Origin of the sequence: Pseudomonas sp. 2,4-D (assembly GCF_030418155.1) — a bacterium.
GTDB lineage: Bacteria > Pseudomonadota > Gammaproteobacteria > Pseudomonadales > Pseudomonadaceae > Aquipseudomonas > Aquipseudomonas alloputida.
Genome location: NZ_JAUHUI010000026.1, coordinates 1 through 57,270, shown reverse-complemented (window position 1 = coordinate 57,270; position 57,270 = coordinate 1). Strand labels below are relative to the sequence as shown.

Annotated in this window: 54 protein-coding genes (1 of these 54 only partly in view); 51 read left to right on the top strand and 3 right to left on the bottom strand. The window is 62.0% G+C overall.

Features of this window, described 5'->3' with window-relative positions:
- The 41 genes from QYE47_RS18160 to QYE47_RS17960 form a co-directional block, all read left to right on the top strand.
- Positions 1-207, top strand: the end of a protein-coding gene (locus QYE47_RS18160) for a hypothetical protein (protein ID WP_023389425.1). It extends 774 nt beyond the left edge of the window; only the last 207 of its 981 coding nucleotides appear in the window; its start codon lies off the left edge, out of view; the stop codon is at positions 205-207.
- A complete protein-coding gene (locus QYE47_RS18155) occupies positions 204-1,484 on the top strand; it encodes a hypothetical protein (RefSeq protein ID WP_019438382.1) in 1,281 nt (426 codons plus the stop codon). Before QYE47_RS18160 ends, QYE47_RS18155 begins: the two co-directional genes overlap by 4 nt.
- Positions 1,484-2,398, top strand: a complete 915-nt coding sequence (locus tag QYE47_RS18150) for a hypothetical protein (RefSeq protein ID WP_014590143.1) — start codon at positions 1,484-1,486, stop codon at positions 2,396-2,398. Before QYE47_RS18155 ends, QYE47_RS18150 begins: the two co-directional genes overlap by 1 nt.
- An 86-nt stretch (positions 2,399-2,484) precedes the next feature.
- Entirely contained in the window at positions 2,485-3,804 is a 1,320-nt protein-coding gene (locus QYE47_RS18145) for an FkbM family methyltransferase (RefSeq protein ID WP_014590144.1), read from the top strand.
- Positions 3,805-3,895: 91 nt separating this feature from the next.
- On the top strand, positions 3,896-4,957 hold the full coding sequence (locus QYE47_RS18140) for an NAD(P)-dependent oxidoreductase (RefSeq protein WP_230678086.1): 1,062 nt from the start codon (positions 3,896-3,898) through the stop codon (positions 4,955-4,957).
- A 100-nt stretch (positions 4,958-5,057) separates the two neighbouring features.
- A complete protein-coding gene (locus QYE47_RS18135; protein WP_014590146.1) occupies positions 5,058-10,166 on the top strand; it encodes a glycosyltransferase in 5,109 nt (1,702 codons plus the stop codon).
- A gap of 422 nt (positions 10,167-10,588) precedes the next feature.
- The gene (locus QYE47_RS18130; RefSeq protein ID WP_014590147.1) at positions 10,589-11,908 is read left to right on the top strand and encodes an IS110 family transposase; all 1,320 of its coding nucleotides are present in this window, start codon (positions 10,589-10,591) and stop codon (positions 11,906-11,908) included.
- A 156-nt stretch (positions 11,909-12,064) separates the two neighbouring features.
- On the top strand, positions 12,065-13,282 hold the full coding sequence (locus tag QYE47_RS18125) for a PAS domain-containing sensor histidine kinase (protein WP_014590148.1): 1,218 nt from the start codon (positions 12,065-12,067) through the stop codon (positions 13,280-13,282).
- Positions 13,282-14,637, top strand: a complete 1,356-nt coding sequence (locus QYE47_RS18120; RefSeq protein WP_014590149.1) for a sigma-54 dependent transcriptional regulator — start codon at positions 13,282-13,284, stop codon at positions 14,635-14,637. The genes QYE47_RS18125 and QYE47_RS18120 overlap by 1 nt, the downstream gene beginning before the upstream one ends.
- 262 nt (positions 14,638-14,899) lie before the next feature.
- Positions 14,900-15,232, top strand: coding sequence for a flagellar hook-basal body complex protein FliE (gene fliE, locus QYE47_RS18115; protein ID WP_003254438.1), 333 nt, complete (start codon positions 14,900-14,902; stop codon positions 15,230-15,232).
- A 15-nt stretch (positions 15,233-15,247) separates the two neighbouring features.
- Positions 15,248-17,026, top strand: a complete 1,779-nt coding sequence (gene fliF, locus QYE47_RS18110) for a flagellar basal-body MS-ring/collar protein FliF (protein ID WP_014590150.1) — start codon at positions 15,248-15,250, stop codon at positions 17,024-17,026.
- On the top strand, positions 17,019-18,038 hold the full coding sequence (gene fliG, locus QYE47_RS18105) for a flagellar motor switch protein FliG (protein WP_003254434.1): 1,020 nt from the start codon (positions 17,019-17,021) through the stop codon (positions 18,036-18,038). Before fliF ends, fliG begins: the two co-directional genes overlap by 8 nt.
- Positions 18,039-18,200: 162 nt before the next feature.
- Complete coding sequence (gene fliH / locus QYE47_RS18100) at positions 18,201-18,992, top strand: flagellar assembly protein FliH (protein WP_014590151.1); 792 nt, start codon at positions 18,201-18,203, stop codon at positions 18,990-18,992.
- Positions 18,982-20,337, top strand: coding sequence for a flagellar protein export ATPase FliI (fliI, locus tag QYE47_RS18095; protein WP_014590152.1), 1,356 nt, complete (start codon positions 18,982-18,984; stop codon positions 20,335-20,337). The genes fliH and fliI overlap by 11 nt, the downstream gene beginning before the upstream one ends.
- A gap of 6 nt (positions 20,338-20,343) precedes the next feature.
- On the top strand, positions 20,344-20,796 hold the full coding sequence (fliJ, locus tag QYE47_RS18090) for a flagellar export protein FliJ (RefSeq protein ID WP_003254427.1): 453 nt from the start codon (positions 20,344-20,346) through the stop codon (positions 20,794-20,796).
- Between the two features lie 172 nt (positions 20,797-20,968).
- The gene (locus QYE47_RS18085) at positions 20,969-21,274 is read left to right on the top strand and encodes an STAS domain-containing protein (RefSeq protein WP_003254426.1); all 306 of its coding nucleotides are present in this window, start codon (positions 20,969-20,971) and stop codon (positions 21,272-21,274) included.
- Between the two features lie 8 nt (positions 21,275-21,282).
- A complete protein-coding gene (locus tag QYE47_RS18080; protein ID WP_014590153.1) occupies positions 21,283-22,974 on the top strand; it encodes a fused response regulator/phosphatase in 1,692 nt (563 codons plus the stop codon).
- 48 nt (positions 22,975-23,022) lie between these two features.
- Positions 23,023-23,370, top strand: coding sequence for an Hpt domain-containing protein (locus QYE47_RS18075; RefSeq protein ID WP_004577674.1), 348 nt, complete (start codon positions 23,023-23,025; stop codon positions 23,368-23,370).
- Positions 23,371-23,441: 71 nt separating this feature from the next.
- Positions 23,442-24,707 carry a flagellar hook-length control protein FliK gene (locus QYE47_RS18070; RefSeq protein WP_014590154.1) on the top strand — a complete coding sequence of 422 codons (1,266 nt, stop codon included), beginning with the start codon at positions 23,442-23,444 and terminating at the stop codon, positions 24,705-24,707.
- A 218-nt stretch (positions 24,708-24,925) separates the two neighbouring features.
- Entirely contained in the window at positions 24,926-25,423 is a 498-nt protein-coding gene (gene fliL / locus QYE47_RS18065) for a flagellar basal body-associated protein FliL (RefSeq protein ID WP_010955083.1), read from the top strand.
- A gap of 9 nt (positions 25,424-25,432) precedes the next feature.
- On the top strand, positions 25,433-26,401 hold the full coding sequence (gene fliM / locus QYE47_RS18060) for a flagellar motor switch protein FliM (RefSeq protein WP_003254418.1): 969 nt from the start codon (positions 25,433-25,435) through the stop codon (positions 26,399-26,401).
- A gap of 47 nt (positions 26,402-26,448) precedes the next feature.
- Complete coding sequence (gene fliN, locus QYE47_RS18055; RefSeq protein ID WP_003254417.1) at positions 26,449-26,913, top strand: flagellar motor switch protein FliN; 465 nt, start codon at positions 26,449-26,451, stop codon at positions 26,911-26,913.
- Between the two features lie 12 nt (positions 26,914-26,925).
- Positions 26,926-27,360, top strand: coding sequence for a flagellar biosynthetic protein FliO (gene fliO / locus QYE47_RS18050; protein ID WP_010955081.1), 435 nt, complete (start codon positions 26,926-26,928; stop codon positions 27,358-27,360).
- Positions 27,360-28,115 carry a flagellar type III secretion system pore protein FliP gene (gene fliP / locus QYE47_RS18045; protein ID WP_003254415.1) on the top strand — a complete coding sequence of 252 codons (756 nt, stop codon included), beginning with the start codon at positions 27,360-27,362 and terminating at the stop codon, positions 28,113-28,115. The genes fliO and fliP overlap by 1 nt, the downstream gene beginning before the upstream one ends.
- 21 nt (positions 28,116-28,136) lie before the next feature.
- On the top strand, positions 28,137-28,406 hold the full coding sequence (fliQ, locus tag QYE47_RS18040; RefSeq protein ID WP_014590156.1) for a flagellar biosynthesis protein FliQ: 270 nt from the start codon (positions 28,137-28,139) through the stop codon (positions 28,404-28,406).
- Positions 28,407-28,413: 7 nt separating this feature from the next.
- The gene (fliR, locus tag QYE47_RS18035; protein WP_014590157.1) at positions 28,414-29,190 is read left to right on the top strand and encodes a flagellar biosynthetic protein FliR; all 777 of its coding nucleotides are present in this window, start codon (positions 28,414-28,416) and stop codon (positions 29,188-29,190) included.
- 2 nt (positions 29,191-29,192) lie between these two features.
- A complete protein-coding gene (flhB, locus tag QYE47_RS18030; protein ID WP_014590158.1) occupies positions 29,193-30,335 on the top strand; it encodes a flagellar biosynthesis protein FlhB in 1,143 nt (380 codons plus the stop codon).
- A gap of 218 nt (positions 30,336-30,553) precedes the next feature.
- Entirely contained in the window at positions 30,554-32,683 is a 2,130-nt protein-coding gene (gene flhA, locus QYE47_RS18025) for a flagellar biosynthesis protein FlhA (RefSeq protein WP_014590159.1), read from the top strand.
- A gap of 11 nt (positions 32,684-32,694) precedes the next feature.
- Positions 32,695-34,002 carry a flagellar biosynthesis protein FlhF gene (flhF, locus tag QYE47_RS18020; RefSeq protein ID WP_014590160.1) on the top strand — a complete coding sequence of 436 codons (1,308 nt, stop codon included), beginning with the start codon at positions 32,695-32,697 and terminating at the stop codon, positions 34,000-34,002.
- Between the two features lie 93 nt (positions 34,003-34,095).
- Entirely contained in the window at positions 34,096-34,929 is an 834-nt protein-coding gene (fleN, locus tag QYE47_RS18015; RefSeq protein WP_003254408.1) for a flagellar synthesis regulator FleN, read from the top strand.
- Positions 34,926-35,666 carry an RNA polymerase sigma factor FliA gene (fliA, locus tag QYE47_RS18010; protein WP_003254406.1) on the top strand — a complete coding sequence of 247 codons (741 nt, stop codon included), beginning with the start codon at positions 34,926-34,928 and terminating at the stop codon, positions 35,664-35,666. The genes fleN and fliA overlap by 4 nt, the downstream gene beginning before the upstream one ends.
- 107 nt (positions 35,667-35,773) lie before the next feature.
- Positions 35,774-36,148 (top strand): chemotaxis response regulator CheY, encoded by a 375-nt coding sequence (locus QYE47_RS18005; protein WP_010955070.1) that lies wholly within the window; start codon positions 35,774-35,776, stop codon positions 36,146-36,148.
- A 21-nt stretch (positions 36,149-36,169) separates the two neighbouring features.
- Complete coding sequence (locus QYE47_RS18000; RefSeq protein ID WP_014590161.1) at positions 36,170-36,958, top strand: protein phosphatase CheZ; 789 nt, start codon at positions 36,170-36,172, stop codon at positions 36,956-36,958.
- A gap of 12 nt (positions 36,959-36,970) precedes the next feature.
- Entirely contained in the window at positions 36,971-39,214 is a 2,244-nt protein-coding gene (locus QYE47_RS17995) for a chemotaxis protein CheA (protein ID WP_014590162.1), read from the top strand.
- A gap of 46 nt (positions 39,215-39,260) precedes the next feature.
- Positions 39,261-40,373 (top strand): chemotaxis response regulator protein-glutamate methylesterase, encoded by a 1,113-nt coding sequence (locus tag QYE47_RS17990; RefSeq protein ID WP_003254400.1) that lies wholly within the window; start codon positions 39,261-39,263, stop codon positions 40,371-40,373.
- Positions 40,373-41,113, top strand: a complete 741-nt coding sequence (locus QYE47_RS17985; protein WP_014590163.1) for a flagellar motor protein — start codon at positions 40,373-40,375, stop codon at positions 41,111-41,113. The genes QYE47_RS17990 and QYE47_RS17985 overlap by 1 nt, the downstream gene beginning before the upstream one ends.
- Positions 41,114-41,116: 3 nt before the next feature.
- Positions 41,117-41,974 carry a flagellar motor protein MotD gene (gene motD / locus QYE47_RS17980; RefSeq protein ID WP_012051647.1) on the top strand — a complete coding sequence of 286 codons (858 nt, stop codon included), beginning with the start codon at positions 41,117-41,119 and terminating at the stop codon, positions 41,972-41,974.
- Positions 41,975-42,197: 223 nt separating this feature from the next.
- Positions 42,198-42,986, top strand: a complete 789-nt coding sequence (locus QYE47_RS17975; RefSeq protein ID WP_010955064.1) for a ParA family protein — start codon at positions 42,198-42,200, stop codon at positions 42,984-42,986.
- Positions 42,986-43,879 (top strand): CheW domain-containing protein, encoded by an 894-nt coding sequence (locus QYE47_RS17970; protein WP_070383576.1) that lies wholly within the window; start codon positions 42,986-42,988, stop codon positions 43,877-43,879. Before QYE47_RS17975 ends, QYE47_RS17970 begins: the two co-directional genes overlap by 1 nt.
- Before the next feature lie 41 nt (positions 43,880-43,920).
- Positions 43,921-44,400: a chemotaxis protein CheW gene (locus QYE47_RS17965; RefSeq protein ID WP_003254393.1), complete on the top strand. Its 480-nt coding sequence runs from the start codon at positions 43,921-43,923 to the stop codon at positions 44,398-44,400.
- 1 nt (position 44,401) lies between these two features.
- On the top strand, positions 44,402-44,797 hold the full coding sequence (locus tag QYE47_RS17960; protein WP_010955062.1) for a DUF2802 domain-containing protein: 396 nt from the start codon (positions 44,402-44,404) through the stop codon (positions 44,795-44,797).
- 107 nt (positions 44,798-44,904) lie between these two features.
- On the opposite strand, the gene QYE47_RS17955 is transcribed toward QYE47_RS17960, so the two are convergent.
- The 3 genes from QYE47_RS17955 to QYE47_RS17945 form a co-directional block, all read right to left on the bottom strand.
- On the bottom strand, positions 44,905-47,616 hold the full coding sequence (locus QYE47_RS17955; RefSeq protein ID WP_070383577.1) for a DUF6543 domain-containing protein: 2,712 nt from the start codon (positions 47,614-47,616) through the stop codon (positions 44,905-44,907).
- A gap of 68 nt (positions 47,617-47,684) precedes the next feature.
- Entirely contained in the window at positions 47,685-48,023 is a 339-nt protein-coding gene (locus QYE47_RS17950; protein WP_014590166.1) for an EscU/YscU/HrcU family type III secretion system export apparatus switch protein, read from the bottom strand.
- Positions 48,020-49,576, bottom strand: coding sequence for a flagellar hook-length control protein FliK (locus QYE47_RS17945; RefSeq protein ID WP_014590167.1), 1,557 nt, complete (start codon positions 49,574-49,576; stop codon positions 48,020-48,022). Before QYE47_RS17945 ends, QYE47_RS17950 begins: the two co-directional genes overlap by 4 nt.
- A 170-nt stretch (positions 49,577-49,746) precedes the next feature.
- On the opposite strand from QYE47_RS17945, the gene ccmA reads away from it, so the two are divergent.
- From ccmA to QYE47_RS17895, 10 genes are read left to right on the top strand one after another with little or no spacing between them, the layout of a single operon-like run.
- Complete coding sequence (gene ccmA, locus QYE47_RS17940) at positions 49,747-50,379, top strand: cytochrome c biogenesis heme-transporting ATPase CcmA (RefSeq protein WP_003254385.1); 633 nt, start codon at positions 49,747-49,749, stop codon at positions 50,377-50,379.
- Positions 50,376-51,044 (top strand): heme exporter protein CcmB, encoded by a 669-nt coding sequence (gene ccmB / locus QYE47_RS17935; RefSeq protein ID WP_012051653.1) that lies wholly within the window; start codon positions 50,376-50,378, stop codon positions 51,042-51,044. Before ccmA ends, ccmB begins: the two co-directional genes overlap by 4 nt.
- Positions 51,045-51,090: 46 nt before the next feature.
- Positions 51,091-51,858 carry a heme ABC transporter permease gene (locus tag QYE47_RS17930; protein ID WP_010955058.1) on the top strand — a complete coding sequence of 256 codons (768 nt, stop codon included), beginning with the start codon at positions 51,091-51,093 and terminating at the stop codon, positions 51,856-51,858.
- A complete protein-coding gene (ccmD, locus tag QYE47_RS17925; RefSeq protein ID WP_003254380.1) occupies positions 51,855-52,031 on the top strand; it encodes a heme exporter protein CcmD in 177 nt (58 codons plus the stop codon). Before QYE47_RS17930 ends, ccmD begins: the two co-directional genes overlap by 4 nt.
- Positions 52,028-52,483: a cytochrome c maturation protein CcmE gene (ccmE, locus tag QYE47_RS17920; protein ID WP_014590169.1), complete on the top strand. Its 456-nt coding sequence runs from the start codon at positions 52,028-52,030 to the stop codon at positions 52,481-52,483. The genes ccmD and ccmE overlap by 4 nt, the downstream gene beginning before the upstream one ends.
- Positions 52,480-54,468 (top strand): heme lyase CcmF/NrfE family subunit, encoded by a 1,989-nt coding sequence (locus QYE47_RS17915; protein WP_014590170.1) that lies wholly within the window; start codon positions 52,480-52,482, stop codon positions 54,466-54,468. The genes ccmE and QYE47_RS17915 overlap by 4 nt, the downstream gene beginning before the upstream one ends.
- Positions 54,465-55,001 carry a DsbE family thiol:disulfide interchange protein gene (locus QYE47_RS17910; protein WP_014590171.1) on the top strand — a complete coding sequence of 179 codons (537 nt, stop codon included), beginning with the start codon at positions 54,465-54,467 and terminating at the stop codon, positions 54,999-55,001. The genes QYE47_RS17915 and QYE47_RS17910 overlap by 4 nt, the downstream gene beginning before the upstream one ends.
- Positions 54,998-55,474: a cytochrome c-type biogenesis protein gene (locus tag QYE47_RS17905; RefSeq protein WP_014590172.1), complete on the top strand. Its 477-nt coding sequence runs from the start codon at positions 54,998-55,000 to the stop codon at positions 55,472-55,474. The genes QYE47_RS17910 and QYE47_RS17905 overlap by 4 nt, the downstream gene beginning before the upstream one ends.
- Positions 55,467-56,663, top strand: a complete 1,197-nt coding sequence (gene ccmI, locus QYE47_RS17900; protein WP_014590173.1) for a c-type cytochrome biogenesis protein CcmI — start codon at positions 55,467-55,469, stop codon at positions 56,661-56,663. Before QYE47_RS17905 ends, ccmI begins: the two co-directional genes overlap by 8 nt.
- Positions 56,664-56,675: 12 nt before the next feature.
- Entirely contained in the window at positions 56,676-57,092 is a 417-nt protein-coding gene (locus QYE47_RS17895; protein ID WP_070383578.1) for a hypothetical protein, read from the top strand.
- The last annotated feature ends 178 nt before the right edge of the window (positions 57,093-57,270 follow it).

The window sequence follows — 57,270 nt, the reverse complement described above, 5'->3', positions numbered from 1 at the left end:
TTTGACGGCATTCCGCTTAAAATGAAGCGGGCGGAGTGGGAGGCTTATTTCAGAGCGTACCAGGCACAGGCGCTGATGGATTATTGCAGGCAGCTGCAGTCGCTTCCTGTTGTCGTTACACATCCTGCTTTCATGTCGTTCCCTGTACGCGAGCGTGAGCCAGACGCGGAGTTCTTGCGCCTGCTCAAGGGAGTGTGCCCGGTATGATCTGGACTGCCGAGACGCCGATAGTTCTGTACGGTGCCGCCCATCGTGGGACGATGGTTTCGCGTTATCTGAGGGCTAGCTGCAATGTCACAGGCTTTATTGACAAGCGTGCTGCCGAAATAGAGCGTCACGAGGGGCTGCCAGTCACAAGTGTCGGGCATGCAGACAAATCTGCACTCGTGATCATTTGTGTAAACAATATTTTTGAGCACGAAAGCATTGCGCTTGGCTTGGCCGCGGAGGGGTTCGAACGGGTCATTTTTTGCCCGGTGAATGGGTCCAACATGTCGTGGCGATCTGCTGAAGACCGGGCGCAGATGGCAAAGCTTCATAACCATATCATTGACGAACAGCTGACCTTGCCCGTTGAGATCCCTGCACTGAGAGGGCTTTTTCATCCGGACTACAAGGATGATGCGCTCATCAGTGACGCGTCGGGGGACGTGCTGGCGTGGATACCGGCCTTGTTGGTCTGTGCGCGCCGTAACGGGAATGGCCTGTTCCAGGACAGTCCGGTGTTTACCCTGTTCCCCTACCTAGAGCTGTTCAAGTGGTTTGACGGTGAGGCGGGCGCAACACCGGACCACTACATGGACCTTTACTGTCGCAACGCGGCTGATCAATTTGGTATCGCGCAAACGGCCGCGTGGGTGGATAACGTGCTGAGAAGCCGTAGGCAGGTGTATGAGCGCATGCGGCAAACGGAATCTATCGATCCCTTGTTCTTTTTGAACCATGCGGTGAAGGCGGACTGGAACAGTGAAGAAAACCACTTCAACATGGACAGCGGCAAACACCGTGCCGCCTTCCAGATTCATCGCAAGCGGTCACTGGTTCCGCTGAAGCTGTCGAGTGCGGACTATGAGGCCTACCTTAATCACCCTGCTTTGAAAGCGCTGATTGATTGCATGGTGCGATCAGGCATCACCGAATTGCCCTATCCAGTAATGCACTCGTATTTTCTGAGAGCGCCGTATCGGGCAGAAAGTGCCTACTATGAGACGTTGCTGAAGTTGTGCCGTGTGTTGGTACTGAGAAACTTTAGCGAAACCGGCAGGGTCAGCCTCCGTGGCGTTCATCTGCGGGCAGAAAGCGCTGATCTCGAGCCTCTGGCCCAGGCGTTTGCGCTGCTAGGTTGCTCGATTCACTATGCTTATCAAGAAAGCGAGTTTGACCGTGGCGTCAGGGATTTGTACCGCATTTCCGATCGTTTCGCACAGTCGGCCGCTGCGCTCGAAGCGTATGACTTTTTACTGGATGAGTGGGTGGCTCGATAATGCGTGCGCAACTGATTGATGTGTGTGCGAAGCCTGACTTGCAGGCGCAGGTGGACGATGTTATCCAGCGAATGGAGCAGCACTGCCCGGTACGCGTTTTGTGCTATTCGCTGATGGGCTCTATTCCTCTTGGTATGGGGAATGCTTCGTCTGATTATGACCTGCTTGCGTTTTACGAGCCGCAGCGGGCAATAACCTCCAAGCAGTATGATGTTCTCAATAACAAGACGCCGCTGCTGGGTGCGGAGCACGTTGCAGGGCAGGTAAACTTGTTGCTTGCTGATATTGAACTGTGTGCTTTGAAATTTATGGATATGCCAGAGGCTGTATTTTCGCAGGCATACCCTCATCATCTTAACTCTCTGACCGTTCATGACGCCGCGTTTGATATCACTGTTGTGCCTGGTTGCAGCTCTCCCAAGGTTGCCTCGATTTTTTCCGATATGTTCTATTACGGCAACGGTGTGTTGACGGATCGCTTGGGTAGCGTGCGTGAAAATTTCGCAGAGATGAAAAAACTGCTTCGAGTCTATGACTTTTGCAAGCGCCGCTTCGTAACGACTTACGGCCGGCTTCAGCACTATCTTGTCGATGAGGGCAATGTCAGGCTACGTACCTACCTGCAAAGCATCAACGATATTTTGGCGATCGAGTATGCGCTTGACCGCCTGGATGTACCGCCGCCTGATATTTCGGTCATGCTGAATTATCTCGATGATGCAAAGGTGTCGGGAATTGCGCGGCACTATGTCGATGTTAACGGCAGCACCACGTCTGCAAAAGAAAAGCTACTGATTGATCCGAACTTGACGTTGAATCAGTGGATCGCTGAGCGACTGGAGCGTATCAGGCCGCGCTTGGCGGCACTGTACCCGCAGCGCGCAGATGCACTGTTCAATATCGTTATCGAGTGACAAACGCATTTTTCAGGTGCTTGGTTTTATTTTATGTTGCGGGATGGCAGTTCGTGGCCGTTCCAATCGGTTAGGCAGGTAATATGATGAATGCTGGCTTGTCCTTGCTCGGCGCCAATTTTTCAGCGATGCAGAAAGGTTGCATCTATTCATTTGCACTTCCGTCTGGCGAGCGTGTGCCGGTTTGCTGGTCGGATGCGCCTCTGCGTGATGCTCAAGATTACATCGTGATCAGGCACCCGTCTCGGCTGGAGGCTTTATCACGTCTGGATAATTACCCCAATATCAGGCGCTTGCTGGACTCGAACACTGGCCTGGCCGATTTGGCGGCGCTAAAGAAGCAGGTGCTCGGCTGGCTGAGTGAGGGGTTCTATATCTTTGGTGCCTTCAAGGTCGGTTTACGATTGGCGCTTCACGCGCAAACGCTAGGCGTTGAGGTCAAAGGTTTTCTCGACAATGACTGCGCGAAGGAAGGCGGTTCATTGGAGGGGATCTTGATCGCTCACCCATCCAGCCTTTCTCTGGACAACGCGGTCGTCGTTGTCGCGAGTGGCAGGCATGGCAACGCCATTTCCAGGCAATTGGGTCAGGTGCCGGGGATTCGCCTGGTCAACATGCATGAATTTCTATACGCGCTGGATGGCGCGGGGCCTGGCCTTGGATGCGAGAAGTTCTCCAGTTTTGCAGAAGCACCATTACGTGATCCCTGGCGGTTCATTTCTGCTTTTTTGTGCCTGGACGATGAGCCATCACGCAAGGTTTTTGATGCGTTGATTGGTATGCGCACACGCCTGTCAATTGCGTGTGCCGAGCAGGCCAAGTCGCCTTGGGATGAAGAGTATTTCGACAAGGCATTTGTACGGCCTGAACAGGCGGCGCGCTTTGTGGACGCCGGCGCGGCAGCGGGCGATACCCTGCATCGGCTAGAGAAACACTTTGGTCCGGTCGAGCAGGCCTGGCTGTTTGAGCCCGAATTACCCGCTTACTACGAGGCGCTCAAGAGTGTCTCGGACCGGCCCAGTGTCTGGCTGTTCAACATGGGGCTGGACGAAGTGCCCAGCCGGGCCATCTATCAGCCAGAGCTTTCGTATGATATTGCTGGAGAATTAAGCAGTGATGTGCCCGCAAGCATCACCTCGTTCATTCAGGGTGTACCGCTGGATGCCGTGGTGCCGGGCAAGGTTGGCTTGTTCAAGCTCGACATCGAGGGCATGGAGGCATCTGCCTTGCGGGGCGCACGTATGATCATCGAGCGCGACAGGCCCGCTTTGGCAGTCTGTGCTTATCATCGTTCTGACGATTATTGGTGCTTGATCGATGAAGTGCAGTCCATTCGCAGCGATTACAAGGTAGGCATGCGCTTGTACGCGGACATTCTGGAAGACATTACCCTGTATTTCTATTAGGCCTGTGGCCAGGCGGCCATTTTTTGGGGGCGCCTGAACTGCTGCTGCGTCTCCACTCCCGCGTTTAACCTACCCATGAGTCCTGACGCCAATGCCCGGATTTTCCTCGCTTTCACCCGTAATCAGAAACGCGTTGCTTGCCGTCCCCTCCACGCTTGGTTTGCACAACGCCCTGGCGGGGCAGCATGTGCTGTTGACCGGTGGTACAGGTTTTTTTGGATCATGGTTGTTGGCGTTGTTTCAGCAACTAAACCTGCAAGGCGCAGGGGTGAATGTCACCGTTCTGTCACGCAACCCATCCCGGTTTCTGGATGCGCAGCCTTGTTACCGTGAGTGCGCTTGGCTGCATTGGGTCTGTGGTGATGTGCGTGATCTGCTGACCGTTCCGGGTCAGCCTGTAAATCTGATTATTCATGCGGCAACTGAAACTTCCGCGGCTGCCCATGGCAAGCCGTTGGAAATATTCGACACCATCATGACCGGTGCGCGTCGGGTGCTCGACCTGGCAGTAAGGGATCAGGCGCGCGTGCTTTTTACTGGCTCCGGTGCGCAGTACGGGGTTCTGCGGGGAGGAGCTGATGAGGTCTCCGGGGTTGTGGAAGGCTTCGCTAGCGCTTGTGTCAGCAATAGCGCGGGAAGTGCTTATGCCGAAGGTAAGCGAGCACAGGAAACCTTGGGCGCGATTTATGCACAGACGCATGGCATTGACGTAATCATGGCGCGCTGCTTCGCCTTTTCGGGGCCAGGTCTGCCGCTTGATGGCCACTTCGCCATTGGCAACTTTGTTCGTGACGCCCTGTTTGCGGATCAGGTGGTGATCCGCTCTTGTGGGACGGCGGTGCGTAGCTATTTGCACGGTGCAGATCTGGCTGCATGGCTGTTGGTGTTGCTGGCACGAGGCAAATCCGGCGAAGCCTACAACGTTGGCTCCGATCAGGCGATCAGCATTGCCGATCTGGCGCGTCGGGTTGTTTCGCGAGTGGCTCAAGGAAAACAGGTGCGGATCATGGGGCGCCCCGAGGGTTCGGAACGTTCCTTTTATGTACCGGATATTGGCCATGCCCGTAGGTTGGGGCTGGACGTCTGGACCAGCCTGGACCAATCGATCGACAGCATGGCTGCCTGGGCGAAATCCCTGGGTGAACGAAATTGAATTTCAACGAGGCTCCGTGTAGGCGAGGCCGTGACAGAGGGGATGCGTGATGGATTGGGCCTCAATTGCAGGCGGTAGTTGCCAGGGGAAGCCTTGGCGAGTGGGTATCGCCGGGGTTCAGCTAGGGCAGGAGCAGAAGGCTTTTCTTTTAAGCGATGAGCAATGGGAGAAGCTGCATGCTCTATTTCCTCTTGGCCCACTGCAGACCTACGGTAATGCCAACGGTCTTGTCTTCGAGCGGGTGGCTGTAGCCGACGTCGTCACTGGTCACTATGACAGTGTCCTCTTGATTGAGCAGGTTCATGCAGGCTCGCAAGTGCTGACATTCTCGTCCGATACTCGACGCTATCTGATGCAGTTGGAGAACTCTAGGGACGGCGCACAGCTACTCGAACAGTTTGATCGGGTGTTTCTACCTGCCAAAGAGGCGTTCACAGGCCAAGACCTGGTGCGGCTCAATCAGCCGCTGGAACTACCGCTTGCCGAATTGAGCCTGCGCTCTGCTTTCAGCGCAAAGGCATGTGTGCATGGCCGGGACGCTATCGAGTTGGCGGGAGCACACTTCGCTTTATGTGGCCTTGAGCCCGAGTTGTCGGGTTGGCTCTCACCTGAGTGGCAGTCTTGCCTGTTGTCTGGTGCCGTTCCTGTGCATACCGCAACCGCTTCGGTGCCAGAATGGTTTCCGCGTGACTGCTATGTAGACGGTAGTGCGTTTAGTAACAGCGAAGACTTGTTCGCTTTTCTTGATGGTATGCAGTGGGTGGAGTACGAGGCGCTGGCGAGTCGCCTGCGGTCGTTTCTCATGCAAGGCAGCGCTCGCCCGGATGAGCGTATTTACCCCTATACCGTAGACTTCTGGATCAATGCGTTGACCTCCGCCATTGCACTGGATGCAACAGCGGTGCGTGGCGCAGCGCCGTTGTTGAGCGTCGTCATTCCAGCCTATAACTATGGTCGGTATCTGGGGCAGGCAGTGCGGTCCGTGTTGAACCAGGGTGTCGAGGAGGTTGAAGTCCTTGTTCTGGACAATGACTCGACGGACAACACGCAGTTGGTCATGGCGGAATTTTCGTCTGATACGCGGGTGCGCTATATGCGTAACCGGCGGAATTTTGGGGCAGGCAACAGCTCTCAAAATGGCTTTTGGGCAGCCAAAGGCAAATACATAATTTTGTTCATGGCCGACGATTTCATGAATCCAGGCCATGTTCAGCGCCTTCTCCCTGCGATGGAAAGCAATGCGCAGGTTGCCCTGGGTTACAGTCCGATATGTTGGGTCAGCGAGCAAGGAGAGCCCCTACCAGGGCCTCGCCACCCGGGGCATCGTGGTGCAGATTATTTTGGCGGGCGTAATGAGGTTGCGGATCTTCTGATTTACGACAGCTACATTACGCCCTCTGCAGCCATCATTCGTAGAGATGCTTTTTTCAAGGCCTGGCGGCGTGATGTCAGAATTCGAGGGTCTGGTGACTGGCAGCTTATGGTTCAGCTTGCAGAACTTTACCCTGACTTCGCGTTCAGCGCTGTGCCTGGTGTGAGCTATCGCGTACATGCTGCACAACATTCCCATGAGTTTTATGTCTCCTCCGCACCGCTGGAAGGGCACACCTGTATTCTCGAAGGCGTATTTGAGCGTGGTAACGAAGGGCGGCTGAAAGGCTATGAGCGCGAAGTTGCTGCGCACCTCAAGCGGCGGCTGGCGCTTTATCCGCAAGAGCAGGATACCGGGCTGGGCAAACGGATTCGGCAATTGTGTGGGCGTCTCGAAGCCTTGGCGCAAGACGCCGAGAGAACGCTGTTCTCCATCATATTGACCACGTTCAACCGCCCGCAATTGCTCAAGGATGCGCTGAGCAGTATTGCTCATCAGTCCTTCAAGGACTTTGACGTCATTCTGGTCAACGACAACGGCGACCCGGTCGAGTCGCTGCTGGCTGACTACGATTTCCCCATCACCTATATCCGCCAGGGCCGTAATCGCGGTCCTGCCGCGGCCCGTAATACCGCTTTGCATCTGGCCCGTGGTCGGTATGTCGTGTATCTGGACGACGACGACCTGTACCTGCCTGACCATCTTGAAACATTGGCCAAAGCGCTGGATACCCACCCCGACAGTGTGGTGTACACAGATGCAGTCTTCATTCAGGAAACGATTGCGGCTGGCAAGCGGACTGAGGTGGCGCGCGAGCAACGCTATCCTCACGAGGCTTATTCCAGGGAGCTTTTGCTGGTCAACAACTATATCCCGATCAACACGTTTGCCTGCCCACGCGCGCTTGCACTTTCCGTGGGGGACTTCGACGAGTCGCTGGCAGGCTTGGAGGATTGGGATTTCCTCATGCGCCTGAGCGCGCGAAGCGCTTTCCATCATGTTCGCTGCGAGACGGTGGAAGTCCGTATGCGCCTGGATGACAGTGCGCCTGCACGACGCTCCGAGCAGGCACTGAAAGATTACCCCGCGCTTTATCGCGAGTTGTATGCGCGCCATAGCGACGTTGGCAGCGAAGAAGTAAGCCGCGGGCGTCAGCAAATGCTGGAGCATCTGGGTGGCAAGCCCAAGGCGTTGACACTGCAAACCTGGCTGGCCGAGCGCGTTCCGGATGCGATGCAGAGCCGCTTGATCGCACAGCGTCTGCAGGCCCATCAGGGCGGCCCTGTGATCGGCATTATCGTGGTGGACGCTGACGGGCACGCAGAGGGGTTGAAAGCTTCTCTGCAAAGCCTGAGTAGCGATCACTGCCTTTATTCCACTTTGAAAATTGTGGTGTTGACGCCGGGCGAGGCCCCCGCGACTTCAGCGCAGGACGAGCTGCATTTCATGCGTTTGACCGATGCCAGCTTGAGCGATCAGCTGAACCTGGCTGTTCAGGCGGGTGAGTTCGACTGGTTCATGCTGGTAGAGGCGGGGAGTGAGTTCACTGCAAGCGGCTTGCTGATCGCCGCGCTTGACCTGTTAGCGGCGCCGGGCTGTCGGGCCGTTTATGGTGATGAGGGTTTGCGTTCCGATGGGTCAGAAATGGGCGCTGCGCTGCGCCCTGATCTCAACCTTGATCTACTGCTCAGTTTGCCAGCAAGCATGTCACGTCACTGGCTGTTCAACCGTCAGGTGTGGCTGGATATGGGGGGCTTTCACCAGGAGGCGGGGCAGGCGTTCGAGCTGGATTACATTCTGCGCCTGATCGAGTCTGCCGGTTTCGAGGGGCTGGGGCACATCAGCGAGCCGTTGTTGATCTGTGATGTCCCTTCGTTGCGCGACTGCCCAGACGAGCGCGGTGTCATTCAGCGCCATTTGCATGCACGCGGTTTTGCCCAGGCGCGGGTCGAGTCTCGTCTGCCCGGGCGTTATGATCTGGACTATGGCGCCCCCGGCGACGCACCGGTCAGCATCCTGATCCTGCTCCAGGGCAGCGGCACCGAGCGGGTGCAGCGTTGCATGGAAACCATTCTGGAGAAGACGACCTATCGAAACTACGAGGTGCTGCTGCTGGCGCGTGATAATGCCGGCCAGGCAGTAAACGGCTGGCTCGACAACGTTGCCCGGCTTGGCACCGATGCCATTCGTTGCCTGCGATTCCCCGCCACCATGGCGCCAGTGCAAATGCGCAACCAGGCCGCCGGGCAGGCCCGTGGTGATTTCCTATTGTGGCTGGACGAAGGCGCTGCGGTGCTCGACAACGATTGGTTGCAGCAGATGCTCAATCACGGCATGCGCCAAGAAGTCGGCGTGGTGGGGTGCAAACTGGTGGCGGGGGACGCTACCATCAGTCATGCCGGTTTCGTGCTCGGCCTGAATGGCCCTGTTGGCGAAGCTTTTGCCGGTCAGCCGATGGACGCGTCCGGCTATCTGCAGCGCCTGCAAGTGGACCAGAACTATGTCGCAGTGAGCGGCAAGTGCCTGCTGGTGAACAAAAGCCTGTTCCTAGAGGCGGGCGGTTTCGACGAGGCCCCCGAGTTGCAGCGCTGGACGGATGTTGATCTGTGCCTGCGCCTGCACCGTGGCGGCTACCTGAACGTGTGGACGCCGCGTGTTCAGTTGCTGCTAAGTGAGGATGCTGTAACGCCGGCCACCACCGCAGAAGAAGATGCCTTGTATGACCGCTGGCTGCCTGTACTGGCACGCGACCCGCTCCACAACCCGAACTTCTCGCTGTCTTCCAACAATGGCCTCGGCCTGGCGCCCTCCGGTCTGAGCTGGCGACCGTTGTCGTCCTGGAAACCGCTGCCGACTGTCCTCGCCCATGCGGCGGACAGAGGGGGGTGTGGCAACTACCGGGTCATCCAGCCGCTGGATACGCTCAACCGCGAGGGGCTGGCCGAGGGGGTGGTGGCGTGGAATTATCTGGCGCCTGCCGAACTTGAGCGTTATCAGCCGGACAGCATCATCCTGCAGCGCCAGGTTGGCGATGAGCAGATTGAGCATATACGCCGGATGCATGCGTTTTCGCGGGCCTTCAAGGTCTTCGAGCTGGACGACTACCTGCCCAACCTGCCACTCAAGAGCGTGCACAGGACGCACATGCCCAAGGACATTCTGCGGTCCATACGTCGTGGTCTGTCCTATGTGGACCGCTTTGTCGTCTCCACGCAGCCGCTGGCCGAAGCCTTCGCCGGCGTGCATGGCGATATCCGCGTGGTACCCAACACGCTGGATACCCGCTACTGGAGCGACCTCAAGGCCCTGCGCCGGCAGTCGCGCAAACCGCGCGTCGGCTGGGCGGGTGGGGCGAGCCATACGGGCGACCTTGAAGTGATCGCGGACGTGGTCAAGGAATTGGCCAACGAGGTGGAGTGGGTGTTCTTCGGCATGTGCCCAGACAAGCTGCGGCCTTATGCCCATGAGTTCCACGAGGGTGTTTCGATTGAACAATACCCGCGGGTTCTGGCCAGCATGAACCTAGACCTGGCCCTGGCGCCCGTCGAGCAGAACCTGTTCAACGAGTGCAAGAGCAACTTGCGTTTGCTGGAGTACGGCGCCTGTGGTTTCCCGGTAATCGCCAGCGACCTGCGTTGCTACCAGGGCTATAGCGATTTGCCGGTCACACTGGTGAAGAACCGTTTCCGAGGCTGGGTAGATGCCATTCGCATGCACATCTCTGATCTGGATGCCACGGCGAAGGCGGGCGATGCACTGCGCAATGCAGTGCTGGGCGGCTGGATGCTCGAAGGCGACAACCTGAGCAACTGGCGCAAGGCCTGGCTGCCGGACTGATACATTGTCGTAGGCCTGGACCGGCCTCTTCGCGGGCTTGCCCGCTCCCACAGGGCCAGCGTAGGAGTCAAGCCCAGCGCTGTACCTGTGGGAGATCACCCAGCCCTTCCGGGCTGCGCTGTCGCGCAGCAAACATGAGGTGTACGGCTTTAGATCCGCAGCGACGCTGACATTTTGATAAAGAAAAGGCGGTTGGCCCGGTAGGGCCAGCCGCCTTTTGCTTTGTTACGGTTCCTGTGCGCGGGACAGAGATCGTAGCCAGCACTGATGTGTGTCCGCACACCCGCGTGGGAGAGCGATCCGCACGGTATCGGCGTGAAGTCCCCGTAGGCATCAGCTGATTCAGCTGTGACCACGTATGAGAGAGTGAACCCTTTCGCCACCGTGTGTCCCGCGCGCCCTTTATCCTGCGAGGATTCATCATGGCGCGCAAGCCTTCCAAGCAACGCTTTACCGTCGTTCATCCCGATTGCGCGGCGATCGATGTCGGTGGTCGAGAGCATTTCGTGGCGGTCGATCCCCGGCACGAAAATCCCGTCCAGTCGTTCACTGACGACCTGCTCAAGATGGCTAACTGGCTTGAAAACCTGGGGATCAAGGTCGTTGCCATGGAATCCACGGGGGTTTATTGGATTCCAATTTACGAGATTCTCAGCGAGCGCGGTTTTGAGGTTTATCTCGTCAATGCCAGAGCAACTCGGCAAATCACGGGCCGTAAATCAGATGTGCTGGATTGCCAGTGGATTTGGCAGCTGATGACTCATGGACTGCTCAGAGGCGCATTCCGCCCCGATGATCTGACCTGCTGCGTCCGGTCATTGGTCAGGCAGCGTGCTTCCAAAGTGAAAGACCAGGCGCAGACGCTGAACCGGATGCAAAAGGCCATGAGCCAAATGAACATCCAACTGGCCAATGTCATCAGTGATATTTCCGGCGTAACTGGCATGAAGATTTTGCGAGCCATCTGCGCAGGTGAGCGGGACCCAGTGCAACTGGCTGAACTGACCGACCGCCGCATCAAGGCAGGCAAGGAGGCTGTCGCTCGGAGTCTTCATGGCAATTGGCGGCGCGAGCATTTGTATGCGCTAACTCAGGAATTGTCTGCCTATGACTTCCTGGAGCAGCAAATTGCTGATTGTGACGACGCCATAAAAGCCGCGTTAGAGCAGTTGCCGGTGCTGCAAAACAAGCCAGAGCCATCCAATAAACCTTTACGGAGCCCACACCGAAACGGTGCCCAACAGACTGAATTGCATCAGACATTGTGGAAAGTTCTTGGCGTGGACCTAACCGCAATTCCAACCATTGGGGTGGACACTGCATTAGTGCTGGCAGGGGAGATCGGTACAGATCTATCACGCTTCCCGTCCTCACAGCACTTCTGCTCTTGGTTGGGACTGGCTCCCCCTACCCGAATTTCCGGCGGTCATCGACTGGCAGGTGGCGGGCCCAAAATAGTCAATCGAGCAGCTCAAGCACTCAAGCAGGCCGCATCCAATGCCCGTAACGACAAGGGTTTCATTGGTGTATCGCACCGAGCCAGACTGACTCGAATGGATACCAGCTGCGCCATCAAGGCCACTGCACATCAGTTGGCACGTCTGGTGTACAACCTGTTAACCAAGAAGCAGGCTTATGTTGAACAAGGTCTTGAGGAGTTCGAAACCAGAAGCCAAGACCGGCAGGTCCGGGCTTTGCTTCGCAAAGCCCGGAAACTGGGGTATCGGCTGGTGGCCGCTTGAGTGCTTAGAAAACAATGGGTTGCATTATGTTTGATGAAGCGGGTAAGCCCGCGAAGAGACCGGCACAGGTAACTCAACCCCCATCTCCGGCACGGCTATTGCTACACCGCTGGCAACACACCGTTTTTATGACGGTCAGCCACGCGAGAGAGCACGATGCCCCAGGCCGCCCACGTATCCCGAGCCCCCGATCAGCAGGGGCAAACCCTGGTCGCGCAGGACAGCGGCCAGGGTATCGCGCAAGCCTTCGCCCTGTTCAATCAGGTGTCCAGCCAGCTGAGCCAGTCCTACAGCCTGCTTGAAGCCCGGGTCAGTGAACTCAAAGGTGAGCTGGCCGTGGTCAGCGCCCAGCGCATAGACGAACTGAGTGAAAAGGAACGCCTGGCCAACCGCCTGCAGAACCTGCTGGACTTGCTGCCCGGCGGGGTGATCGTGATTGACGGCCAGGGCTTGGTGCGCGAAGCCAACCCGGCCGCCTGCGAGTTGCTCGGTGAGCCTCTGATCGGCCAATTGTGGCGCCAGGTGATCGCCCGTAGCTTTGCCCCGCGCAAGGACGACGGCCACGAAGTCTCGCTGCGCGACGGTCGCCGCCTGTCGATCGCCACCCGCTCGCTGGATGCCGAGCCTGGCCAATTGGTGCTGCTCAACGACCTGACTGAAACCCGTCGCCTCCAGGACCAGCTGGCTCGCCACGAGCGGCTGTCGTCGTTGGGGCGCATGGTTGCCTCGCTGGCCCACCAGATCCGCACACCGCTATCGGCAGCCATGTTGTATGCCAGCCACCTGGCCGATAGCGAGCAAGCGCTGAGCGCGGAAACCCGCCTGCGTTTCGCCGCGACCTTGAAGGAACGCCTGCACGAGCTGGAACACCAGGTGCGCGACATGCTGGTGTTTGCCCGTGGCGAGTTGCCGCTGGGGGATCGGGTGACCCCGAAAGCGCTATTCCAGGCCCTGCAACAGGCGGCCCAGGCACATGTGCAGGGGCACGCCGTGCGCTGGCAGTGCGACAGTCATCTGGGTGAGTTGCTGTGCAACCGCGACACCCTGGTCGGCGCCTTGCTCAACCTGATTGAAAATGCCCTGCAGGCCAGCGATGGCCCGGCACGGCTGAAGGTGCACCTGTACCGCCGCGAACGTAGCTTGCACCTGTGCGTCAGCGATGCCGGCAGCGGTATCGATGCAGGCTTGCTCGGCCGTTTGGGCGAGCCGTTCCTTACCACCAAGGCCACTGGTACCGGCCTGGGCCTGGCCGTGGTCAAGGCGGTGGTGCGTGCGCATCAGGGCACGATCAACCTGCGCTCGAAAGTCGGCCGTGGTACCTGCGTGCGGGTAGAGCTGCCGTTGATCGACGGGCAATTGGCGGAGGGGGTGTAATGGCAATCAAGGTGCTGCTGGTCGAGGATGACCGCGTATTGCGCCAGGCGCTGGGCGATACCCTGGAAATCGGCGGTTTCGCCTATCAGGCAGTGGGCAGTGCCGAAGAAGCGCTGGAGGCCGTACTCGAAGACGCGTTCAGCCTGGTGGTCAGTGACGTCAACATGCCCGGTATGGACGGGCACCAGTTGCTGAGCCAGCTGCGCCGCCAGCAGCCACAGTTGCCGGTGCTGTTGATGACGGCGCATGCCGCCGTCGAGCGTGCGGTCGAGGCCATGCGTCAAGGCGCCGCCGACTACCTGGTCAAACCGTTCGAGCCCAAGGCGCTGCTCAGCCTCGTGGAGCGACATGCTGCCGGGCGTGTGAGCGGCGAAGAAGGGCCGGTGGCCTGCGAGCCGGCCAGCCGCCAGTTGCTGGAGCTGGCTGCCCGTGTGGCGCGCAGTGACTCGACCGTGCTGATTTCCGGCGAGTCCGGTACTGGCAAGGAAGTGCTGGCGCGCTACATTCACCAGCAGTCCCCGCGTGCGGCGCAGCCCTTCGTGGCGATCAACTGCGCGGCGATCCCCGACAACATGCTCGAGGCCACCCTCTTTGGCCACGAGAAGGGTGCCTTCACCGGTGCTATCGCGGCTCAGGCAGGCAAGTTCGAGCAGGCCGAAGGCGGCACCTTGCTGCTCGACGAAATCTCGGAAATGCCCATGGCCTTGCAGGCCAAGCTGCTGCGTGTGCTGCAGGAGCGCGAGGTGGAGCGGGTAGGCGGGCGCAAGCCGATCAGCCTGGACATTCGGGTGCTGGCCACCACCAACCGCGACCTGGCCGGCGAGGTGGCGGCCGGGCGCTTCCGCGAAGACCTGTACTACCGCCTGTCGGTGTTCCCGCTGGCCTGGCGCCCGCTGCGTGAGCGGCCGGGCGATATCCTGCAGTTGGCCGAGCGCCTGCTGGCGCGCCATGTGGCCAAGATGAAGCATGCCCCGGTGCGCCTCTCGCCAGCGGCTCGGGCCTGCCTGCAAGCCTATGCCTGGCCGGGCAACGTGCGCGAACTGGACAACGCCCTGCAGCGGGCGTTGATTCTGCAGCAGGGTGGCGTGATCGAGGCGGCGGATTTTTGTCTGGCAGGCGCCATTCCATTGTCGGCTGGCACCGAGCCATCTCTCGAGGTGGTTGCTGATGCCGGCGGCCTGGGGGATGACATGCGTCGCCATGAGTACCAGATGATCATCGACACCCTGCGCGCCGAGCGCGGCCGCCGCAAAGAGGCGGCCGAACGCCTGGGGATCAGTCCGCGGACGTTGCGCTACAAGCTGGCGCAGATGCGCGATGCCGGGTTTGACGTCGAGGCCAGCCTGTTCGGCTGATTGGCCAATCATCTGCAACTGGCGCGGACCTCTGGGGAGCGGCCTTGTGTCGCGAATGGGGCGCGAAGCGGCCCCAGGTCTTCAGCTCCGCCGCAAAGATCGCCGGGGCCGCTTTGCGGCCCATTCGCGACGCAAGGCCGCTCCCACAGGAATTGTGTGATCCCAGGGAAATTAGTCGCGAAGGCTGGCACCTTTGTTGCTTTAGGTAGGTCATTCGCCGCATGACTGTCAAAAAAATGCGGCCGCAGGAGAGAGAAGGGTCATGAGCCAAGGTGTTGAATTCAATCGTCTGATGTTGGACATGCGGGCCATGCAGGCCGATGCCATGTCGTTGCCCAAGGTCACTGCCGCCCCCGAGCTGGCGCCAGGGCAAAGCACCTTCGCCGACATGCTCGGCCAGGCCATCGGCAAGGTGCATGAGACGCAGCAGGCCTCGACCCAACTGGCCAACGCGTTCGAAATCGGCAAGAGCGGCGTCGACCTGACTGACGTGATGATCGCTTCGCAAAAGGCCAGCGTGTCGATGCAAGCCATGACCCAGGTACGCAACAAGCTGGTCCAGGCGTACCAGGACATCATGCAGATGCCGGTTTGAGGACGGATGTAACCCATGGCTGAAGCAGTCGTCGAAAACGCCCCCGCCAAAGCTGGCTCGCCAGCGGCCAAGCCGCCGCTGTTTGGCATGGCGTTTCTGGAAAACATCTCGCAGATGCCCATGCTGCGCCAGATCGGCCTCATGGTCGGCCTGGCGGCCAGCGTGGCCATCGGCTTTGCCGTGGTGCTGTGGTCGCAACAACCCGATTACCGTCCGTTGTACGGCAGCCTGTCGGGCATGGACACCAAGCAGGTCATGGACACCCTGGCTGCTGCTGACATCCCCTATAACGTGGAGCCCAACTCGGGTGCCCTGCTGGTCAAGGCCGACGACCTCTCCCGTGCGCGCCTGAAACTGGCAGCCGCCGGCGTGGCGCCGAGCGACGGCAATGTCGGCTTCGAACTGCTCGACAAGGAGCAGGGCCTGGGCACCAGCCAGTTCATGGAAACCACCCGCTACCGCCGCAGCCTGGAAGGCGAACTGGCACGTACCGTTTCCAGCCTCAACAACGTCAAGGCCGCGCGCGTGCACCTGGCCATCCCGAAAAGTTCGGTGTTCGTGCGTGATGAACGCAAGCCCAGCGCCTCGGTACTGGTCGAGCTGTACCCAGGCCGTGCACTGGAAGCCGGGCAGGTGATGGCCATCGTCAACCTGGTCGCCACCAGCGTGCCGGAACTGGACAAATCCCAGGTCACCGTTGTCGACCAGAAAGGCAACCTGCTGTCCGAGCAGATTCAGGATTCCGCGCTGACCCAGGCCGGCAAGCAGTTCGACTACAGCCGCCGGGTGGAAAGCATGCTCACCCAGCGTGTGCACAACATTCTGCAGCCGGTGTTGGGCAACGACCGCTACAAGGCCGAAGTGTCCGCCGACCTCGACTTCAGCGCGGTCGAGTCCACCTCCGAACAGTTCAACCCCGACCAGCCGGCGTTGCGCAGCGAGCAGTCGGTTGACGAACAACGTGCCAGCAGCCAAGGCCCGCAAGGCGTGCCTGGCGCGCTGAGCAACCAGCCACCAGGGGCCGCTTCGGCACCGCAGACCACCGGTGGCGCGGCTACCCCGGCTGCTGCCATTCAGCCTGGCCAACCGCTGGTGGATGCCAACGGCCAGCAGATCATGGACCCGGCCACCGGCCAGCCGATGCTCGCGCCGTACCCGTCAGACAAACGTCAGCAAAGCACCAAGAACTTCGAGCTGGACCGTTCCATCAGCCACACTCGTCAGCAGCAGGGGCGCATGACTCGCCTGTCGGTAGCGGTGGTGGTGGACGACCAGGTCAAGATCGACCCGGCCACTGGCGATACCACGCGGGCACCGTGGGGTGCCGAGGACCTGGCGCGCTTTACCCGCCTGGTGCAGGACGCAGTCGGCTTCGATGCCAGCCGTGGCGACAGCGTGACGGTAATCAACGTGCCGTTCGCCGCCGACCGTGGCGAGGAAATCGCCGATATCGCTTTCTACCAGCAACCCTGGTTCTGGGACATCGTCAAGCAGGTGCTGGGTGTGGTGTTCATCCTGGTGCTGGTGTTCGGCGTGCTTCGGCCAGTGCTGAACAACATTACCGGGGGCGGCAAGCAGGCTGCCCCGGACAGCGACATGGAGCTGGGCGGCATGATGGGTCTGGATGGCGAACTGGCCAACGACCGCGTCAGCCTGGGTGGCCCGACAAGCATTCTGCTGCCTAGCCCGAGCGAGGGTTACGAGGCACAGCTCAACGCAATCAAAGGCCTGGTGGCCGAAGACCCGGGCCGTGTGGCTCAGGTCGTGAAAGACTGGATCAACGCCGATGAGTGATAACCGAGCCGTTACCGCCAAGCTGAGCCGCGTCGACAAGGCGGCGATCCTTCTGCTCTCGCTGGGCGAGACCGATGCGGCCCAAGTGCTGCGGCACATGGGCCCGAAGGAAGTGCAGCGGGTAGGTGTGGCAATGGCGCAGATGGGCAATGTGCACCGTGACCAGGTCGAACAGGTGATGAGCGAGTTCGTCGACATTGTCGGCGACCAGACCAGCCTGGGCGTCGGTTCTGATGCGTACATCCGCAAGATGCTCAACCAGGCTCTGGGCGAGGACAAGGCCAACGGCCTGGTCGACCGCATCCTGCTCGGTGGCAATACCAGCGGCCTGGACAGCCTCAAGTGGATGGAACCGCGTGCCGTGGCCGACGTGATCCGCTACGAGCACCCGCAGATCCAGGCCATCGTGGTGGCCTATCTCGATCCTGACCAGGCCGGTGAAGTGCTGAGCAACTTCGACCACAAGGTGCGCCTGGACATCGTCTTGCGCGTCTCATCGCTGAACACCGTGCAACCCGCGGCGCTGAAGGAGCTGAACCAGATTCTCGAGAAGCAGTTCTCGGGCAACTCCAACGCCGCGCGCACCACCCTGGGTGGCATCAAGCGGGCGGCGGACATCATGAACTTCCTCGACAGTTCGGTGGAAGGCGCACTGATGGACGCGATCCGCGAAATCGACAGCGACCTGTCGGAGCAGATCGAAGACCTGATGTTCGTCTTCAACAACCTGGCCGACGTCGACGACCGGGGCATCCAGGCGCTGTTGCGCGAAGTGTCCTCCGACGTGTTGGTAGTGTCGCTCAAGGGCGCCGACGAGCGGGTCAAGGACAAGATTTTCAAGAACATGTCCAAACGTGCTTCGGAGCTGCTGCGCGACGATCTGGAGGCCAAAGGGCCGGTACGGGTCAGCGACGTGGAAACCGCGCAAAAAGAAATCCTCACCATTGCCCGGCGTATGGCCGAGGCCGGCGAAATCGTCCTCGGCGGCAAGGGCGCCGAGGAAATGATCTAAGGTATTCGCGATCCCATAGCCGACGTCGCCTTTTGTAGGAGCGGGTTTACCCGCGAAGGCGTCGGTCCTGGCAATCGAGGTTGTCGCTGCCGACGCATTCGCGGGTGAACCCGCTCCTACAAGGGGCCGTGTCGGCCGAACATGGTTTGAGAACATGACAGCATGTCCACTAAAGAACACCACCCCAGCGACTTGATCCGCGCCCGCGACCTTGAGGGCGTGGACGTGTGGGCGCTGCCCAGCTTCGACCCGGAACCGGAGCCCGAACCGGAGCCTGAGCCTGAGCCCGAGGTCATCGAGGAAGTCGAGGAAGTGCCGCTGGAAGAAGTCCAGCCGCTGACCCTGGAAGAGCTCGAAGCCATCCGTCAGGAGGCCTACAACGAGGGTTTCGCCACCGGTGAGCGCGAGGGCTTCCACAGCACCCAGCTCAAGGTCCGGCAGGAGGCCGAAGAGGCCCTGAAAACCAAGCTCGACAGCCTCGAACGGCTGATGGCCAACCTGATGGAGCCTATCGCCGAGCAAGACACGCAGATCGAGAAAAGCCTGGTGCACCTGATCGCGCACATGAGCCGCCAGGTGATTGGTCGCGAACTACGCAACGATTCCAGTCAGATCACTCAGGTGCTGCGCGAAGCGCTCAAGCTGCTGCCCATGGGCGCGGACAATATCCGCATCCACCTCAACCCGCAGGATTTCGAGCTGGCCAAGGCCCTGCGCGAACGCCATGAGGAGAACTGGCGGCTGCTGGAAGACAGCGCGCTGCTGCCGGGTGGTTGCCGCATCGAGACGGCCCACAGCCGTATCGATGCCACCATGGAAACGCGTATCGAAAAAGCGGTGGCGCAGCTGTTCGACCAGTTGCACGATCATTCCCTGCACCCGGCGGCGCCAGACATGTCGATAGACCTGGATGCGCCGGTCGAGCGTACCGTGGACCGCCCAGATGCGCCTTGAACGCACCAGCTTCGGCAAGCGCCTGGGCACTTACGCTGAGGCCATCGAGCTGCCGGCCCAGCCCATCGTCGAAGGCCGCTTGCTGCGTATGGTCGGCCTCACCCTGGAAGCCGAAGGCCTGCGCGCAGCAGTGGGCAGCCGCTGCCTGGTGATCAACGATGACAGTTATCACCCGGTGCAGGTCGAGGCCGAAGTCATGGGCTTTTCCGGGCCCAAGGTGTTTCTGATGCCGGTGGGCAGCATCGTCGGCATCGCTCCGGGGGCCCGGGTAGTGCCGCTGGATGACGGCGGCCGTTTGCCCATGGGCATGAGCATGCTGGGCCGGGTGCTCGACGGCGCCGGCCGTGCGCTGGATGGCAAGGGCGGGATGAAGGCCGAGGACTGGGTGCCGATGGACGGCCCGGTGATCAACCCGCTCAACCGCGACCCTATCAGCAAGCCGTTGGATGTGGGCATTCGCAGTATCAATGGCCTGCTTACCGTCGGCCGTGGCCAGCGGTTAGGCCTGTTCGCCGGTACCGGGGTGGGTAAATCGGTATTGCTGGGCATGATGACCCGTTTCACCGAGGCCGAAATCATCGTGGTCGGCCTGATCGGTGAGCGGGGGCGCGAGGTAAAGGAGTTCATCGAGCACATCCTCGGTGAGGAGGGCCTCAAGCGCTCGGTGGTGGTGGCTTCGCCGGCCGACGATGCGCCGCTGATGCGCCTGCGCGCCGCCATGTATTGCACACGCATTGCCGAGTATTTCCGCGACAAAGGCAAGAATGTGCTGTTGCTGATGGACTCGTTGACCCGTTTCGCCCAGGCCCAGCGGGAAATTGCCCTGGCCATCGGCGAGCCGCCGGCCACCCGGGGTTATCCGCCCTCGGTGTTCGCCAAGCTGCCCAAGTTGGTGGAGCGGGCAGGCAATGGCGAACCTGGCGGTGGTTCGATCACTGCGTTCTATACCGTGCTGTCTGAAGGCGACGATCAGCAAGACCCGATCGCCGACTCGGCGCGGGGCGTGCTTGACGGCCACTTTGTGCTGTCGCGTCGGCTGGCTGAGGAAGGCCATTACCCGGCCATCGACATCGAAGCGTCTATCAGCCGGGTCATGCCCCAAGTGGTTGATGCCGACCATTTGCGCCAGGCACAGAAGTTCAAGCAATTGTGGTCGCGTCTGTCGCAAAGCCGCGACCTGATCAGCGTGGGGGCTTATGTCGCCGGCGGTGATCCGGAGACCGACCTGGCCATTGCCTTGCAATCGAAGCTGGTTGAGTTTCTGCGCCAGGGCCTGCGCGAGAACGTGGGCATGGCGCAGAGCCGCGAACAGCTGGGGGCGATTTTCACGCCCCCGGCAGGTTGATAGGCCGTGGCGCTGCCCGGACGTGCCGCGCGCCTGGCGCCGGTGGTGGACATGGCCGAAGAGGCCGAGCGCAAGGCGGCTCAGCGCCTTGGCCATTTCCAGCAGCAGGTGGCCACGGCCCAGGCCAAGCTGGCCGAACTGGAGCGCTTTCGCGAGGATTACCAGCTGCAGTGGATCAACCGCGGCGGGCAAGGGGTCAATGGCAGCTGGCTGGTCAATTACCAGCGTTTTCTCGGCCAACTGGAAACGGCCATGACCCAGCAGCGCCAGAGCCTGGTCTGGCACCAGAACAACCTCAATAACGCCCGGGGTACCTGGCAGCAGGCCTATGCCCGGGTGGAGGGTTTGCGCAAGCTGGTACAGCGCTACCAGGACGAGGCCCGGCGCGCTGAAGACAAGCGCGAGCAGCGCTTGCTGGATGAGCTGTCGCAGCGCCTGCCGCGGCAAAACCATCTATAGGTGTTCGCCGCAGGCCTTGCAGCGGAATAATTGGCCCGAAACAAATGAGAGGTCTTGCCCGCGAATGCGCCGCACGGGCGCCGCAGGTACCAGGGTGAACACTTGCCACCCCCACCATCGCCTGCTAAACCTTAAAGCAGTTGCATCCGCCATCATCGAAGGAATCGCTAGCATGGCAGTCGAGACTGATTTTTCGCAGGACGGGAAAAAGCTGACCATCAAGATCAAAGGGCGCTTCGATTTCGGCAAGCATCAGGAGTTTCGCGACGCCTACGAACGCCAGCCCAGGCGGCCGGATTCGGTGGTCGTCGACCTGAAGGACACCACCTACCTCGACAGCTCCGCGCTTGGCATGCTGCTGTTGCTGCGCGACCACGCGGGCGGCGACGAGTCGGATGTGCGGGTAGTGCATGCCAGCTCCGACGTGCGCAAGATTCTCGCTATCTCCAATTTCGAAAAACTCTTCGATATCAGTTGAGCGCCGACATGCCGGCCGAACAGGCGTTAACCGTGCTGGTCGCCGAAGACAGTGCTGTCGATCGCCTTCTGCTTGCGCAGATCGTACGCCGCCAGGGGCATCAGGTATTCACTGCGGAAAACGGCGAGCAGGCGGTAGCGCTGTACCTCGAGCGGCGCCCGCAACTGGTGCTGCTGGACGCCCTGATGCCGGTCATGGATGGCTTCGAGGCGGCGCGGCAGATCAAGGCATTGGCTGGCGAAGCGTTGGTGCCGATCATTTTCCTGACATCGCTGAATGAAGAAGAAGGCCTGGTGCGTTGCCTGGAGGCGGGGGGCGATGATTTCATGGCCAAGCCCTACAGTGCGGTGATCCTCGCTGCCAAGATTCGCGCCATGGATCGTCTGCGCCGCTTGCAGGCAACGGTACTGGAACAGCGTGACCAGATCACCCGGCATCACCATCACCTGCTTAACGAACAGCGGGTCGCCAAGGCGGTGTTCGACAAGGTGGCCCACTCTGGTTGCCTTTCTGCGCCCAACATTCGCTACCTGCAATCGCCCTACGCGCTGTTCAATGGCGACCTGATGCTGGCGGCATTTACCCCGGCCGGCGACATGCGTGTGCTGCTTGGCGATTTCACCGGTCACGGCCTGCCGGCGGCGGTCGGCGCCATGCCGATGGCAGAGGTGTTCTACGGCATGACCGCCAAGGGCTACGGCATGGCGCAGATCCTGCGCGAGATGAATGCCAAGCTCAAGCGCATCCTGCCGGTGGACATGTTCTGCTGTGCGCTGTTGCTCAACCTCAGCATGCAGCGCGGCTCGGTGGAGGTGTGGAATGGCGGTATGCCTGATGGCTATCGCCTGTCGGTGGATGGCCAAGTGCTGTCGGCACTGAGTTCGCGGCACCTGCCGCTGGGCATTCTGGCCGCTGAGCGTTTCGATGACAGCACGGAGGTGTTGCCGCTGGCACCGGGCGAGCGCCTGTTGCTGCTGTCAGACGGTGTGATCGATACCGCCGACGACCAGGAACGTCTGTTTGGCGTACAGCGCCTGCGAGCGGTGCTGGCCGACAACCGCGACCCGGTGAAGTTGTTCGATGAGCTGATGCTGGCCCTGGAGCGTTTTGGTGGGCAGCCACGCGATGACATCAGCTTGTGCGATATTCGCATGTTCACTGCCGAGGAGCGGGTGGCGGCCCCGATGATCTACTCTGATAGTGGCCGCTCCAGCCCGCTGGACTGGTCGCTGAGCTTCGAGGTGCGTGGCGAAAGCCTGAAACGCTTCAACCCTGTGCCGTACCTGGTGCAGTTGTTGCAGGAAATTCATGGCCTGCGCGCACGTACCGGCAACCTGCACAGTGTGCTTAGCGAGTTGTATTCCAATGCGCTGGAGCATGGTGTGCTGGGCCTGGACTCACAGCTCAAGCGCGATGTGCAAGGCTTTACCGACTATTACCAGGAGCGTGCCCGGCGCCTGGAATCGCTGACCGAAGGCTTTGTAAGCATCGATTTCAAGGTTGAACCGCATGGTGGCGGTGGGCGTCTGATGATCAAGGTGCGCGACAGCGGTGCCGGCTTCGACGTGCAGCGCGTGCTTGCGCGGCCTTCGCCGGACCAGGGGCTGAGCGGCCGCGGTCTGAATCTGGTGCGGCAGTTGGCCAGTGACGCGCGCTGGAGTGAAGGCGGGCGTTGCGCGCATGTGGAGTTCGTATGGTGAGCCACGGGTTGGCTCGGGCATAATCTGGCTTGATCAAGGAGTGAACAAGTGACTGACATGCATATTGACCACAAGGTACTCAGTGACCTGCGTGAGGTCATGGAAGATGGCTACCTGCAGTTGGTGCAGACTTTTCTGGACGACTCGGAGCGGCGTCTTGGGCAGTTGCACGCGGCCAAAAGCGCCGAGGAACTTGGCGCGGCAGCTCACAGTTTCAAGGGCAGCAGCAGCAACATGGGCGCGGTGGCCTTGGCCAGCCTGTGTCAGCAGCTCGAAGAGCGCGCGCGGCGGCCCCCGTTGTACGGTATTGAAGACTTGATCAGCCGCATCGACATGGAATTCGTCGTGGTGCAGCACTTTTACCGCGGTGAGCAGCAACGTATTTCCGCAGGCTGATACGTGAGTTGGCGCGAGTCTTGCCTGTCTCTGCCTCGATGATTTTTTGTTTCTGGCGCGGAGACCGCTCGATGCCTGTCGCACCCAACCCTTTGCTGCAAGCCAATGCCATTGCCAAAACCTCGCGCTCGGCCACCGTGCAGGCGGACAAACCGCTGCAGGCGCTGGGTGACAAGGGCGATGCCTTTGGCCAGGTGATGGCCAGGCAGGGCCGCGACAAGGTTACCGGGCAGGACGACAAGGTCGCTCAGGCCAAGCCCAAGGACAAACCTGATGCGGCAGTTGGCGGCAAGAAAGACCCGGCTGGCAAAGCTGCAGTTGCCGATGACGGCAACAAGTTGCCAGAAGAGGATTCGGCCCAGGCCGATACGGGTGTGCGTGATGCCAGCCTGGTGGCCGGTCAGGTCACTGATGCCCAGCCCGGCGCACAACTGATCCAGGCGCAGGCCGAGGCGGTGGCGCCCGTGCTGCAGGCGGCCACGGCGCAAACCCAGGTTGCCGCGGTACTGCCTGAAGAGCCGTCCGCGGAGGAGGCCTTCGATCCGGATGCTGACCCCCTGGCCAACCTGCCGACCCTGCGCCTGGCGCTGGAGCACAGTGCCCAGGCTAAAGGTGGCACCTCGGCACATGCCCTTGATGCTGCCCAGGCTCAGGGCGAGGAAGGGCAGGCAGCCGTCAATACCTTGGCGAATCTGGTCGAGAATACCGATGGCGAGAGTGGCGAACCCGGTGGCAAGGCCTTTGGCGCCTTGCTTGAAGACGGCCTGAAAGACACCAAGAGCGCCAGCAGCGACACCCGCATCGATGATTTTGCCAACCGCCTGGCCAGCCTGACCCAGGCGGCCACGGCCAAGACCGCCAACGCCGTACCGGCCACTGCGAACCCGCTGCATCAGCCATTGCCGATGAACCAGAACGCTTGGGCCGAGGGCCTGGTCAACCGGGTCATGTACCTGTCCAGCCAGAACCTCAAGTCGGCTGATATCCAGCTGGAACCGGCAGAACTCGGTCGCCTCGACATTCGCGTCAATGTTGCGGCGGACCAGGCCACCCAGGTCACCTTCATCAGCGGCCACGCCGGCGTACGTGACGCCCTTGACAGCCAGGTGCACCGCCTGCGCGAACTGTTTGCCCAGCAGGGTTTGGCGCAGCCGGATGTCAACGTGGCTGACCAGTCGCGCGGGCAGCAACAGCAGCAGGGGCAGGCCCAGGGCAGCAACCTTTCCGGGGTGGCGGCGCGCCGGGCCGAGCAGGGTGCGGCCGAGGCGGTCGATAGTGCCCGGCCTTTGGAGCAGCAGGTGGTTGTCGGCGACAGTGCGGTCGATTACTACGCCTGATAACTGTTGGCCTGGGCTGGCTTCTTCGCGGGCGAGCTCGCTCCCACAGGAATTTCGTTGATTTCGAGCCCTGTGCGGTACCTGTGTGAGCGGGCGTGCCCGCGAAGAAGCCAGCACCGCAAAACCTGCTGGAATCCATCCCCTGCAAAATCTGGCATAACACTTGCTCAAGCCAAGCCATTCTCCTTTGAACCCCCGATGGACGACGGATTATTGGCATGGCGAAGAGCGAAGCAGTCAAAGACCCCGCCACTAAAGGCAAACTCAAGCTGATCCTGCTGGCTGTCGTCGGCCTGTTGCTGGCGATCGGCCTTTCGGTGGGCGCTACCTGGTTCATCATGCACAAGAGCGAGCCGGCTCCGGCCGCCGAGGCCACGGCCAGCAACGTCAAGCCAGGGGCGATCTACGAGGCGCTGACCCCGGCCTTCGTGGTCAACTTCAACCAGAACGGCCGCCAGCGCTACATGCAGCTGAGCATCACCCTGCAGGCGCGTAACCAGGCCGACCTGGATGCCCTCAAGGTGCACATGCCGGTGATCCGCAACAACCTGGTGATGATGTTCTCCGGGCAAGGGTTCGACACCCTCGCCAGCAGCCCGGTAGGGCAGGAGATGCTGCGCCAGAAGGCCACCGCAGTGGTCCAGGAAGTGGCGCAGAAGGAAGTCGGCAAGCCGGTCATCGACCAGTTGCTGTTCACCAATTTCGTATTGCAGTAGGAGTCCGCAATGGCCGTACAGGACCTGCTGTCCCAGGATGAAATCGATGCCCTGTTGCATGGTGTCGACGACGGGCTGGTGCAGACCGAGAGTGCATCCGAGCCTGGCAGTATCAAAAGCTACGACCTGACCAGTCAGGACCGTATCGTGCGGGGTCGCATGCCGACCCTGGAAATGATCAACGAGCGCTTCGCCCGCTATACCCGTATCAGCATGTTCAACCTGCTACGCCGCTCCGCAGACGTGGCCGTGGGGGGCGTGCAGGTCATGAAGTTCGGCGAATACGTGCACTCGCTGTACGTGCCGACCAGCCTCAACCTGGTCAAGATCAAGCCGTTGCGCGGCACCTCGCTGTTCATCCTTGACGCCAAGCTGGTGTTCAAGCTGGTAGACAACTTCTTTGGCGGCGATGGCCGCCACGCCAAGATCGAAGGGCGTGAGTTCACCCCGACCGAACTGCGTGTGGTGCGTATGGTGCTGGACCAGTGTTTCGTCGACCTCAAGGAAGCCTGGCAGGCGATCATGCCGGTCAGCTTCGAGTACATGAACTCCGAGGTCAACCCGGCCATGGCCAACATTGTCGGCCCCAGCGAGGCGGTGGTGGTGTCCACCTTCCACATCGAACTGGACGGCGGCGGCGGCGATCTGCACGTGACCATGCCGTACTCGATGATCGAGCCGGTGCGGGAAATGCTCGATGCCGGCTTCCAGTCGGACCTGGACGACCAGGACGAGCGCTGGGTCAAGGCCCTGCGCGAGGACGTGCTGGACGTGGCCGTGCCAATGACCGCCACGGTCGCGCGACGCCAGCTGAAGCTGCGCGACATCCTGCACATGCAGCCGGGTGACGTGATCCCGGTCGAGCTGCCCGAGCACCTGGTGCTGCGCGCTAACGGGGTGCCAGCGTTCAAGGCGCGGCTGGGCTCGCACAAGGGCAACCTGGCCCTGCAAATCATCGACCCGATCGAACGCCGCTGACGGTGTGCCGGTCGCTTACAACGAATTGAATGCCTGTCGAGGAAATCATGGCTAACGAAAACGAGATCACCTCCCCAGAGGACCAGGCACTGGCCGATGAGTGGGCCGCAGCGTTGGAAGAAACCGGTTCTGCCGGCCAGGCCGACATCGATGCGCTGCTGGGCGGGGACACCGGCAGCAGCGGCCCGGGCCGCCTGCCGATGGAAGAATTCGCCAGCTCGCCGAAGCCGAACGAAAATGTCAGCCTCGAAGGCCCGAACCTGGACGTGATCCTGGACATCCCGGTGAACATTTCCATGGAGGTGGGCAGCACCGAGATCAACATCCGCAACCTGCTGCAGCTCAACCAGGGCTCGGTGATCGAGCTCGACCGCCTGGCCGGCGAGCCGCTCGACGTGCTGGTCAACGGCACGCTGATCGCCCATGGCGAAGTGGTCGTGGTCAACGAAAAGTTCGGCATCCGCCTGACCGACGTGATCAGCCCCAGCGAACGTATCAAGAAGCTGCGCTGAGTGAAGGGCACGATGCGCGCCATCGCCGCGGCAGCGGTGCTGTTCGCCAGCCACGCCTGCCTGGCTGCGGCCACGCCAGCAGCCACCCCGGCGGCTCAACCTGGCAGTCTCGGCGGGCAGCTGGCGCAGATGGTCTTGGGCCTGCTGCTGGTGGTGGGCCTGATCTTCTTCCTGGCCTGGCTGCTGCGGCGGCTGCAGAGCACCGCAGTGAAGGGTGGGCAGGTGATCGAGATTGTCGGCAGCCGTGCCATCGGCCCGCGTGACCGCCTGCTGTTGGTGCAGGTGGGCAAGGAGCAGATCCTGATCGGCCATACCCCCGGCACCATTGAGGCCCTGCACGTACTGGCCGAACCCGTGGAAGTGCCGGCAAGCGCCCGTCAGGCGACGCCGGAGTTTGCCCAGCGGCTGATGGAGCTGATGGGCAAGGACCCTAAGGACAACAAGTGATGAGCGGCGCGCTGCGTACGTTGTTGACTCTGGCGCTGCTGCTGGCTGCGCCGCTGGCCCTGGCCGCCGACCCGCTGTCGATCCCGGCCATCACCCTGTCCAACACCCCGGACGGGCAACAGGAATATTCGGTCAGCCTGCAAATCCTGCTGATCATGACCGCGCTGAGCTTCATCCCGGCGTTCGTCATTCTGATGACCAGCTTTACCCGCATCATCATCGTGTTTTCGATTTTGCGCCAGGCGCTGGGCCTGCAGCAGACGCCGTCCAACCAGTTGCTGACTGGCATGGCGCTGTTCCTGACCATGTTCATCATGGCGCCGGTGTTCGATCGGGTGAACCAGGACGCGCTGCAGCCTTACCTGAAGGAGCAGATGACTGCCCAGCAGGCGATCGACAAGGCTCAGGGGCCGCTCAAGGACTTCATGCTGGCGCAAACCCGGCAAAGCGACCTCGACCTGTTCATGCGCTTGTCCAAGCGTACTGACATCGCCGGCCCCGACCAGGTGCCGCTGACGATCCTGGTGCCGGCGTTCGTCACTTCCGAGCTGAAGACGGCGTTCCAGATCGGTTTCATGATCTTCATCCCGTTCCTGATCATCGACATGGTCGTGGCCAGTGTGCTGATGGCCATGGGTATGATGATGCTGTCGCCGCTGATCATCTCGCTACCGTTCAAGATCATGCTGTTCGTGCTGGTCGATGGCTGGGCGTTGATCATGGGCACCCTGGCCAGCAGTTTCGGCGGCGTCTGACGCCGTCAAGGAGAGCCGCCGATGACACCTGAAGTAGCTGTCGACCTGTTTCGTGATGCCCTGTGGCTGACCACCCTCATGGTCGCCGTGCTGGTGGTGCCGAGCCTGTTGGTGGGCCTGGTGGTGGCGATGTTCCAGGCTGCCACGCAGATCAACGAACAGACCTTGAGCTTTTTGCCGCGCCTGCTGGTGATGCTGATCACGCTGATCATCGCCGGGCCGTGGCTGGTGCAGAAGTTCATGGAGTACTTCACCACCCTTTACACCAACATCCCGCAGCTCATTGGTTGATGCGGCGATGCTGGAGCTGACCGACACGCAGATTGGCACCTGGGTCGCCACCTTCATCCTGCCGTTGTTCAGGGTGACTGCGGTGCTGATGACCATGCCAATCTTCGGTACCCGCATGTTGCCGGCGCGGATTCGCCTGTACGTGGCGGTGGCGGTGACCGTGGTGATCGTGCCGGCATTGCCGCCGCTGCCCGAGTTCGACCCGTTGAGCCTGCGCGGTATGCTGCTGTGCGCCGAGCAGATCATCGTTGGTGCGCTGTTTGGCCTGGCCTTGCAGTTGCTGTTTCAGGCTTTCGTGGTTGCCGGGCAAATCGTCGCGGTACAGATGGGTATGGCGTTCGCCTCGATGGTCGACCCCGCCAACGGGGTCAACGTCACGGTAATCAGTCAGTTCATGACCATGCTGGTGAGTGTGTTGTTCCTGTTGATGAACGGCCACCTGGTGGTGTTCGAGGTACTGACCGAAAGTTTTACCACCTTGCCGGTGGGGAGTGCACTGGTGGTCAATCACTTCTGGGAGCTGGCCGGGCGCATGGGCTGGGTGTTCGGTGCCGGCCTGCTGTTGATTCTGCCGGTGATCGCTGCGCTGCTGGTGGTGAACATTGCCTTTGGCGTAATGACCCGCGCCGCGCCGCAGCTGAACATTTTCTCCATCGGCTTCCCGCTGACCTTGGTCATGGGCATGTTCATCTTCTGGGTCGGCCTGGCCGATGTCCTGTCCCACTATCAGGCATTGGCCAGCGAAACGCTGCAATGGCTGCGTGAGTTGGCGAGGGCGCGCTGAGCATGGCAGAAAGCGAGAGCGGTCAGGACAAGACAGAAGACCCCACTGAAAAGCGTAAGCGCGACGCCCGCGAGAAGGGCGAGGTCGCCCGCTCCAAGGAGCTGAACACGGTGGCTGTGACCCTGGCGGGTGCCGGTGGCCTCCTGGCGTTCGGCGGCCACGTGGCCGAGACATTGCTGGCGTTGATGCGCATGAACTTCAGTTTGACCCGCGACATCATCGTCGATGAACGGGCCATGGGTGCCTTCCTGCTGGCCTCGGGCAAGATGGCCATATGGGCGGTGCAGCCGGTGCTGATCCTGCTGTTCGTGATTTCCTTCGTGGCGCCCATCGCGCTTAGCGGCTTCCTGTTCTCGGGCAGCTTGTTGCAGCCAAAATTCAGCCGCATGAACCCGCTGTCGGGGATCAAGCGCATGTTCTCGATGCAGGCCTTGACTGAATTGCTCAAGGCGCTGGCCAAGTTCTTCGTGATTCTGGTGGTGGCGGTGGTGGTGCTCTCCGGTGACCGCCAGGCCTTGCTGTCGATTGCCAATGAGCCGCTGGAGCAGGCGATCATCCACAGCCTGCAGGTGGTGGGCTGGAGTGCCTTGTGGATGTCAGCCGGGCTGTTGCTGATTGCCGCGGCAGACGTGCCGTTCCAGCTGTACCAGACGCACAAGAAAATGAAGATGACCAAGCAGGAAGTGCGCGACGAGTACAAGGACAGCGAAGGCAAGCCCGAAGTCAAGCAACGTATTCGCCAACTGCAGCGCGAGGTGTCGCAGCGGCGCATGATGGCGGCGGTGCCGGATGCAGACGTGATCATCACCAACCCGACGCATTATGCGGTGGCTTTGCAGTACGACCCGGAGAAAGGCGGTGCGGCGCCGTTGCTGCTGGCCAAGGGTAGCGATTTCATGGCGTTGAAGATTCGTGAAATTGGCGTGGAGCACAACATCCAGATCCTCGAATCGCCGGCGCTGGCGCGGGCGATTTATTACTCCACCGAACTTGAGCAGGAAATCCCGGCGGGGCTGTACCTGGCGGTGGCCCAGGTGCTGGCGTATGTGTTCCAGATTCGCCAATACCGCGCCGGCAAGGGCAAACGCCCAGAGCCGCTGAAGGACGACCTGCCGATCCCGCCGGACCTGCGCCGCGACAGTTGACCTTGTGTCATGGCTTCTGGCCCTTTCGCGGGTAAACCCGCTCCTACACTGATCTGGGGGCACATTGGTGGGCATAGTCCGTCGTAGGGGCGGGTTTACCCGCGAATACGGTAGCGGCGGCAACATAAATCCCCCGTCGAGCAAAGTTGGAAAGCTTCTTGCAAAGCCACGCCCAGGCGCCCCCTGGGCGTCAAAGTTTTGCATCAAGAGGACTCGCGGTGGATCGCACTCAGTTAATCAGCAACGCCCGCAACAACCTGGCCGGGCTCGGCCGGGGCAACCTGGGTGTGCCGCTGTTGTTGCTGGTGATGTTGGCAATGATGATGTTGCCGATACCGCCGTTCCTGCTCGACGTGTTCTTCACCTTCAACATCGCCCTGTCGATCGTGGTGCTGCTGGTCTGTGTATACGCCTTGCGCCCGCTCGACTTTGCCGCGTTCCCGACCATCTTGCTGGTGGCCACGTTGTTGCGCCTGGCTCTGAACGTGGCGTCCACCCGTGTGGTCATGCTGCATGGCCAGGAGGGCCATGGCGCTGCCGGTAAAGTGATCCAGGCCTTCGGTGAAGTGGTGATCGGCGGTAACTACGTGGTCGGTGCCGTGGTGTTCGCCATCCTCATGATCATCAACTTCGTGGTGGTAACCAAGGGTGCCGGGCGTATCTCGGAAGTGAGTGCGCGTTTCACCCTCGACGCCATGCCTGGCAAGCAGATGGCCATCGACGCCGACCTCAATGCCGGCCTGATCGACCAGGCCCAGGCCAAGCATCGCCGTGCCGAGGTGGCGCAGGAGGCCGAGTTCTACGGTTCGATGGACGGTGCCAGCAAGTTCGTGCGCGGCGACGCCATCGCCGGCTTGCTGATCCTGTTCATCAACCTGATCGGCGGCATGCTCATCGGCATGCTGCAGCACAATATGTCGTTCAGCGAGGCCGGCAAGGTCTATGCCCTGCTGACCATCGGTGACGGTTTGGTGGCGCAATTGCCATCACTGCTGCTGTCCACCGCCGCCGCGATCATGGTGACCCGCGCGTCGGGTTCCGAGGACATGGGCAAGCTGATCAATCGGCAGATGTTCGATTCGCCCAAGGCCCTGGCGGTGTCTGGCGCGTTGATGATCGTCATGGGCCTGGTGCCGGGCATGCCGCACATTGCCTTCCTCAGCCTCGGCCTGATGGCTGCCGGCGGCGCCTACCTGGTGTGGAAGAAGCAGCAGCAGGCCAAGGTCAAAGCCCAGCAGGAGGCGCAGCGCCAGCAGGACCTGCTGCCCTCGCCTCAGCGCGCGCTGGAAACCAAGGAGCTGGGTTGGGACGACGTCACCCCCATCGACATGATCGGCCTGGAGGTCGGCTATCGGCTGATCCCGCTGGTCGACCGCAACCAGGGCGGCCAGCTGCTGGCGCGGATCAAGGGCGTGCGCAAGAAGCTGTCGCAGGACCTGGGTTTCCTGATGCCCACCGTGCACATTCGTGACAACCTCGACCTGCAACCCAGCGCGTACCGCCTGACCCTGATGGGGGTGATTCTGGCCGAGGCGGAGATCTATCCGGACCGCGAACTGGCGATCAACCCTGGGCAGGTGTTTGGCACCCTCAACGGTATTGCCGCGCGCGACCCGGCGTTTGGCCTGGAGGCGGTGTGGATCGACGTCGGCCAGCGCTCACAGGCGCAGTCGCTGGGTTACACCGTGGTCGATGCCAGCACCGTGGTGGCCACCCACCTCAACCAGATCCTGCAGAAGCACTGCCACGAGCTGATCGGCCACGAAGAGGTTCAGCAACTGCTGCAGGTGCTGGCCAAGGCATCGCCTAAACTTGCAGAAGAGCTGGTCCCGGGTGTCATTTCCTTGTCGGGGCTGCTCAAGGTGCTGCAAGCCCTGTTGTCGGAACAGGTGCCAGTGCGCGATATTCGCAGTATTGCCGAGGCCATCGCGAACAACGCAGGCAAGAGTCAAGATACCGCCGCGTTGGTGGCGGTGGTGCGCGTCGGATTGTGTCGCGCCATCGTGCAAAGCATTGTCGGCGTTGAGTCGGAGCTACCAGTGATTACCCTGGAGCCAAGGTTGGAACAGATTTTGCTGAATAGTCTGCAAAGGGCTGGGCAGGGTCAGGAAGACGGTGTTCTTCTGGAACCTAGCATGGCCGAGAAGCTGCAACGTTCGCTGATCGAGGCGGCCCAGCGCCAGGAAATGCAGGGTCAGCCGGCCATTCTGCTGGTCGCCGGCCCGATCCGCGCCATGTTGTCGCGTTTCGGTCGCCTGGCTGTACCGAATTTGCATGTTCTGGCGTATCAGGAAATACCTGACAACAAGCAAGTCACCATCGTTGCCACCGTGGGCCCTAACGGCTGAGGTAGGGGATAATGCAAGTTAAGCGATTTTTCGCCGCCGATATGCGTCAGGCCATGAAACTGGTCCGTGACGAGCTGGGCGCCGATGCCGCGATCATCGGCAACCGCCGCATTGCCGGTGGTGTCGAGCTGACGGCCGCGCTGGACTACAAGCTCTCCGCCCTGGCCCCGCGTGTGCCCAACGCCGAGCTGGAAGAAGAGCTGCGCAAGACCCATACGCGCATTGCCACTGCCCAGGCCGAGCTGGACCAGCGTCAGGACAGCAGCGACAACAACCGCCAATTGTTCGCCGGGCAATCTTTGACCGCTGCCGAACCGTTGATCGAGCCGCACGTCGAGGCCCCGGAGGCCGCGGCCGTACCGGCTGCTGCGCCGGTTGACCCACGCCTGTTCGATGCCATGCGCTCCGAGCTGTCGGGCCTGCGCGAGCTGCTGGAAGTGCAACTCGGTTCGCTGGCCTGGAATCAGCTGCAGGGCAGCAAGCCGCAGCAGGCCAACCTTTGGCGCCGCCTGCAACGTATTGGCCTGTCCGGGCCGATCGCCCGCGAGCTGCTGGACCTGACCGCCGAGATCGAAGAGCCGCGCCAGGCCTGGCGCATGCTGCTGGCTCACTTGGCACGGATGATCGAAGTGCCTGAAATCGAGCCGATCGAAGAGGGCGGGGTGATCGCCATGGTCGGCCCGGCGGGCATGGGCAAGACTACCACCCTGGCCAAGCTGGCCGCGCGCTACGTGCTCAAGTACGGCGCGCAGAACCTGGCGTTGGTGAGCATGGACAGCTTCCGTATTGGCGCCCAGGAGCAGCTCAAGACCCTGGGCCGCATCCTCAACGTGCCGGTGACTTACGTCGACCCGGGCCAGTCGCTGGCAGCAGCGCTGGAACCACTGCTGCGCAAGCGCGTGGTGCTGATCGATACTGCCGGCCTGCAAGCCAGCGACCCTGCGCTGCGCATGCAACTGGAAACCTTGGCCGGGCGTGGCATTGCCGCGAAGAACTACTTGGTGCTGGCCACCACCAGCCAGAAGCAGGTGCTGACCGCCGCCTACCACAGCTACAAGCGCTGTGGCCTGGCCGGCTGCATCCTGACCAAACTCGATGAAACGGCGAGCCTTGGCGATGTGCTGAGCCTTGCCATCAGTCATGAACTGCCAGTGGCCTATCTTACCGATGGCCCACGCATTCCTGACGACCTGCACCTGCCGCGGGGCCACCAGTTGGTCACGCGGGCGGTGAATGTGCAGCAGCAGGATGAGCCCAGCGAAGAGGCCATGGCCGACATGTTCGCTGATCTCTATCACAACCCACGGCGAGCGGGTTGACCATGAAGCGTGTGCAAAGTCGCTATGCCAAGGGGCACGCAGAATTGCCCTACGTGTGGCCTGAGTCCCAGCGAGACAAGGTAAAGAACAGACATGGGTAGCATGCATCCCGTACAGGTGATCGCCGTGACCGGTGGCAAAGGTGGCGTCGGCAAGACTAACGTTTCAGTGAACTTGTCCCTGGCGCTGGCCGAGCTTGGCCGCAGGGTCATGCTGCTGGACGCCGACCTGGGCCTGGCCAATGTCGACGTGTTGCTGGGCCTTACCCCCAAACGTACCCTCGCCGATGTGATTGAAGGGCGTTGCGAGCTGCGTGACGTGATGCTGCAGGGCCCCGGCGGTGTGCGTATCGTACCGGCAGCCTCGGGCACCCAGAGCATGGTGCATCTGGCCCCGGCCCAGCATGCCGGGTTGATCCAGGCGTTCAGCGAGATCGGCGACAACCTCGATGTGTTGGTGATCGATACCGCTGCGGGTATCGGTGACTCGGTGGTCAGCTTCGTTCGCGCCGCCCAGGAAGTGCTGCTGGTGGTGTGTGATGAGCCTACCTCTATTACCGACGCGTACGCGTTGATCAAGCTGCTCAATCGCGACTATGGCATGAACCGTTTCCGTGTGTTGGCCAACATGGCGCAGAGCCCGCAGGAAGGGCGCAACCTGTTTGCCAAGCTGACCAAGGTCACCGACCGCTTCCTTGACGTTGCCCTGCAGTACGTGGGTGCCGTGCCTTACGACGAGTGCGTGCGCAAGGCGGTGCAGAAGCAGCGTGCCGTCTACGAAGCCTTCCCTCGCTCCAAGTGCGCGCTGGCCTTCAAGGCGATTGCCCAGAAGGTCGACAGCTGGCCGCTGCCGGCCAATCCGCGCGGCCATCTGGAGTTCTTTGTCGAGCGCTTGGTGCAACCCACCAGCGCGGGACCCGTACTATGAACGCCAGCGGCTTCAAGATGTACAGCCGGGCGGCGAAGGACGCCCAGTACGAGCTGATCGAACGCTACGCCCCGCTGGTCAAGCGCATCGCCTACCACCTGTTGGCGCGCTTGCCGGCCAACGTGCAGGTCGAGGACCTGATCCAGGCCGGCATGATCGGCCTGCTGGAAGTGGCCAACAAATACGACGCCAGCAAGGGCGCCAGCTTTGAGACCTACGCCGGCATCCGCATCCGCGGGGCCATGCTGGACGAAGTGCGCAAAGGCGATTGGGCACCGCGTTCGGTACACCGCAACACCCGTATGGTCAGTGATGCCATGCGTGCAGTTGAGGCCAGAACAGGCCGTGACGCTAAAGATCATGAAGTTGCTGCCGAACTCCAATTGAGTCTCGATGATTACTACGGGATCTTGAACGATACCCTGGGCAGCCGCCTGTTCAGCTTCGACGACCTGTTGCAGGACGGCGAGCACGAAGGGCTGCATGAGGATGGCGCCAGTGGCCAGGTCGAACCTGCGCGTGGCCTGGAGGAGGAGCGCTTCCAGGCTGCCCTGACCGAGGCTATCGCCAACCTGCCGGAGCGTGAGCGCCTGGTGCTGGCGCTGTACTACGACGAAGAGCTGAACCTCAAGGAAATCGGTGAGGTGCTGGGTGTCAGCGAGTCGCGGGTCAGCCAGTTGCACAGCCAATGTGCCGCGCGCCTGCGCAGCCGCCTGGGGGAATGGCGGGCACGTTGAGCCCACTGTCGTTGCAGTCGTTTTCCACGTTGTACCGAATTGAATGAGTGCGTGCTCGGTAGGCCGAGCGCGTTTGAGACTGCTTGGAGGTCTAATTGGACAAGAACATGAAAATCCTCATCGTTGACGATTTTTCGACGATGCGGCGGATCATCAAGAACCTGTTGCGTGACCTGGGGTTCACCAACACCGATGAAGCCGATGACGGCACCACGGCGTTGCCGATGCTGGAAAACGGCCACTACGATTTCCTGGTGACCGACTGGAACATGCCGGGCATGTCCGGCATCGACCTGCTGCGTAAAGTGCGTGCCAGCGACAAGCTGAAAAGCATGCCGGTCTTGATGGTGACCGCCGAAGCCAAGCGCGACCAGATCATTGAAGCGGCCCAGGCCGGCGTCAATGGTTACGTGGTCAAGCCGTTCACCGCTCAGGTGCTCAAAGAGAAGATCGAGAAGATCTTCGAACGCGTCAACGGCTGAGTCACGTCAGGGGGGCGCGTCATGGATTCATCACAAACGTCTTTGGGCGAGTTCGAGTCGACCCTGAAGAAGCATGCCCAGGAGTTGGTCGAAAGCCTGGAGCGGGGCCGTTTCGGCGAGGCGGTGCAGTTGATTCACGAACTGAACCAGACCCGCGACCGCGGCCTGTACCAGGAAGTCGGCAAGCTGACTCGCGAGCTGCACAGTGCCATCGTCAGTTTCCAGATCGACCCCACCATGCCGCAGGCAGAAGAGGTGTCGCAGATTACCGACGCCACCGAGCGCCTGTCGTATGTGGTCAAGCTCACCGAGGGCGCGGCCAACCGCACCATGGACCTGGTCGAGGAAAGCACGCCGGTGCTCAATGAGCTGGCCAGCGAGGCCAAGGCCCTGAGCACCGACTGGCAGCGCTTCATGCGCCGCGAAGTGGCTGCGCCGGAATTTCGTGATCTGGTCAAGCGAGTCGACAGTTTCCTGACGCACAGCGCCGAGGGTAACCGCAAGGTTTCCGGGCACCTCAATGATATTTTGCTGGCCCAGGACTATCAGGACCTGACCGGCCAGGTGATCAAGCGCGTCACCACACTGGTGACCGAGGTGGAAAGCAACCTGCTCAAGCTGGTGCTGATGGCCAGCCAGGTCGACCGCTTTGCCGGTATAAAACATGACCACGATCAATTGCGTGCAGAAAAAGATCGAGAAAAACATCCGACTCGGGGTGAAGGTCCGCAGATTCATGCCGATAAGCGTGAAGACGTCGTGTCCGGTCAGGACGATGTCGATGATCTGCTGTCCAGCCTTGGTTTTTAAGGAGCACGTTTGATGAGCTTCGGCGCCGATGAAGAAATCCTCCAGGATTTCCTGGTAGAAGCCGGCGAAATACTTGAGCAATTGTCCGAGCAACTGGTCGAGCTGGAAAGCCGACCTGACGATGCCGACCTGCTCAATGCGATCTTTCGCGGTTTCCACACTGTAAAAGGGGGCGCCGGCTTCCTTCAGCTGAACGAGCTGGTGGAGTGCTGCCATATCGCCGAGAACGTGTTCGACGTCCTGCGCAAAGGTGAGCGCCGGGTCGATGCGGAACTGATGGATGTGGTGCTCGAGGCACTGGATACGGTCAACAGCATGTTCGGCCAGGTGCGCGAGCGTGCCGAAGTGACACCGGCCACCCCCGCACTGCTGGCAGCGCTGTCGCGCCTGGCCGAACCTGGCGCAGCCGAAGCTGTTGCAGCGCCTGCACCGGCGCCGGTTGCCGACGTGGTGGTTGCAGCACCGGCCGAGGCCGAGGAGCAACACCAGGACATCACTGACAGTGAGTTCGAGCAGTTGCTCGATTCGCTCGATGCGGTCAAGGCGCAAGCGGCGGCCGACGAGCAGATGCAGGGCGAGACTGTCAGCGGTGCTGGTGATGAAATCACCGACGCCGAGTTCGAATCACTGCTCGACCAGTTGCACGGCAAGGGCCAGTTCAATGCCGAGGTCGCCGCGCCGCCGGTTGCCGTCAGCAGCGAAGCGGTCAGTGATGAGATCACCGACGCCGAATTCGAATCGCTGCTCGACCAGTTGCATGGCAAGGGCACCTTCCAGGCTGGCGCCTTGCCAGCCGCCCAGGCACCAGCACCTGCCGCGCCAGACAACAGCGCCACCAGCGATGAAATCAGCGAGCATGAGTTCGAAGCCCTGCTGGACCAGTTGCACGGCAAGGGCAAGTTCGGTGGCGATGTTGCCGCTGTAGAAGCCCCGGCTGCTGTCCAGGCGCAAGCGCCGGCTGCCGCCAAGGCCGAAAGCCAGCCGGTGGCCAAGCCCGCTGCCGCGCCAGCGCCTTCGCCGGCCAGCAAACCTGCCGCGGCGCCTCGCGCGCCGGCCCCGGCCGCCGAAAAGCATGCCGCCAGCGAAGCGGAAACCACGGTACGCGTCGATACCGCGCGCCTGGACGAGATCATGAACATGGTCGGTGAACTGGTGCTGGTGCGTAACCGCCTGGTGCGCCTGGGCCTGAACAGCGGCGACGAGGCCATGTCCAAGGCCGTGTCCAACCTTGACGTGGTCACCGCCGACCTGCAGACCGCGGTGATGAAAACCCGTATGCAGCCGATCAAGAAGGTCTTCGGCCGCTTCCCGCGCCTGGTCCGCGACCTGGCGCGCCAGTTGAAGAAAGAGATCAATCTGGAGCTGGTCGGCGAAGAGACCGACCTTGACAAGAACCTCGTAGAAGCCTTGGCCGACCCGCTGGTGCACTTGGTGCGCAATGCGGTCGACCACGGTATCGAGATGCCCGACGAGCGTGAAGCGTCTGGCAAGGCGCGTACCGGCCGCGTAGTGCTGTCGGCTGAACAGGAAGGCGACCACATCCTGCTGTCGATCTCGGACGACGGCAAGGGCATGGACCCGAACATCCTGCGCGCCAAGGCCGTGGAAAAGGGCCTGATGGACAAGGACGCCGCGGAGCGCCTGAGCGAGTCGGACTGCTACAACCTGATCTTCGCTCCGGGCTTTTCGACCAAGACCGAGATTTCCGATGTGTCCGGGCGTGGCGTGGGCATGGACGTGGTGAAAACCAAGATCTCCCAGCTCAACGGCTCGATCAACATTTTCTCGGCCAAGGGCCAAGGCTCCAAGATCGTCATCAAGGTGCCGCTGACCCTGGCGATCATGCCCACCCTGATGGTGATGCTGGGCAACCAGGCGTTTGCCTTCCCGCTGGTCAACGTCAACGAGATCTTCCACCTCGACCTGTCGCGCACCAACGTGGTGGACGGCCAGGAAGTGGTGATCGTGCGCGACAAGGCGCTGCCGCTGTTCTACCTCAAGCGCTGGCTGGTCCAGGGCCAGGTGCACGAAGAGCAGCACGAGGGCCACGTGGTGATTCTGTCGGTCGGCACCCAGCGCATCGGTTTTGTCGTTGACCAGCTGGTGGGCCAGGAAGAAGTGGTCATCAAGCCGCTGGGCAAGATGCTGCAAGGCACCCCGGGCATGTCCGGGGCCACCATTACCGGCGACGGTCGCATCGCGTTGATTCTCGACGTCCCGAGCATGCTCAAGCGTTACGCCGCGCGGCGTATTTGATTTCGGTGGCGCGCCCTGGCGGGTTGCGCCGCCTAATGGAGTGTTTATGGCAGTCAAGGTCCTGGTGGTGGATGATTCTGGTTTCTTCCGCCGCCGTGTCTCGGAAATCCTCTCGGCGGATCCAACGATCCAGGTAGTGGGTACCGCGACCAACGGCAAGGAAGCAATCGACCAGGCGCTGGCGCTCAAGCCCGATGTGATCACCATGGACTACGAAATGCCCATGATGGATGGCATTACCGCCGTGCGGCACATCATGCAGCGCTGCCCGACGCCCGTGTTGATGTTTTCGTCGCTGACCCATGAAGGCGCCCGTGTCACCCTCGACGCGCTGGATGCCGGCGCTGTGGACTACCTGCCGAAAAACTTCGAGGACATCTCGCGCAACCCTGACAAGGTCAAGCAGTTGCTGTGCGAGAAGGTGCACACCATTTCGCGCAGCAACCGCAGGATCGGCAGCTATGCCAGAACGGCGCCGGTCGCCGCGCCAGCGCCCGCCAGCACTTTCGCCAGCCAGGCGCAGACGCGCCCGGCAGCGCCTGCCCGTGCAGCGGCCCCGACACCGGCGGCCTCGCAGTCGCCGGCACCCAAGCGCAAACCCTACAAACTGGTGGCCATCGGTACCTCCACGGGGGGGCCGGTGGCGCTGCAGCGGGTACTGACCCAGCTGCCGGCCAATTTCCCGGCGCCGATCGTGTTGATCCAGCACATGCCGGCGGCGTTCACCAAAGCTTTTGCCGAACGCCTGGACAAGCTGTGCCGCATCAGCGTCAAGGAAGCCGAAGACGGCGACATGCTGCGCCCGGGCCTGGCCCTGCTGGCTCCCGGTGGCAAGCAGATGATGATCGATGGCCGTGGCACGGTGAAGATCCTGCCGGGCGACGAGCGCCTGAACTACAAGCCGTGCGTGGACATCACCTTCGGTTCGGCGGCCAAGTCGTATGGTGACAAGGTGTTGTCGGTGGTGCTCACCGGCATGGGCGCCGATGGCCGCGAGGGCGCACGCCTGCTCAAGCAGGGGGGCAGCACGGTGTGGGCCCAGGATGAAGCCAGCTGCGTGATTTATGGCATGCCCATGGCCATCGTCAAGGCCAACCTGGCGGATGCCGTGTACAGCCTGGACGAAATCGGCAAGCACCTGGTGGAGGCGTGCGTCTGATGGACGTCCTCAGCCTGATCGGTCTGATCCTGGCTTTCGTTGCCATCGTTGGTGGCAACTTCCTTGAAGGCGGTCATGTCGGTGCACTGGTCAATGGTCCGGCGGCTCTGATCGTGCTGGGAGGCACCCTGGCGGCGGCGTTGTTGCAGTCGCCGCTGTCGTCGTTCAAGCGCGCCTTGCAGATTTTGCGTTGGATCCTGTTTCCTCCGCGGGTTGATCTGGCGGGCGGCATCGACCGCGTGGTGAACTGGAGCCTGACCGCTCGCAAAGAAGGCCTGCTGGGCCTGGAAGGGGTAGCGGACAGCGAGCCCGACCCCTATGCGCGCAAGGGCCTGCAACTGCTGGTGGATGGCGCCGAGCCGGAAGCCATCCGCAGCATCCTCGAGGTCGACCTCCTTACCCAGGAGGGCCGTGACATCCAGGCAGCCAAGGTATTCGAAAGCATGGGCGGCTATGCGCCGACCATCGGCATCATCGGCGCGGTCATGGGCCTTATCCATGTGATGGGCAATCTGGCCGACCCGTCGCAACTGGGCAATGGCATTGCCGTGGCTTTTGTCGCGACCATTTACGGTGTGGCCAGTGCCAACCTTGTGCTATTGCCGGTCGCCAGCAAGCTCAAGGCTATCGTCATGCGCCAGTCGCGCTACCGCGAAATGCTGCTCGAAGGCCTGCTGTCGATTGCCGAAGGTGAAAACCCGCGCTCGATCGAGCTGAAGCTGCAAGGCTTCATGGAGTAACCCATGCGTCGCCGTCGTCATACCGAGGAACACGAAAACCACGAGCGCTGGCTGGTGTCGTACGCCGACTTCATCACGTTGCTGTTCGCCTTCTTCGTGGTGATGTATTCCATTTCCTCGATCAACGAGGGTAAGTACAAGGTTATTTCCCAGGCGTTGCTCGGGGTATTCAACGACCCCGAGCGCAGTATGAAGCCGATCCCGATTGGCGATGAGCAGCCGCTGAGCGTGCGCCCGGCCGAACCGCTGGTCAAAGACAGCGAGCAGACTGAAGCGGGCCTGGCGGCGACCAATGTCGACCCCTTGAAAACCATCAGCGATGACGTGCGCGATGCCTTCGGTGACCTGATCAACAGCGACCAGATGACTGTGCGCGGCAACGAGCTGTGGGTCGAGATCGAGCTCAACTCATCGCTGCTGTTTGGCAGCGGTGATGCGATGCCCAGTGACAAGGCGTTTGCGATCATCGAGAAGGTGGCCAACATTCTCAAGCCGTTCGCCAACCCGGTACACGTCGAAGGCTTCACCGACAACCTGCCGATCCGCACCGCGCAGTACCCCACCAACTGGGAGTTGTCCTCGGCGCGCGCGGCCAGCATCGTGCGCCTGCTTGCCATGGAGGGCGTCAACCCGGCACGCATGGCTTCGGTGGGCTACGGCGAATACCAGCCGGTGGCCAGCAACGATACCGCCGAAGGGCGCGCACGCAACCGCCGGGTTGTGCTGGTGATTTCCCGTAACCTGGAAGTGCGCCGCAGCCTGACAGGCTCGGGCAGTGCCAATGCCACACCGGATGCCGCATTGCGCCGGGCTGGCACACAAAGTGCACCGGCAATACAAGCAACGGTAGCGAGGCCGTGATACGTCAATTCCCCGTCGCTGATACGAACACGATTTTGAATGTGCCGCCGTCCGCTGTGGGAGCGGGCATGCCCGCGAAGCCAGCGACTCGGTGAATGGCACCGGCTACGCCGGTGTTCGCGGGCTTGCCCGCTCCCACAGAGGGGAGTGCGAGCTTTGAAGTTTTGCGCATGACGGTTGTTTCTACAGTGTCCCTGCCAAATCAATAGATAGAGTTTGCTTGATGAGAGTCTGGGCAGTAGCCAATCAAAAAGGTGGTGTCGGCAAGACCACCACTACCATTGCCCTGGCCGGCCTGCTGGCCGAGGCCGGCAAGCGCGTGGTCGTCGTCGACCTCGACCCGCACGGCTCGATGACCAGCTACTTCGGGCACAACCCGGATGCCCTGGAGCACAGCTGCTACGACCTGTTCCTGCACAAGGGCACGGTGCCCGAAGGCTTGCCCGGGCAACTGCTGCTGCCCACCAGCGATGAGCGCATTTCGCTGTTGCCGTCGAGTACCGCGCTGGCGGTGCTGGAGCGCCAGTCGCCAGGGCAGAATGGCCTGGGCCTGGTAATCGCCAAGAGTCTGGCGCAGCTGTGGCAGGATTTCGACTATGCCCTGATCGACAGCCCACCCTTGCTGGGTGTGCTGATGGTCAATGCCCTGGCCGCCAGCCAGCAGCTGGTGATCCCGGTGCAAACCGAATTCCTTGCGGTGAAGGGCCTGGAGCGCATGGTCGGCACCCTGGCCATGGTCAACCGTTCGCGCAAGCAGGCGCTGCCGTACCAGATCGTGCCGACCCTGTTCGACCGTCGTACCCAGGCGTCGCTGGGCACCCTCAAGCTGCTGCGTGACACCTATGGGCAACATGTGTGGCAGGGCTACATACCGGTGGATACGCGCCTGCGCGATGCCAGTCGCAAGGGCGTCACGCCTTCGCAGTTCGACAGCAAGAGCCGTGGGTTGATCGCCTACAGGGCGCTGCTCAAGCACCTGCTCACCTACAAGAACGCAGTGCAGGTGGCCTGATGACTCAAACCCGGCAAACCAGCACCCGGCCCCAGATGGCACTGCAATCGTACCTGGACGGCTTGCTGCAGGAGGCCACCGAGGCCGAAGACCTGAGCGAGCAGCCGGCAGTGGCGGATGAGTTCGCCGAGGCGGTGCGCGAGGAGCAGGCTCGCGATGCCCGGCAGCCAGCCCGGCCAGAGCCCGCCGAAGCCGCCGCCAGCTTTGCCCCGCGGCCGTTCGCCGAACCCCGGCTGGCGGTACTGCCCAGCGTGATACCGGTGGAAGCCCCGGTGGTGACGGTGGTCGAGCAGGAGATCGTGGCCGAAGCCAGCATCCCGGTACTGATCGAAGAACAAACGGTGGAACCGGCTGTGCCGCTGGTCGATGTGCATCTGCCGGCACCCAACCTGCCCGTGCCCCCGGCCACTGTCGACGGTCGTCCGGTGTGGGCGGCCGAGCCGTTCGAATGCCTGCTGTTCGACGTTGCCGGCCTGACCCTGGCGGTGCCGTTGGTGTGCCTGGGCTCGATCTACACCCTGGCTGGCCAGGAGCTGACGCCACTGTTCGGCCAGCCCGACTGGTTCCTCGGCATCCTGAGCTGCCAGGCCGGCAACCTGAAGGTGCTGGACACTGCGCGTTGGGTAATGCCCGACCGCTACCGCGATGATTTTCGCCAGGGCCTGCAATACGTGATTTCGGTGCAGGGCTACGAATGGGGGCTGGCGGTGCATCAGGTCAGCCGCTCGCTGCGCCTGGACCCGTCGGAGATCAAGTGGCGCAGCCAGCGTGGCCAGCGCCCGTGGCTGGCCGGCACCGTAATCGAACACATGTGCGCACTGCTCGACGTCGCCGCACTGGCCGAGCTGATCGCCAGCGGTGCGGTCAAGCAGATGCACGCCAAACAGAAATGACACAGAACATACCGCCAACGGCGGATTTTGAGGGTAGGGGAATGAAAAAGTCGTCTGCACAAGGTTCCGAAGATCCGATCCTGCAGTGGGTTACCTTCCGTCTGGACAACGAGTCCTACGGCATCAATGTGATGCAGGTGCAGGAAGTCCTGCGCTACACCGAGATTGCCCCGGTGCCGGGTGCGCCGAGCTACGTGCTGGGCATCATCAACTTGCGCGGCAACGTGGTGACGGTGATCGACACGCGTCAGCGTTTTGGCCTGATGCCGACCGAAGTGACCGACAACACCCGTATCGTCATCATCGAAGCCGACAAGCAAGTGGTCGGCATTCTGGTCGACAGCGTGGCCGAAGTGGTTTACCTGCGCCAGTCCGAAATCGAGACCGCGCCGAACGTGGGTAACGAAGAGTCGGCCAAGTTCATTCAGGGCGTGTGCAACAAGAATGGCGAACTGCTGATCCTGGTCGAACTGGACAAGATGATGACCGAGGAAGAGTGGTCCGAGCTGGAGAACATCTGAGTTGATCCTAGAGGTTGCTGTCATCTTCCTGGCGCTGGCCTGGGCGCTGAGCCTGTGGTTTTTCCTCAACTACAGCAAGCGCCAGCGCGAGCTGGCTGCGCAGCAGGCCGAGGGCGATGCGCTGCGTGACCAGCGCATCAAGGACTTGGCCAAGCGTCTGGATGACTACCAGAACGGCACGGTGCGCATGGGTGAGGCCATCCATGAGCTGCGTGCGGCGGTGGCCACCCTGCCGGACCGGCTGGAGCGCCTCGAGCAGCGCGACCCCAGCAACGTTACCTTCAGCCAGGCGGCCAAGCTGGTGGGGATGGGGGCGAGTATCGATGAGTTGACCCAGAGCTGCGGCCTGACCCAGGCCGAGGCGGAGTTGATGAGCAAGGTGTACCGGGCTCCTTGACGGGGGTACCCTCGGCAGCAGGTACGTCGCCTGGGAAATCGAGCGGCGCCCATGCGTCGCCCGATCTGAAAGGTGTCGGCAGGCCCGTTCAGTACCCGCAGCTCATTTCAATTGCGAACCCAGGAGTGATTGCCGCCCACGCCGGCGAACCGGTTCAGGGGCAGCAGTTGCTTCAGGGCTGTATTGGCTTGCGAAGGGTTGATGAATGGATAGGTGTTGACGCGTGGCATGGTGTGCAGGTTGATGATCTGGCGCAGGGTCCGCAACCCGGGTAGATGGCGATCGACCACTTCGGTGAGCAGTGCCGGCCCGGTGAGGTAGCTGAGCGTGTTGGCATAGCGGTAGAAACCGCTCGGGTCCTGTTCCAGGCTCGGTCGGCTTTCGTAGAAGTCTGCATGGGTCTGGAAACGTGCGAGCATTTCATCGGAGATCGCATCCAGCAGTGGGTTGCCTGGGTGGCTACCAATGAGGCTGGTGTTGTACAGGCAATTCATGCTCATTTTCTCGTTGGACATCGGCGGTGGCAGCAGCAGCCCATCGGGTGGGGTGCGCAGCTCGACCTGATCGATCGTTTCGCCCTTGCCGTCCGGCAGCAGGAAGTCGTCCACGTCCATGTACAGCCCACCCTCATGGTGCAGCATCCGGTAGCGCAGCACATCGGTCGCAGACGCGTAATTGGTGGCGATGCCACCGTTGCCATCCAGCGCTGCCTCGTACTGCGCGTAATAGCGGCTCTGGCGGAAGGCCCGGAAGAAGCCTTGCTCTTCAAGCGGCAATACCTGCAGCCCTGGCGCCCGGGCTGCCAATAGCCTTGCGTTCTGTTCGTAGGCGGTAGGCGAAGCCTTCGACAGAAACAGGCGCATGCTGTATTCACTGTCGCTCAGGCGCGCGGCGTTGGCGGCAAGGTTGGCCAGCAATGGCTCGCTTATGACTTTGTCGCCGACCCAGAGGCTGGAGATAAGTTTGGGGATGGGGGCGCTGTCCGGGGCCGGTGTCGGAATGGTGACTGGCAGTTGCAGGTCGACACCCAGCGCGCGCAAGGTGCGGGTGCGCATGGCGTCGGTGACTGGGCGCGGCCTGTCGAGCGCTACAAGGTCACGGCTGCCAGGCACTGCGATGTAGGCTTGCGGCTCGACCTCGTTGACGGTTTCCTTGATGATGAAAGCGTCGTGCTCCAGGTCATAGACCACGCGTGCATTGTAGGTTTCGATGCTGCATTCCAGGTCGTCCAGTTCGCCATCGTAGTGTGGCAAGCGTATCACCGCGCCGGCAACAGCCGGGTCGCCTTCGTCAAGCGGTGTAATCGGCTCGTGGTGGTGGAAGTACTCCGCGCCTTCTGGCTCTGGAAGCCGCGGTGGGCTGGTTGGGCTTAGCGGATAGCCGAGCTGCTCGTTGACCTCGCGCGGCATGACAAAACCATCGCTTTTGAACTCGAACAGGGCCTTGATGCCTGCGGTACCCTCCGTTGCCAGCGGTACGGCGTTGAACAACCCCCAGGCGATGTCGCCCACCCCGTCCTGTTTGGCTTTCAGGCTGTGGCCGTTGATCACCTGATCCAGGCCCAAGCCCAACTGGGCAATGCCGCCGAGCGCCAGTAGTGGCGCCAACCCCGGCACCACCAGACAAAGTGGCGCTAGCAGGTTGAGCGTGTTGGCGAGGTAGCCACGCCATTTGGCTTTGGTAACCTGGCTATCGGTGGTGATGACAAAATCGGCGTCGTCGTAGCTGCGCTGGCGCTGGCGCTCGGTCAGGGCTGCGAACATATCCCCGGTCAGTTTGGGGTTGTATTTGCCAGGTTTGTAGTTCACGTAGGTTCTGGGGGGCCAGACGCCATCATCGTTGAAATAACCATGTTCGGGCGGCAGCCGGTGCCGGTTTGGATAATCGCCAAGGCCCTCGAGCGCGGTGTCCAGGCCGCTGAAATCGAGGCCCTGAGGGCGGTCGGCGAGCCTGAAGTGTTGTTTGAGTGCCTCGCGTCGGGCGGGGTCCTTGCACTGATCGCCCACCCAGTCCTTGAGCAGGTTCTCGCTGGCGAATTCGAGCAAGGGCGAGCTGTTACCTGGCATGTACAGCAGGGTCAGATCGCTGTGGGGGGCATTGATGTACAGCAGGTCGGTGGCCGCGTAGCCATAGATGCTCAGCGTGCTCACCCGTATCTTGAAGCGCTGTGGCATCATGCCGGCGGCTTGCCATGCCAGCTCCCTGGCGGCATCGCTAAGGCGCCCCTGACTGACCTGGGCGTTGCAGGCGGCGATGAAATTGAGCTTGCTGGCCAGGCGGTGATTGCCTTGGTGTTGCTGCCAGTACGTGTCGAGCATGGCTTTGAACGGCCCGTGAAAATCCAGCGCTTCTATGAAACGCTGGAAAGCTTCAGCCGGTACCTGAACATGGGTCGAAGCATCGTAACGGGCAGGGGACGATCGCTGGAACAGGCCGTTGTGCACTTCGAAGGCTGCGCCCTGATGGCCAAAGCCCAGCGCTGGCAGGCGATCGACCAGCTTCAAGGGCCCTTGGGGAAAGGTGCCTGCCCAGGGGTTGGCGAACAGCGCGCCGATGAGGTTGTTATCGGACTCCCCTTGCCAGTTGCCCAGCAGCGCCTGGGTCATGCTCTGGGTCTGCTGGACCGCTGCCACATACCCTTGATCATCCGGCCGGTAGTGCAGGGTGACCACATCGACGCGATCGGGGTCGATATGCACACCTTGCCCGGCAAGCCACTGCCGGATCAAGCGACTGGCTTCGCGGTCCGGGCGTGGGATGTTGGCCAGATGGTCTACTACGAACTGCACGCCTTTGGCGTTGATTCTGCTGTCGATCATGACGGTACACCTTGTACGTGGGAGGTCGACAAGGTTGGGCGCATGGAGGGGGAGGGGGTGGTAGATATTTACTGGCCAGTGCCGGGCAGCGGGGGCAATGGTGGGGTGATATCGCGTTCTGCCGGGCGCGGATCATCGAAGCCGGCGGGTACCTTGCCGCGCAGGTGCCAGGCGAAGGCGATGATCTCGGCAATGGTCAGATACAGCGCCTCGGGTATTTGATCGCCCAGCTCCAGCCGCGCCAGCAGGCGCACCAGCTCGGCGTTTTCGTAGATCGGCACTTCGTGTTCGCGGGCGAGCGCAAGGATGGCCTCGGCCAGCTCCTCGTCGCCCTTGGCGGTGAGAGTCGGTGCCTGATGGCCGTCGTAGTTCAGCGCTATGGCTTGGCGTGGCGTCGTGTCGTTCATGCGGTTTCGTCCACCCAGCGTTGTTCCATCCGTGTGCGTGGCCCCTGCGGCGGGATGCCCGGGTGGCACTCCAGGTCGCCGACTTCCAGGCCCCGGGCCAGCAGGCGCGCGCGCAGCGCGCCAAGCTGGGTGTCGATCAACCGCGCGGTCTGCTCGCGCTCCGCCCATAGCTGCCCGCTCAGGCGGCCCTCGCTCAGTTGTGCCTGCACTTGCATGGGGCCGAGCGGGGACAGGTCGAAGGCCAGCTCGATGCGCCACAGGGCTTGGCGAGGGTCTTGGGCTTCATGTTGGCGGTCGGCCTGTTGTTGTGGGGTTTCTTCGCGCTGCAGTTTGACTTGCAGCGGGATGAAGTCCTGGCCGTGGCGGATCGGCACTTCGGTTTGCCAGGTGGTCTGCAGGTTGCCGTTTTCCAGCGTGCCGGTTTGTTGCAGGCTGCTCATGGCGTGGCTCTGCAAGCGTGAGACGGCAGCAGCAGCCAGGCGCAGCAACTGTTGCAGGTCGCCTTCGTCCTCCAGGGCCTTGAGCAGGCGCGACGGTAATGGGAACGCGCCCGGCTGCGGCTTGGGGCTGACCCGCTCAAGCATGCCCAGTGCGCTGCGCGCCAAAGCCGGCATGGTCACGGCCAGGCTGGCGGGGTTTAGATTGGCAGGGCTTGCCGGGAGGGCAGGGGCCTGGGCCATCAGCCGCAGCAAATGCGCCTTGAGGTCGGTGGCGACGCTGGCGGTGGACCCGCTCAGCAGCTTCGCTTCGAGAAAGCTGCCGCTGTTGTTCAGGGCCTGGGCCACTGCCTTGGCGTCGCCCAGTTGTCGGGCATCCGGCAGCCCGGCCAGCAGGCGTTCGGCGCTGGCGCGCAGGTCGCCATCGACGCCGGGGTCGCGGGTGAGCTGTTGCAGGGCGTTGAGCAGGCCGGGCAGCGAGGCTTGGCGGTTCTGCTGGGTCAGCAGCTGTTGGGCAATGCTGAGTTGGTCCTGCCTGCCGCTGAGCGGCACGAAGCGCAATGACTGATCACCCTGCACCAGGGCGCTGAGCAGGCTGCCAATGGCCAGCGGGCGCGGGCTGTCGATGCTCAGTGTGGCACCGGCCTGATTGCTGTTGAGCAGGCTGACCAGCGCCCGGTACACGGCCGGTTGGCCGGGTGCCTGGGCCAGCAGCTGGTTGGTCAGGACCTTGCCTTGCAGCAAGGTGCCGACCGGCACCTTGCTGGTGTCCAGCTGGGTGAGGGTGGCGACCTGGCTGGCGCTGGCCTGTTGCAGCATGATCGCCAGGCGATTGCTTTCGGTCTGGCTGACGGTGATCTGGCTGCCTTGTGGCAGCGGCTGGCTGGCATTGGCCTGAAGCTGGGTCTGGACGCCGTTGGCCTGCATCAGCCGTAGCACCAGCTGAAAGTCCTGGCCCGTCTGGCGCAATGATAAAACCTCGGCTTGCGCGGTTTCGCCGGGGGCCAGCAGCCCAGGCTGCGCCTGGATCAGGCGCAGCAGATCGCCGGTCATGCCCGCCTTCATGGCTTGGCTGTTGATCGCGGTTTGTGCGCCGAGACTATTGATTTCAGTCATGATTGTATACAACCTGTCGAGCCCGGCCTCTTGGCAGCGCGGCGGCGCGTGTAATAATGCCGCGCGCCCGTGGTTGCCAGTATAACGGCAGCGCGCGGGGCGACTTGAGACACAAGGGTTTTGGAGCGGTGTTGGCTGCTTCAAAGCCCTACTAAAGATAAGGCGAAACCGTGACCCTTCACCTCCAAGCCGCAGGCCTGGCCTGCGAGCGCGACTGGCGCCTGCTGTTCGAGCAGCTCGATTTCGAGCTGGGCGCCGGCGACATGCTGCAGATCAGTGGCCCCAACGGCAGTGGCAAGACTAGCCTGTTGCGCCTGCTGGCCGGGCTGATGCAGCCGACGGCCGGGCAGATTCTGCTGGGTGGCAAGCCCCTGGCCGAACAGCGACATGCCCTGGCCAGCGCCCTGCTGTGGATTGGCCATGCCGCCGGTATCAAGGACTTGCTAACTGCCGAGGAGAATCTCACCTGGCTGTGCGCCCTGCACCAGCCGGCCAGCCGCGAGGCGATCTGGGCGGCGCTGGAGGCTGTCGGCCTGCGCGGTTTCGAAGACGTCCCCTGCCATACGCTGTCGGCCGGTCAGCAGCGCCGTGTGGCGCTGGCCCGGCTGCACCTGGCTTGCCCGCCGCTATGGATTCTCGACGAGCCGTTCACCGCGCTCGACAAGCAAGGCGTGGCGCAGCTTGAAGCGCACCTGGCAGCCCACTGCGAGCAGGGCGGCACGGTGGTGCTGACGACTCACCACACACTGGAACGCAAGCCCTCCGGTTACCGAGAACTGAACCTGGGGCAATGGGCTGCATGAGCGTATTCATTTTGTTGCTGCGCCGCGAAGCGCGCCTGCTGTTCCGTCGCCCGGCCGAACTGGCCAACCCGTTGGTGTTCTTCGCCATCGTCGTGGCCATGTTCCCGCTGGCGGTCGGCCCGGAAAGCCAATTGTTGCAAACCTTGTCGCCGGGCCTGGTCTGGGTGGCGGCGTTGCTGGCCGTGTTGTTGTCGCTGGACGGCCTGTTCCGCAGCGATTTCGAAGACGGCTCGCTGGAGCAATGGGTGCTGTCGCCGCACCCACTTGCGTTGCTGGTGCTGGCCAAGGTGCTGGCGCACTGGATCTTTTCCGGGCTGGCGCTGGTATTGTTGGCGCCACTGCTGGCACTGATGCTGGGGCTGCCAAGCCATTGCCTGCCGGTGCTACTCGGTTCGCTGCTGCTGGGTACGCCGGTATTGAGCTTGCTGGGCGCGGTAGGTGCGGCGCTGACAGTCGGCCTTAAACGCGGAGGTTTGTTACTGGCGTTGCTGATTCTGCCGTTGTATATCCCTGTATTGATCCTGGGCAGTGGTGCGTTGCAAGCGGCGTTGCAAAATATGCCGGCAACCGGCCATCTGCTCTGGCTCGCCAGCCTGACGGCCCTGGCCGTTACCCTGGCACCCTTTGCGATAGCGGCCGGCCTGAAGATCAGCGTCGGCGAATAACGAGTCCCGGGCTCTCAAGCCCGGCAAATACCCTGGATGTACCCTGATGAAAATAAGCTGGACGTGGTTCCACAAGCTGGGCTCCCCGAAATGGTTCTATGCCATCAGCGGCCGCATGCTGCCGTGGCTGGCCGGTGCTGCCGTGCTCCTGCTGCTGGTCGGCATCACCTGGGGCCTGGCCTTCGCCCCCCAGGACTACCAGCAAGGCAACAGCTTCCGCATCATCTATATCCATGTGCCGGCGGCGATGCTGGCGCAGTCCTGCTATGTGCTACTGGCGGTGGCCGGGGTGGTGGGGCTGGTGTGGAAGATGAAACTGGCCGACGTCGCCCTGCAATGTGCCGCGCCCATTGGCGCCTGGATGACCGCCGTGGCGCTGGTTACCGGCGCCATCTGGGGCAAGCCGACCTGGGGCAGCTGGTGGGTGTGGGATGCCCGCCTTACGTCCATGCTCATCCTGCTGTTCCTGTACTTCGGCATTATTGCGCTGGGCCAGGCGATCAGTAATCGTGACAGTGCGGCCAAGGCCTGTGCGGTGCTTGCGATTGTCGGTGTGGTGAATATCCCGATCATCAAGTATTCGGTGGAGTGGTGGAACACCCTGCACCAGGGGGCCACTTTCACCCTTACCGAAAAGCCGGCAATGCCGGCCGAAATGTGGCTGCCGCTGTTGTGCACGGCGCTGGGTTTCTACTGTTTCTTCGGCGCCGTACTGCTGCTGCGCATGCGCCTTGAAGTGCTCAAGCGCGAAGCACGCGCCAGTTGGGTCAGGGACGAAGTATTGAACAGCCTGGGGCGGAGGGCCGCACAATGAGCTTTGCCACCTTCGGTGACTTTCTCGCCATGGGCCACCATGGCCTGTACGTGTGGTCGGCCTATGGCATCTGCCTGGCGGTGCTGGCGCTGAATGTCGGTGCGCCACTGCTGGCTCGTCGTCGCTATTTGCAAGAAGAGGCGCGCCGTTTGCGCCGGGAGAACAACCAGTGAATCCGCAGCGCAAGAAACGCCTGTTGCTCATCGTCGGCCTGCTGGTCGGCGTCGGGGTTGCCGTCGGCTTTGCCTTGAGCGCATTGCAGCAGAACATCAACCTGTTCTATACACCGACCCAGATCGCCAACGGCGAAGCCCCGCTGGACACGCGCATCCGCGCCGGCGGCATGGTCGAGAAAGGCTCGGTGCAGCGTTCGGCCGACTCGCTGGACGTGCGTTTCGTGGTAACCGACTTCAACAAGTCGGTACCCATCACCTACCGCGGCATCCTTCCCGATCTGTTCCGCGAAGGGCAGGGTATCGTCGCCCTTGGCAAGCTCAACACCGAAGGTGTGGTGGTAGCCGATGAGGTGCTGGCCAAGCACGACGAGAAATACATGCCGCCCGAAGTCACCAAGGCCCTGAAGGAAAGCGGCCAGGCCGCTACCGGCGGAGAGACGAAGCCATGAACGCAGCACTGGTAGTCCCCGAACTGGGCCAGTTGGCGATGATTCTGGCCATCTGCTTTGCCGTCGTGCAGGCCAGTGTGCCGCTGCTTGGCGCGTGGCGTGGCGACAGCCTGTGGATGAGCCTGGCGCGGCCGGCAGCCTGGGGGCAGTTCGCCTTCCTGGCGTTTGCCTTTGCCTGCCTGACCCATGCCTTCATGACAGACAATTTCTCGGTCGCCTATGTCGCCAGCAACTCCAACAGCGCCTTGCCCTGGTACTACAAGTTCAGTGCGGTGTGGGGCGCCCATGAGGGTTCGTTGCTGCTTTGGGCGCTGATCCTCGGCGGCTGGACCTTTGCCGTGTCGGTGTTCTCCCGGCAGTTGCCGCAAGTGATGCTGGCCCGCGTGCTGGCGGTAATGGGCATGATCAGCGTGGGCTTCCTGAGCTTCCTGATCATTACTTCCAACCCGTTCCAGCGCCTGCTGCCGCAGGTGCCGACCGATGGCCGTGACCTCAACCCGCTGTTGCAGGACTTTGGCCTGATCGTGCATCCGCCGATGCTGTACATGGGCTACGTGGGCTTCTCGGTGGCCTTCGCTTTCGCCATCGCCGCCTTGCTCGGCGGCCGGCTGGACGCTGCCTGGGCGCGCTGGTCGCGGCCGTGGACCATCGTCGCCTGGGCTTTCCTGGGTGTTGGTATCACCTTGGGTTCGTGGTGGGCCTACTACGAACTGGGCTGGGGTGGCTGGTGGTTCTGGGACCCGGTGGAAAACGCCTCGTTCATGCCTTGGCTGGTGGGCACCGCACTGATCCACTCGCTGGCGGTGACCGAGAAGCGCGGGGTGTTCAAGAGCTGGACCGTGCTGCTGGCAATTGCCGCATTCTCGCTCAGCCTGCTGGGTACCTTCCTGGTGCGTTCCGGGGTGCTGACCTCGGTGCACGCGTTTGCCGCCGACCCTTCGCGTGGCATTTTCATCCTGTTTTTCCTGCTGTTCGTGGTTGGCGGGTCGCTCACCCTGTTCGCCCTGCGCGCACCGGTGGTCAAGAGCCAGGTCGGTTTCGCCCTGTGGTCGCGTGAAACGCTGCTGCTGGCCAACAACCTGGTGCTGGTGGTCGCGGCTTCGATGATTCTGCTCGGTACCCTGTACCCATTGGTGCTCGATGCCCTGACCGGGGCCAAGCTGTCGGTCGGCCCGCCCTACTTCGACGCCTTGTTCCTGCCGCTGATGGCGCTGCTGATGGTGGTGCTGAGCGTGGGCGTGGTGGTGCGCTGGAAGGACACCCCGGGCAAATGGCTGGCCAGCATGATGACCCCGGTATTGATCGGCAGTGCCATCCTTGCCCCGGTTGCCGGCTTTATCGTCGACGACTTCGACTGGCCGACGCTGACGGCCTTCGCCCTGGCCGCCTGGGTAGTGCTTGGCGGGCTGCGTGACATTCTCGACAAGACCCGCCACAAGGGCCTGGTCAAAGGCCTGCCGGGCCTGGGCCGCAGCTACTGGGGCATGCAACTGGCGCACCTGGGCCTGGCGGTGTGTGCGCTGGGCGTGGTGCTGTCCAGCAACAACAGCGCCGAGCGCGACCTGCGCATGGCGCCGGGCGAAAGCGTGGAGCTGGGTGGCTACCACTTCCTGTTCCAGGGCGCCAAGCACTTCGAGGGGCCGAACTTCATCTCTGACAAGGGCACCATCGTGGTCAGCCGCGATGGCCGTGAAGTGACCACACTTTACCCGGAGAAGCGCCTGTACACCGTGCAGCAGTCGATGATGACCGAAGCAGGTATCGACGCCGGCTTTACCCGCGACCTGTACGTTGCGCTTGGCGAGCCACTGGAGAATGGCGCCTGGGCTGTGCGCGTACATATAAAGCCTTACGTCCGCTGGATCTGGCTGGGCGGTCTGCTGACCGGCCTGGGCGGGTTGCTGGCGGCCCTCGACCGGCGCTACCGCGTCAAGGTCAAGACCCGGGTGCGTGATGTCCTGGGCGTGTCTGGAGCAGCTGCATGAAGCGTTGGATCATGGTAGTGCCCCTTGCAGTGTTCCTGCTGGTGGCGGTGTTCCTCTACAAGGGGCTTTTCCTCAAGCCCGACGAGCTGCCTTCGGCAATGATCGGCAAACCGTTCCCGGCGTTTTCCCTGGCTTCGACACAGGGGGACCGCACCCTGACTCAGGCTGACTTGCAGGGGCGTCCGGCACTGGTCAACGTGTGGGCCACCTGGTGCCCGTCGTGCAAGGTCGAGCACCCGTACCTGAACCAGCTGGCACAGCAGGGGGTGGTGATCCATGGGGTCAACTACAAGGATGACAACGCCGCCGCGCAGAAGTGGTTGGCCGAGTTCCACAACCCCTATCAGCTGGATATTCGTGACGAACAGGGCAGTCTGGGCCTGGACCTTGGGGTGTATGGGGCGCCGGAAACCTTCCTGATCGATGCCAAGGGCATCATCCGCTACAAGCACGTAGGCATCGTCGATGCCACGGTCTGGCGTGAACAGCTGGCGCCGTTGTACCAGGGCCTGATCGACGAGGCCAAGCCATGAGGCGCTGGCTGGCAGCTGCGGTGTTGGGCATGAGCCTGGCCGGTGTGGCCAAGGCGGCTATCGACACCTATCAGTTTCGCGACGAGGCAGAGCGCGAGCGTTACCAACAGTTGACCAAGGAACTGCGCTGCCCCAAGTGCCAGAACCAGGATATTGCCGACTCCAACGCGCCGATTGCTGCCGATCTGCGCCGGGAAATCTTCCGCATGCTCGGCGAAGGCCAGAGCAACCAGCAGATCATCGACTTCATGGTCGACCGCTATGGCGACTTTGTGCGCTACAAGCCGGCGCTCAGCGGGCGTACCTGGCTGCTGTGGTTTGGCCCGGGGATCTTGCTGGCCGGTGGCTTCGTGGTGCTGGCGGTGATCGTACGCCGGCGCCGTGCTACGGCCGCGCAAGGCGCCGATGAGTTGTCTGCCGAAGAACGCGAGCGTCTCGCCAAACTGCTGGAAAAAGAACAGACCCATGATTGAATTCTGGCTTAGCGCGGGCCTTCTGCTGCTCGCTGCCCTCAGCTTTTTGCTGCTCCCGATCCTGCGTGGCCGCCGTCGCCAGCAGGAAGAAGACCGCACGGCCTTGAACGTGGCCCTTTACCAGGAACGTGTCGCCGAACTGGCGGCCCAGCAAGCCGCCGGTGTGCTTGATGAGGCGCAGATGGCCAAGGGCCGGGACGAGGCTGCCCGCGAGCTGCTGGCCGATACCGAAGGCGCCGAGGCCCCGCGCCAGGGGCATTTGGGCAAGGCCCTGCCGCTGCTGGCTGCGGTACTGGTGCCGCTGATGGCGCTGGGGCTATACCTGCATTTTGGTGCGGCGGACAAGGTGGCGCTGACCCAGGAGTTTGCCGAGGCACCCAAGTCGATGGAAGAAATGACTACGCGCCTTGAGCGCGTGGTGCAGGCCCAGCCGGATTCGGCCGAGGCCATGTATTTCCTTGGTCGGGCCTACATGGCCGAGCAGCGCCCGGCCGATGCCGCGCGTACGTTCGAACGGGCCGTGGCCTTGGCTGGCCGCCAGCCCGAGCTGCTGGGGCAGTGGGCCCAGGCCCAGTACTTTGCCGCCAACAAGCAATGGAGCCCGCAATTGCAGGCGCTGACTGACGAAGCGCTGAAGGCGGACCCCAACGAGGTGACCAGCCTGGGCCTGCGTGGTATTGCCGCGTTTGAAGGTGAGCGTTATCAGGAAGCCATCGACTACTGGAAGCGCTTGCTGGCGCAGTTGCCAGAAGGTGATGCATCGAGAGCGGCGTTGCAGGGGGGGATCGACCGTGCCGCCGAGCGCCTGGGGGGCGCGTCAGTGCAGGCTACCGAGCCTGCACCTGTGGCGGCTCGCCTGAAAGTGCGGGTGGAACTGGCGGCTGCCTTGAAGGACAAGGTCCAGCCGGACGACACGGTGTTTATCTTCGCTCGCGCCAGCAATGGCCCGCCGATGCCGCTGGCGGCCAAGCGGGTGACCGTGGCGCAGTTGCCGATCGAGGTGGAGTTGTCTGATGCTGATGCGATGATGCCGCAGATGAAACTGTCGCAGTATGCCGAAGTCCAACTGGTTGCACGTGTTTCACGCGCGGGTCAGCCTACCCAGGGTGAGTGGATTGGCCAGGGTGCTCCGTTGTCTAGCGCCACCCAGGCTACCCAGCACCTGACCATCGACACTCCAGACCAGTAAGAGAGCAATGCCATGCACAGCACCGTCCGCCTGACCCTGATTACCCTGGCCCTGGGTTTGTCTGCGTGTACGGTGCATGAGCCGTACGAGCAGCCCGCGCCACCGATCGAGCGTGTGCCGCCGTCGGAGCCGGTGGTCAAGCCCTTGCCGGGCAGGCAGCCTGCCACGCAGCCGAGCAAGCCGGCGGCGATACCCAAGCCCATGCCGCGCACCTCGGCCAGCTTTGCGCCACCGCCTGGCGGGGCAAGCCACTGGGACCCCAAGCTGGGTGTATATGTGTTGGAGAAGCAGCCCAATACCTTCTACCGGCAGCGTACCTACTATCGGTTCGATAACGGCTGGAGCTGGTCGTTGAGCCCGAATGGGCCTTGGCAGGAAACTGACAGCAGTGGTGTACCCGGTGGGTTGGGGCGGGCGTTCGCGCAGTAACGCTGTTTCTGTATCTGCTGCTTCTGCTTCTGCTTCTGCTTTTGCTTGTAAGCGCGCGGTAGTTCAGGCGACGCAGATTGCGACTTCAGGAGGCCGAGCGCAGGGCTTGCGAAGGGAGGTGACGGGCATGGATGCCCGTCAAGCGCTGAGGCCCCATGGATGGGGCCTGCAGCGCGTA

Excerpts from the sequence above, each read along its gene's own strand:
- QYE47_RS18140 (WP_230678086.1), top strand. The coding sequence starts at position 3,896 with ATGCCCGGATTTTCCTCGCTTTCACCCGTAATCAGAAACGCGTTGCTT.
- flhB (WP_014590158.1), top strand. The coding sequence starts at position 29,193 with ATGGCAGAAAGCGAGAGCGGTCAGGACAAGACAGAAGACCCCACTGAA.
- QYE47_RS17955 (WP_070383577.1), bottom strand. The coding sequence starts at position 47,616 with ATGATCGACAGCAGAATCAACGCCAAAGGCGTGCAGTTCGTAGTAGAC.
- fliP (WP_003254415.1), top strand. The coding sequence starts at position 27,360 with ATGAGCGGCGCGCTGCGTACGTTGTTGACTCTGGCGCTGCTGCTGGCT.
- QYE47_RS18125 (WP_014590148.1), top strand. The coding sequence starts at position 12,065 with ATGCCCCAGGCCGCCCACGTATCCCGAGCCCCCGATCAGCAGGGGCAA.
- fliO (WP_010955081.1), top strand. The coding sequence starts at position 26,926 with ATGCGCGCCATCGCCGCGGCAGCGGTGCTGTTCGCCAGCCACGCCTGC.
- fliN (WP_003254417.1), top strand. The coding sequence starts at position 26,449 with ATGGCTAACGAAAACGAGATCACCTCCCCAGAGGACCAGGCACTGGCC.
- QYE47_RS17975 (WP_010955064.1), top strand. The coding sequence starts at position 42,198 with ATGAGAGTCTGGGCAGTAGCCAATCAAAAAGGTGGTGTCGGCAAGACC.
- fliQ (WP_014590156.1), top strand. The coding sequence starts at position 28,137 with ATGACACCTGAAGTAGCTGTCGACCTGTTTCGTGATGCCCTGTGGCTG.
- QYE47_RS17910 (WP_014590171.1), top strand. The coding sequence starts at position 54,465 with ATGAAGCGTTGGATCATGGTAGTGCCCCTTGCAGTGTTCCTGCTGGTG.
- fleN (WP_003254408.1), top strand. The coding sequence starts at position 34,096 with ATGGGTAGCATGCATCCCGTACAGGTGATCGCCGTGACCGGTGGCAAA.
- QYE47_RS17950 (WP_014590166.1), bottom strand. The coding sequence starts at position 48,023 with ATGAACGACACGACGCCACGCCAAGCCATAGCGCTGAACTACGACGGC.
- QYE47_RS17985 (WP_014590163.1), top strand. The coding sequence starts at position 40,373 with ATGGACGTCCTCAGCCTGATCGGTCTGATCCTGGCTTTCGTTGCCATC.
- QYE47_RS18120 (WP_014590149.1), top strand. The coding sequence starts at position 13,282 with ATGGCAATCAAGGTGCTGCTGGTCGAGGATGACCGCGTATTGCGCCAG.
- ccmB (WP_012051653.1), top strand. The coding sequence starts at position 50,376 with ATGAGCGTATTCATTTTGTTGCTGCGCCGCGAAGCGCGCCTGCTGTTC.
- ccmD (WP_003254380.1), top strand. The coding sequence starts at position 51,855 with ATGAGCTTTGCCACCTTCGGTGACTTTCTCGCCATGGGCCACCATGGC.
- fliF (WP_014590150.1), top strand. The coding sequence starts at position 15,248 with ATGGCTGAAGCAGTCGTCGAAAACGCCCCCGCCAAAGCTGGCTCGCCA.
- QYE47_RS17905 (WP_014590172.1), top strand. The coding sequence starts at position 54,998 with ATGAGGCGCTGGCTGGCAGCTGCGGTGTTGGGCATGAGCCTGGCCGGT.
- fliL (WP_010955083.1), top strand. The coding sequence starts at position 24,926 with ATGGCGAAGAGCGAAGCAGTCAAAGACCCCGCCACTAAAGGCAAACTC.
- flhF (WP_014590160.1), top strand. The coding sequence starts at position 32,695 with ATGCAAGTTAAGCGATTTTTCGCCGCCGATATGCGTCAGGCCATGAAA.
- fliE (WP_003254438.1), top strand. The coding sequence starts at position 14,900 with ATGAGCCAAGGTGTTGAATTCAATCGTCTGATGTTGGACATGCGGGCC.
- fliM (WP_003254418.1), top strand. The coding sequence starts at position 25,433 with ATGGCCGTACAGGACCTGCTGTCCCAGGATGAAATCGATGCCCTGTTG.
- QYE47_RS17945 (WP_014590167.1), bottom strand. The coding sequence starts at position 49,576 with ATGACTGAAATCAATAGTCTCGGCGCACAAACCGCGATCAACAGCCAA.
- QYE47_RS17915 (WP_014590170.1), top strand. The coding sequence starts at position 52,480 with ATGAACGCAGCACTGGTAGTCCCCGAACTGGGCCAGTTGGCGATGATT.
- ccmI (WP_014590173.1), top strand. The coding sequence starts at position 55,467 with ATGATTGAATTCTGGCTTAGCGCGGGCCTTCTGCTGCTCGCTGCCCTC.
- QYE47_RS18130 (WP_014590147.1), top strand. The coding sequence starts at position 10,589 with ATGGCGCGCAAGCCTTCCAAGCAACGCTTTACCGTCGTTCATCCCGAT.
- QYE47_RS18085 (WP_003254426.1), top strand. The coding sequence starts at position 20,969 with ATGGCAGTCGAGACTGATTTTTCGCAGGACGGGAAAAAGCTGACCATC.
- QYE47_RS18005 (WP_010955070.1), top strand. The coding sequence starts at position 35,774 with ATGAAAATCCTCATCGTTGACGATTTTTCGACGATGCGGCGGATCATC.
- QYE47_RS17895 (WP_070383578.1), top strand. The coding sequence starts at position 56,676 with ATGCACAGCACCGTCCGCCTGACCCTGATTACCCTGGCCCTGGGTTTG.
- QYE47_RS17970 (WP_070383576.1), top strand. The coding sequence starts at position 42,986 with ATGACTCAAACCCGGCAAACCAGCACCCGGCCCCAGATGGCACTGCAA.
- QYE47_RS18070 (WP_014590154.1), top strand. The coding sequence starts at position 23,442 with ATGCCTGTCGCACCCAACCCTTTGCTGCAAGCCAATGCCATTGCCAAA.
- fliH (WP_014590151.1), top strand. The coding sequence starts at position 18,201 with ATGTCCACTAAAGAACACCACCCCAGCGACTTGATCCGCGCCCGCGAC.
- QYE47_RS18155 (WP_019438382.1), top strand. The coding sequence starts at position 204 with ATGATCTGGACTGCCGAGACGCCGATAGTTCTGTACGGTGCCGCCCAT.
- fliG (WP_003254434.1), top strand. The coding sequence starts at position 17,019 with ATGAGTGATAACCGAGCCGTTACCGCCAAGCTGAGCCGCGTCGACAAG.
- QYE47_RS17930 (WP_010955058.1), top strand. The coding sequence starts at position 51,091 with ATGAAAATAAGCTGGACGTGGTTCCACAAGCTGGGCTCCCCGAAATGG.
- QYE47_RS18000 (WP_014590161.1), top strand. The coding sequence starts at position 36,170 with ATGGATTCATCACAAACGTCTTTGGGCGAGTTCGAGTCGACCCTGAAG.
- fliR (WP_014590157.1), top strand. The coding sequence starts at position 28,414 with ATGCTGGAGCTGACCGACACGCAGATTGGCACCTGGGTCGCCACCTTC.
- QYE47_RS17995 (WP_014590162.1), top strand. The coding sequence starts at position 36,971 with ATGAGCTTCGGCGCCGATGAAGAAATCCTCCAGGATTTCCTGGTAGAA.
- fliA (WP_003254406.1), top strand. The coding sequence starts at position 34,926 with ATGAACGCCAGCGGCTTCAAGATGTACAGCCGGGCGGCGAAGGACGCC.
- QYE47_RS17990 (WP_003254400.1), top strand. The coding sequence starts at position 39,261 with ATGGCAGTCAAGGTCCTGGTGGTGGATGATTCTGGTTTCTTCCGCCGC.
- QYE47_RS17965 (WP_003254393.1), top strand. The coding sequence starts at position 43,921 with ATGAAAAAGTCGTCTGCACAAGGTTCCGAAGATCCGATCCTGCAGTGG.
- QYE47_RS18145 (WP_014590144.1), top strand. The coding sequence starts at position 2,485 with ATGAATGCTGGCTTGTCCTTGCTCGGCGCCAATTTTTCAGCGATGCAG.
- motD (WP_012051647.1), top strand. The coding sequence starts at position 41,117 with ATGCGTCGCCGTCGTCATACCGAGGAACACGAAAACCACGAGCGCTGG.
- QYE47_RS18150 (WP_014590143.1), top strand. The coding sequence starts at position 1,484 with ATGCGTGCGCAACTGATTGATGTGTGTGCGAAGCCTGACTTGCAGGCG.
- fliI (WP_014590152.1), top strand. The coding sequence starts at position 18,982 with ATGCGCCTTGAACGCACCAGCTTCGGCAAGCGCCTGGGCACTTACGCT.
- QYE47_RS18080 (WP_014590153.1), top strand. The coding sequence starts at position 21,283 with ATGCCGGCCGAACAGGCGTTAACCGTGCTGGTCGCCGAAGACAGTGCT.